Below are 57,671 nucleotides of genomic sequence, written 5' to 3'. Positions count from 1 at the left end.
CGGCTGCGCCGCGCAAGGCGAGCGCCAGCGCCAGCAGCGCCACAGCCCCCAGGACGCCAGCCCACCCGGTGCCCGTCGAGGCGGAACCGGAGCCCTGCTCAGTCACCGCTGTCACCGCTCCCGCGAGCAGGGCGACGGCCTGGCCGACGCAGTTGATCACCACGAAGCGAGGCCCCTCGGCGCCGAGCACCGCGAGCTCGACCCGGGTGGCCGGAAGCACGTGCGTGGCGTACCAGCTCAGCCGCACGGTCGCATGGATGGCGACCATGAGGACGGGGGTGCGCCAGGTATAGCCGACGGGGGCCAGCGTGAGCATCGCGACGGTCGCGGGGAACAGGCTGAGCCCGAGCGTCAGGTACCCCGGTCCGCGCACCGCGGACCCGGCCGTGGCGGTGACCACGATGACCAGGATCACCGTGACCATGACACCCACCGGCAGGCCGGTGCCGGCCGCTGCGGCGAGGAAGACGCCGACGGCCGCCGCGGCGAGCCCGAGGTGCAGGGCCCAGCCCGGCACCGTGGGGCCGCAGTCGATCTCGGGACCCGGGATGCGGCTCATCGGGGCCGTCCAGCAGCCTGGGCACGCGCGGCGGCCCGCAGGTCGCGGGCCGCGTCCCCGCCGGCCCAGCGCAGCACGTCCACCCCGGAGCGGGCCAGCGTCTCCAGACGGTTGCCGCGCTGGATCTCGGTCAGGCGCCAGGCGTAGGTCTCGCGGACGGAGAGCCCGCGCAGGTTCGCCTCGGGCAGCGTGTCCACCGCGATGACGCGGTGCCCGTGGGACTGCCACTGGCTGGCGATGTCGGCGGCGTTGTCGTCGAGGAAGGTGGAGAAGAGATAGACGAGCGCGCCGGCAGGGATCTGGGGGGCGCGCCGCCGGGTGGGCGGGGCTCCGACGGGGCGGCTGAGCGCCAGGGCATAGGTGAGCCGTTGCAGGTGGCGCTTGCCCCCGGCGAGCGGGAGCGGGGACGCGAGGCGGCCCAGGTCGTCCAGACCCACCCGGTCACCCGCGTCGACCACGGCCTTGGCGACCGCGGCGGCCGCCTCCCGGGCGAGGTCGAGGGAGGTCTGCTCGTGGGGCGCGCTGTCCTGGAAGCCGCCCCACGTGGCCACCCGAGGGCCGACGTCGTCGCGGGAGTCGACCACGAGGACGACCGACGCCTCCGAGGGGGCGAAGGTGCGCCGCACGTAGAGCTGGGCGAGGTCGGGGGACCGCCGGGCTGTGGCACGCCAGTCCACCCGGCGCAGGGAGTCCCCGGCGCGCAACGGGGCGACGTCGCGCATCTCGGGGCCGTCGCCGAGACGGCGGGAGCTGTGCGGGCCGGTCAGCCCACGCAGCTGCTGGGAGACGGGCACCAGGGTCAGACGACCGTGCGGCGGCAGGACGAGCATCTGGGAGGGCGGCACGTGGACCGGGCCCTGGTTCCACCCGCCGGGACCAGCCAGCGCGAGGACGTCGACGGTGAACAGCTCACGGGTCCCGGTGCGCACCGACGGGGTGCGCAGCCGCAGCGTGCGCTGGCCGTGCGGCACCGCGACGAGGGCGTCGACCGTCGGGTTGCCGGGGCTGAGGGCGCGCACCACGGCGACGTCAGCACCGGCCGGAGCGGTGATGGTGAGCTCGACGTCCAGCGCGGCTGCGCGGACGGCGGTCGACGCGGTGGCGGCCGTGGCCGTCACGTCACCGCGCGGACGCTGGACGACCGACCACACCACGCACAGCACGAGGGGGGTGGCCAGGGCGACGATCTGCGGGCGGCCGAACAGCAGACCCACCGCTGCGAGCAGCACGCCGGCTGCCGCGCTCACGATGAGGGAGGCGTCCTGGCGCCAGACGGCGGCGTCCGCCGTGAGGCTCGTCATGGCGCGGAGACGGTGGCCGGTCCCGGGACGCGGTCCAGGATCCGGGCGACGAGGGTCGCCGGGTTGATCCCGGCGGCCCAGGCACCGGGGCTCAGGGTGAGCCGGTGGGCCAGGACCGGCACCGCGACGGCCTTGACGTCCTCGGGCAGCACGTAGTCACGTCCGTCGATGACTGCCAGCGCCCGAGCCACGAGCATGAGCGTCTGGGAGCCGCGGGGCGAGGCGCCCACCTCGAGCTCGTCCAGCTCGCGGGTGGCTGCAGCCAGGTCGACGCAGTACCGCACGACGTCGGGGTCGATGGCGACGTCTTCCACCCCGGCCTGCATGGCCAGCAGCGTGGCGGGGTCGACGATCGCGCGGACGGAGGAGAACTCCTGGCGGCGGTCCAGGCGGCGACGCAGGACGTCGAACTCTGCCTCGCGGTCGGGGTAGCCCACCGCCAGGCGCACCATGAAGCGGTCCAGCTGTGCCTCGGGCAGGGGGTACGTGCCCTCGTACTCGACCGGGTTGGACGTGGCCATGACGTGGAAGGGCAGGTCGAGCGGGTAGGTGGTGCCGTCGATGGTCACCTGGCGCTCCGCCATGGCCTCGAGCAGCGCCGACTGCGTCTTGGGGGCGGTGCGGTTGATCTCGTCAGCCAGGAACAGGCCGGTGAACACCGGCCCGGGCCGGAAGACGAACTCTCGCTCGGCCGGGTCGTACACCGAGGACCCGGTGATGTCGGCCGGCAGCAGGTCGGGGGTGCACTGCAGGCGGGTGAAGTCCAGCCCGAGCGCACCGGCGAGGCTGCGCGCGGCGAGGGTCTTGCCCAGCCCGGGCACGTCCTCGAAGAGCACGTGCCCACCCGCCAGGATCGCCGCGAGCGCGATCCGCATCGGTCCGGTCATCCCCACCACGACGGTCGCGACCTCGGTGAGCACATGGTCGGCGAGCCTGGCGGTCTCGCTCACAGGCAGTCCCTCCACCGGGCCCGGGGCGGCGACCGGGGTCGCAGAGGCGGTGGGGGCGGTGGGGGCGGTGACGGGCTGGTCGGGTGAAGCGGTCATCAGGTGGTCCTCGGCTGTGATGGTGGCTGGGTCGGCTGTGATGGCTGGCTGTGTGCGGGCTGGCTCGTGGCGGTGATCTCGGCGAGGCGGTCGATGCAGCGGCCCACCCGGGTCATGGTCGCGGGCTGGGTGTCCTGGAAGAGGTCGTAGGACGCGTCCCCGAGGAGGGCACGGGCGGCCGGTTCGTGGGCGGGGTCGGTCAGGTCCACGCCGTGCAGGGCGAGGCGGGTGGTGGCAGCCTCGCGGACGGTCTGCAGGCCGCGAGCGCTGACGGTCTCGTCGCGGGTCATGAATGCCCAGGACAGGGCGGAGATCTGGTCCCGGGCGCCGTCACGGCGGCCGGTGGAGGTGCGGGGCCAGTGCGGGTGGTAGACGGCGGGCAGGGCGACGAGGAGGACGGTCACCGCAGCGGCGGTGATGATGGTCATCGCCGCGTGCACCATGGAGAATCCGAGCGCCTGCTGGGCGAGCAGGACCCCGAGCGCTTCGAGCGGGAGGTACCCCCACAGGATCTTCATGGTGCCGGCTCCGTCGGAGGGTGGTCAGGGGTGGGGGAGGTCGGCCGGTCTCTCACGGCGCGGCTGAAGTCCTCGATGAGCTGGCGCAGGGCTGTTCCGGCTGCGGCCACCTGCGCCGGGGTCATGTCGGCGCGGGCGAAGCGGGCCAGGTGGAAGAGGCCGAGGAGCTCGGTGACGGCCGCGGGGGAGGCGGGCGTCGAGGAGAGGACCTCGACGGTGAACTCGGTGGGGGTCTGGGCGGGGGCACGGGTCGCCCCGCTGCGCTCCGCGGCCTCCTGGAGGGCCAGCCATGCGGCGATGATCGCGTCGGGGGAGCTGTCCCCCTCGTGCAGGAGCGTCTCGGCGTGGGTGGCGGCCTCGCGCAGCTCGGTGAGCGGGAGGGCCTCGAGGGTGAGACCCGGCGCGGGCTGCGGGGGCTGGGGCTTGTCCTTGTGCGCTGCCAGCCATGGCAGCACGGTGCGTCGCACCCAGAGGGCCACGCGGTAGAGGAGGAAGGCGACCACGAGCCCCCCGGCGACCAGCAGCACGGTGGTGAGCGTGCGCTGCACCGTCTCGTTCGGCGGGTCGGGTTCGACCGGGGTTGCGGTGGGAGAGGGGTCCTGGGTGGGGGGAGGTTCGACGCTGGCGGTCGGCGCTGGTCCGGGGTCGAATCCCCAGTCCCCGGCCAGCGCAGCGCCGACGACCACGAGGAGGATGAGTGCGGTCACGGCGGCGAGGGCGGCTGCGAGCGCCCGCCGTCCTGGGCGCGGCTCTCTGTCGTCGGCGAGGACGACGGTGTCCATCGAGTCGGTGGTGCCGGTCGGCCGCGCCGCGTGGATGTCCGCGTGGGTCTCCGTGGGCGGTCGGGTCTGTGGCGTCATCGTGGCGCCCACCCTAGCGGAGAGAGCGGACGAATCGGGTGGTCAGGCCCGGATGTGTCGTGCCGCGTGCTGGCCGGCGACGGCGGCGCCGAGGAAGGCGGCGGGGTCGGCTGCGAGCCCGCGACCCATGGTGGACAGTCCTACCGGGCTGGCAGCGAGGGCGCTGAGCAGCTCCGGGGAGGTCTCCACCGTGACCAGCCGGTGCCCGGCAGCCGCCAGCGCGCTGACCTGCTCGGCGATCCGCGCATCGAGAGCGACCGGGTCCCCGCCCCCCGCGGCGAAGGCCTCAGGCGTTCGGGCGAGGACCGGCACGACGACGTCGGCCGGGCGCAGCGCCACCCGCCCGTAGGCGGTCAGGGAGTGGTGGGAGACGCCGAGGTGGCGGTCGCGCGGGTCAGCGCCGGAGATGCGCAGGGAGGCGACGGGACGGCCCCCGAGCACGGCAGCGGCATTGATCACCTCCCCGGCGCTCACCCCGGAGAATCCCCAGCGGGTCCCGGTGCCGAGGTTGCCCGGGCCCTGGGCGACCACGACGAGGTCGGCGTCGAGCACGGTGGCTGCGGCGAGCAGCCCGGTGTGGGTGGTGACGGCCTCGTGGTCGCCGCCGTAGGCCTGTCCGACGGTGATGCACGCGGCCAACCAGCCGGCGTCGCGCAGGCCGGCGACCGTGCGGGAGAAGGCGGCCGGGAGGGCGCCGCCGTCGGTCATGACGTAGACGACGCGGGGGGCCGGTGCGCCGCGCTGTGCGGCGTCCAGGCGGGCGCCGGCCACGATCGCGGGCAGGGCTGAGTGCAGGTCGGCGACCACCACGGGCAGCCCGGCGAGGTCGTCGGCCTCGCGCAGCACCTCGTGGTGGGGGGACTCCTGCTCGTCGACGCCCAGCACCATGGTCTGCAGCGGGGTGTAGCGGGCCTTGACGAGGTGACCGGGACCGCTGGCAGGGGGCGCGGTGGGGGCTGCGGCCCCACCGGCACCGGCGTCGGCCGACAGCACCGTGATGACCAGGGCGTACCCCCCGGTGCCGAGCCCGCGGTCCAGGGCGGTGGTGTTGAGGACGACTGTGTCCCCGGGGGCGGCCGGGCCGACGAGGTCGGGGTAGGCGAGGGACCGCACGGGTCCGACGCCCTCGACGTCGACGGTGAGCTCTTGGGCTCCGGACCAGGCGCGCCCGAGCGACACCACCACACCAACTCGCGACGTAATCACGGCGTCAACGCTACTCGACGCTAGCGTAGGACCGATGCCTCCTCTCACCTCGCCCGCGGCCCGCCTGCTCAACCTTGTCATCGCGCTCATGAACACCGGTGCGCGGATGACCAAGGACGAGATCCGCACGTCCGTCGCCGGCTATGACACGACCGCCTCACCCGAGGCCTTCGAACGCATGTTCGAGCGGGACAAAGATGCCCTGCGTGACCTCGGCGTCCCCATCATCACGGTGGAGACCGGCGGGCACTCCGAGGAGATCGGCTACCGCATCGACAAGGACTCCTACGCCCTGGACGAGGTCAACCTCACCCCGGCCGAGCTGGGCGTCCTCTCCCTGGCCGCGCAGTTCTGGCAGGACGCCACGGTGGCGGTCGACACCACCCGGGCGCTGACCAAGCTCCGCTCGGCCGGGGAGATGGACACCGGCGCCGCCGGGGAGGCCGCCGACGCCGTCGCCGGCCTGGCCCCACGGGTCCGGTCGGTCTCAGCCGCCTACGAACCGCTGCTCGAGGCGATCCTGGCCCGCCGCGTCGTCGTCTTCACCTACCGCGCGGCGAGCACCGGTCAGGTGCGCCGGCGCACCGTGGAGCCGTGGAAGGTGGCCGTGCGCGACGGCGGCTGGTACCTGCTCGGCCACGACCGCGACCGCGACGCCGCCCGCGCCTTCCGCCTCACCCGGATCGAGGGTCCGGTCAAGACCGTGGGGGCGCAGGGCGCCTTCACCGCACCGGCCGACATCGACGTCGACGCCCTCATCAGCGGGACGCCGCTGGCTCCGGTGCGCCAGGCGCTGCTCGCCCTGCGCCCCGAGCGCGCCAGCGCGCTGCGAGCCCGGGGGAGCGCCCACGCCCCAGCCCCCGACGACCCCCGCCTGGCTCGCGCCGTCGCCGACCGCGAGCTCGTCGCGGTGCCCTACACCTCCACCCAGGCGCTGGCCGACGAGGTCGCCGGCTACGGCGAGGCCGTCCTCGTCCTGGACCCGCCCGAGCTGCGCGAGCACGTCCTGGAGCGGCTGCGCGCAGCGGCCGCACTGCCCCTGACCCCACCCGGAGACGACGATGTCTGAACGCGCCACCGAACGCTTCGTGCGCCTCGTCGCGCTCGTGTCCTTCCTCGAGGTGTCCGGACCGGTGCCGGTCGCCGAGCTCGCCCGGCACTTCTCGGTCACCCCGCAGCAGATCCTCGCTGACGTGGACACCCTGTGGATCTCCGGGACCCCCGGCTACTGGCCGCAGGACCTCATCGACTTCGACGCCGACTCCTACGACCGCGGCGTGGTGCACCTGACCGAAGCCCGCGGGATGACCCGGCCGCTGCGCCTGGGCACCCGCGAGGGCATCGCGCTCATCGCCGCGCTGCGGGCCCTCGCCGAGGTGGTCGCGGAGTCGGGGGACCACCAGCAGGCCGCCGTCATCGAGTCCGCCCTGACCAAGCTCACCCTCGCCTCGGGCGACGCCGCCTCAGCCCTGGACGTGCGGCTGCGGGTCGACGCGACCCCACCTGTGCTCGCCGCCGTGCGCACCGCGCTCACAGCACGGCGCCAGCTGCGCATCGAGTACGTCAACGCCTCCGACGTCACCTCCAGCCGCGTGGTGGACCCCTTCCGCCTGCTGCCCTCGGACACCTTCACCTACCTGCACGCCTGGTGCCACAGCGCCCAGGACCAGCGCACCTTCCGCACCGACCGCATCCTGCGGGCGGAGGTCCTGGACGACCCTGTCGAGCACGACGAACCGCTGAGCACCCCCGGCGACTACCGTCCGGCGGGGGATACCGTCGCCGAGCTCGTGCTGTCGAGCCAGGCGCGCTGGATCGCCGAGCAGATCCCGGTCGAGAAGGTCGTCAACCTCGACGACGGGACCTTCGCCGCGGCCGTCCGGGTGGCCAACCCCCTGTGGCTGCGGCACCTGCTGCTGCGCCACGCCCGCCACGTCCGCTCGGTCCGTCCGGCCGAGCTGCGCGAGGACGTGGTCACCGCGGCCCGCGCCGCGCTGGACGCCTACGCCGCCCTGGATGCGTAGGCTGGGCAGATGTGGTTCTGGATCTGGTGCGCACTTGTCCTCGGCGCGGGTGTCGGCGCGTTCTTCCTCGGTCGTGACCTGTGGCGTCGCCTCAAGGTGATGCTGCGCGCCGGCACGGGCCTGAGCCAGGCGCTCGAGCGGATGTCCGTGCGCGTCGACGAGCTCACCGCAGCCGGGCCGGCCACCACCCCGCGACCGGTCACCGTCTTCAGCGACCCCCACGACGAGGCCGAGCGCGTCGCCGAGCGACGCCGGCTGCGCCGCAGCCGCGCGGCAGCGCGCCGGGCGGGCCACGCCGACCGCTACGAGCGGTGGCGCCGGATCGACCTGTAGCCGCCGGATCACCGCGGTGCCACCACCGCCACGCCACTGCATCGATGCGTGTCGATGGCTCAGTCCGGGGCGGGCACCTTGACAGGGGAGAGCGGTAGGACACAATAGGCGAAGCGCTTCGACGATGAGGCGACGTTCACCGCCCGGTGCACCGTTCGTTCATCACGCACAGGTACCCTGCGCAGGAGTCAACCGAACTACCATTGAACCAACACCACCGCACCTGGAGGATCCTATGGGCGCCATGAGGCCCTGGCACTGGATTGTTTTGCTCGTCGTCGTCCTGCTGCTGTTCGGCGCGAAGCGTCTCCCCGACCTCGCCAAGAGCGTGGGACAGTCACTGAAGATCTTCAAGAAGGAGATCAAGGAGCTCCAGGAGGACGACGACGCACCCGTGGCGAAGGCCGCACCCGTCGCACCCGTCGCCCCTGTCGCCCCCGTCCCGCCGGTGATCCCCGTCGCCCCGGTGACCCCTGTCGTGACACCACCGGCCGCCGCCCAGCCCGGCGACCCTGCTCCCAGCGCTTCGTCTGAGAGCACCGCTCCGCCGAAGGTATAGGCGTGGCGAACGGCTCGAAGTCGAAGTCCGAGCAGCGCGCGGAACGACTGGCCGCGAAGGGGAGGATGTCGCTGCGCGGGCACCTGCTCGAGCTGCGCAAGCGACTCTTCCTCGGTGCGCTGGGCATCGTCATCGGCGCTGTCGGCGGGTGGTTCCTCTACGACCAGGTCTTCCACCTGCTCCAGCAGCCGATCCTGGACGCGGCCGCGCGCCGCAACCAGCTCGCCTCGATCAACTTCGGGGCGCCCGGCGCTGCGCTGGACATGAAGTTCAAGGTCTCGTTCTTCGTCGGATTCATCATCACCAGCCCGTGGTGGCTCTACCAGCTGTGGGCGTTCATCACCCCGGGGCTGACGGGCAAGGAGAAGCGCTACACCGTCGGGTTCATCGGAGCAGCGGTCCCGCTCTTCGCCGCCGGCGCCGGGATGGCCTGGCTCGTGCTGCCGCACGCCGTGCGGATCCTCACCGACTTCCTGCCGACCGACTCCACGAACTTCCAGGACGCCCAGACCTACCTGAGCTTCGTCATGCGCCTGCTCGTGGCCTTCGGCCTCGCCTTCGTCATGCCCGTCCTCATGGTCGCGGTGAACTTCCTCGGCCTGGTGCGGGCCGACACGTGGGCCAAGGGCTGGCGATGGGCGATCGTGGTCGCCTTCACCTTCGCGGCGATCATGACCCCCACCCCGGATGCGCTGACGATGATCCTCGTCGCCCTGCCCATCTGTCTGCTGTACTTCGTCGCCCTCGGAGTCTGCATCCTGCACGACCGCCGGGTGGACAAGCGACAGGCAGCCTTCGACGAAGAAGTCGCCGGGTACGACGTCTGACCCGTGACACCACCTGACCACTGCGCCGTCTCCGGTGCGCCTGCGCGCGTCGGCCTGGTCGTCAACCCCACAGCCGGACAGGGCCGCGGCCGGGCAGCCGGGCGCCGCACCGCACAGCTGTTGCGCGAGGCCGGCGTCGAGGTGCTCGAGCTCTCGGGGGAGTCGGTCGCCGACGCCCTCGCCCGGGCTCGGGGCGCCGCGATCGACGGGCTCGCCGCCCTCGTCGTCGTCGGCGGGGACGGGATGGTCCACCTCGGGGTGAATGCGGTGGTGGGCACGCCCACCCCGCTGGCGATCGTCGCCGCAGGGTCGGGGAACGACTTCGCCCGCGTGCTCGGGCTGCCCGCCCACCGCGTCGAGGCTGCGGTGGCCCGCATCGTCGTCGCGCTGGGCCATCCGCCCCGCGCGGTCGACGCCGTGCACGTCGCCCCGTACGTCGCCGGAGCCCAGTCGCCCGACGGCGAGACCTGGGGCGGGTCCTGGTTCGCCGGCGTCCTCTCGGTGGGCCTGGACGCGGCGGTCAACGCCCGGGCCAACACCTACCGCTGGCCCTCCGGGCCGGCCAAGTACGTCCGCGCTGTCCTGGGCTGCCTGCGCGGCTTCACCCCCTACGGCTACCGTCTCACCACCGATGCGGGCACCCGCGACCTCGTGGGGACCGTCGTCGCGGTGGCCAGCTCCTCGCACTTCGGCGGCGGGGTCCGCATCGCCCCGGACGCTCTCGTCGACGACGGCCAGCTCGATCTCGTGTCCGCGAGCGCACTGTCCAAGCGCGCCATCCTCGCCCTCTTCCCTGGCATGTACCGCGGCACCCACGTGCGCCACCGCGCTGTGAGCACCGAGCGCACCTCCGTCGTCATCATCGAGCCGACGGGTGTTGGGGCCTTCCCGCCTGTGGCCTTCGCCGACGGTGAGGTCATCGGTCCGGTCCCGCTGCGTGTGCAGGTCCACCCGGGTGCTCTGCGCGTGCTCGTCTGACCAGGCACCTAGGCTGGAGGCATGGCTTCCCGCGCAGACCGCACCGATCCTGACGCTCTCTCCCCGTCGGAGCGCTACCGCCGCTTCCGTGAGCGCGCCGCACAGTCCGGACCTCAGCTCGAGGAGTTCCGCTCCTCCCTGGACTTCGCCCTCGACGACTTCCAGGTGGAGGCGTGCGCTGCGCTGGAGCGTGGGCAGGGCGTGCTCGTGGCTGCCCCCACCGGGGCCGGCAAGACCATCGTGGGGGAGTTCGCCGTCCACCTGGCGGTGAGCACCGGGCGCAAGGCGTTCTACACCACACCGATCAAGGCCCTGAGCAACCAGAAGTACACCGACCTGGTGCGCCGCTACGGCACCGACTCCGTGGGCCTGCTCACCGGTGACACGACGATCAACGGTGAGGCTCCCGTCGTCGTCATGACCACCGAGGTGCTGCGCAACATGCTCTACGCGGGCTCCCCGACGCTGGACGGGCTGGGCTACGTCGTCATGGACGAGGTCCACTACCTGGCGGACCGGTTCCGCGGGGCGGTCTGGGAAGAGGTGATCATCCACCTCGCCCCGGACGTGCAGCTCGTCTCGCTGTCAGCGACCGTCTCCAACGCCGAGGAGTTCGGGGACTGGCTGGAGATGGTGCGCGGGGACACGGCCGTGGTGGTGAGCGAGCACCGCCCGGTGCCGCTGTCCCAGCACGTCGTGGTGGCCGGACGCGGCACCCACCCCGGGGGGATCCTCGACCTGTACGCGCACACGGTCGACCCGACCGACCCGGGCACCAACCCGCCCATCAACCCGGACCTGCTCGCCGTGATGCGCCAGAGCGACGCCTTCCGGGGCTCCGGTGGCGGCGGCTACGGCGGGCGTGGCGGACGCGGCGGTGGACGGGGGCGTGGTGGCCGAGGCGGGTACACCGGGTCCGGGTCCGGTGGCGCGCCCGCGGTGGCTCAGCACTCCGGGCGCCGCGGACCGCCGCGGTTCGCCGTGGTGGACGGTCTGGACCGGGCGGGGCTGCTGCCGGCCATCTACTTCATCTTCTCCCGGGCCGGCTGCGAGGGTGCGGTCGCTCAGTGCCTGGGCGCGGGGCTGCGTCTGACCACCCCCGCGCAGGAGGCTCAGATCCGCGAGATCGTCGAGGAGCGCTGCGCCGCCATCCCGTCGGAGGACCTGGCGGTCCTGGGGTACTGGGGCTGGCTGGACGCCCTCACCCGCGGTGTGGCCGCCCACCACGCGGGCATGCTGCCGCTGTTCAAGGAGACGGTGGAGCAGCTGTTCAGCGCTGGTCTGGTCAAGGTGGTCTTCGCGACCGAGACGCTGGCGCTGGGGATCAACATGCCGGCCCGGTCCGTCGTGCTGGAGAAGCTCGTCAAGTGGGACGGGTCCAACCACGTGGACCTCACCCCCGGGGAGTACACCCAGCTGACCGGGCGCGCCGGGCGGCGCGGGATCGACATCGAGGGGCACGCCGTGGTCGTGGACCACCCAGGGCTCGACCCTGTGGCGCTGGCCGGGCTGGCGTCCAAGCGGCTGTACCCGCTGCGCTCGAGCTTCGCCCCGACCTACAACATGGCCGTCAACCTCGTCTCGCAGGTGGGCCGCGAGCGCGCACGGGAGATCCTGGAGACGAGCTTCGCGCAGTTCCAGGCCGACCGCGGTGTGGTGGGGCTGGCCAAGCAGGCGGCTGCGAACTCCGAGGCCCTCGACGGGTACGCCGAGGCGATGCGCTGCGACAAGGGTGACTTCGCGGAGTACATGCGGCTGCGGCGGGCGATCAGCGCCCGCGAGGGGGAGCTGGCCAAGCGGGCGTCGGGGGAGCGGCGGTCGGCGGTCATCGCCTCGCTGACCTCGTTGCAGCGTGGGGACGTCATCGAGATCCCGTCCGGGCGTCGCGCCGGGTACGCGATCGTGCTCGACCCTGGGCACGACACCGGCTTCGACGGTCCCCGCCCCACCGTGCTGAGCAGCGAGCGCCAGGTGAAGAAGCTCACGCTGGCTGACGTCCCGCACGGGGTGGAGACGGTGGGCGCGGTGCGCATCCCCAAGTCCTTCAACGCACGCAACCCCGCAGCGCGCCGCGAGCTGGCCGCGCAGCTGCGCGGAGCGGTGAGCGAGCTGGGTGAGTCCGGTGGCGGTGGCACGTCGCCGGGCCGGGGTGGGCGCGGGGTGCGTCACGCCGCCGGGCAGGACAAGGAGCTGGCGCGGCTGATGACCGCGTTGCGGGCGCACCCGTGCCACTCCTGCCCCGACCGTGAGGACCACGCCCGGTGGGCGAACCGCTGGTCCAAGCTCGACGCCGAGCACCGGGCGCTGATGCGCCGGATCGAGGGACGGACCGGGTCGATCGCCAAGGTCTTCGACCGGATCTGCGAGGTGCTCAGCATCCTGGGCTACCTCGAGCGCAACGGTGAGGGTGAGCTCGTGGTGACCGCTCCCGGAGCGGCGCTGCGCCGGCTGTACGCCGAGAGCGACCTGCTGCTCGCGGAGTGCCTGCGGCTCAAGGTGTGGGAGGGCCTGGACGCGGCGGCGCTGGCCGCGGCGGTGTCCACGGTCGTGTACTCCGCCCGCCGCGACGAGGGTGACGGCGAGCCGCGGGTTCCCGGGGGCCCTGCGGGCACCTTGGCCCTCGCGCTGGACGAGACGGTCCGGGTGTGGTCCCGCCTGGACGACCTCGAGGCCGCGCACCGGCTGGAGTCGACCGGGGCGCTGGACTTCGGCCTCGTGGAGGCGGTCCACCGGTGGGCGTCGGGACGCAGCCTCGACGTGGTGCTCAAGGACACCGATCTGGCTGCCGGTGACTTCGTGCGGTGGTGCAAGCAGATCATCGACGTGCTGGGCCAGCTGACCAAGGCGGCACCCGACCAACGCATGCGCGGCACAGCCGACCAGGCCATCGAGGCGCTGCGCCGGGGCGTGGTGGCGTACTCGAGCGTCTAGCAGCCCCCTCTGCGGTGGTGGCGGGCGGTGGTGGCATACAGTCGTGCGGTGACTTCGATCCTGTACCGCAACGGCATCATCCACTCCCCGACGGACCCCTTCGCCGAGGCCCTGCTGGTCGACGACGGGGTCGTCACCTGGATCGGGGCGAACGACACTGCGGACGGTCTGGCCGCCCGCGCCACCCGGGTGGTCGACCTGGACGGGGCGCTGGTGGCTCCCGGCTTCGTCGACGCCCACGTCCACCTGCTCGAGGAGGCCTTCACCCAGACCGGCCTCGACCTGTCGCAGGTGCCGTCACGGGCTGCCGCGCTGGAGGCGCTCGCCCAGCGGGCTGCCACTCACCGCAGCGCCGACGGCCCGCTGCTCGCCCACGGGTGGGACGAGACCGCCTGGGCCGACGCCCGGCCGCTCACCGCGGCCGACCTCGACGCCGTGTGCGGGGGAGCGCCGGTCTACGCCGCCCGGGTCGACCTGCACTGCGCGGTGGTCTCCAGCCGGCTGACCGAGCTTGCAGGTCTGGACGCCCTGCCCGGCTGGGCCCCGGACGGCGTCGTGCGCGGGGAGGCGCACACCGCAGCGCGGGCCGTGGCTCGCCGCGTGGACGCGGCGCGCCAGGCTCAGATGGCCGATGCCGTGCTGCGCGAGGCGGCGGCTCGCGGCGTGGTCGCGGTGCACGAGAACAGCACCCCCGGGGCCGGTACCCGGGAGGGTCTGGCGGCGCTGCTCGCCGCGACGGCCGACCCGGCGAGCGGACGCCCCCTCGTGGTGGGCTACCGCGGGGAGCTGTGCCGCACGGTCGAGGAGGCCCGCTCCCTCGCTGCGGCGATCTCTGGGCTCACCGGGATCGGCGGTGACCTGTCCGTGGACGGGTCCCTCGGTGCCCGCTCGGCGGCCCTGCGCGAGCCGTACGCGGACGCCCCCGGCACCCGCGGTCAGCTCTACCTGGATGCCGCCGACGTCGAGGCGCACGTGCTCGCTGTCACGGCCGCCGGGCTGCAGGCCGGCTTCCACGTCATCGGCGACCGCGCAGGCGACGAGGTGGTGGCCGGCCTGGTCGCGGCCGCTGCTCAGGAGCGCAGCGCCATGCGGCGCCTGGGTCACCGCATCGAGCACGCCGAGATGCTCGACGACGCCGCCCTGGCGACGCTGGCGACCCTCGGGGTGGGCCTGAGCATGCAGCCCGCCTTCGACGCGGCCTGGGGTGGCCCGGGCGGTCTCTACGAGCGGCGGCTGGGAGCCGAGCGGGCCGGGCAGATGAACCGGCTCGCCTCGATCGCCGCTGCCGGGGTGCCTACCGCCTTCGGGTCCGACGCACCGGTGACGGCGTTGAGCCCGTGGGCCGGGGTCCGGGCCGCCGTCTACCACCACAACCCTGAGCAGCGGATCTCGGCACGGGCGGCGTTCCGAGCCGCGACCCGCGGTGGCTGGCGGCTGGCCGGGCTGGACCACACCGGTGCGGGGGAGATCCGGGTAGGCAGCCCTGCGCACCTGGCGGTGTGGACCTCCGAGCACGTGGGCGTGCAGTCCGAGGCAGCCGGGCTGTCTTCCTGGAGCACCGACGCCCGCTCGGGGACGCCGCTGCTGCCCGACCTCAGCCTCGAGGCTGCCCTGCCCACGTGCCGTCAGACGGTCCGCTCCGGGCAGGTCATCTTCGACACCTTCGACTGACGTGGCCCCGAGGCTTTTCACCCGGTCCCATTTGTCCGTCAAACCACGTGACCTGCGCGTATGTCGTCAACCAGCACAAACGCAGTATTGACAGCAGGTAGGACCGAACAAGTAGGTTCTTCACGTACCTCCCTGGCCCGCTCCGGCGGGGCGGGGGAGTCCCACGTGGCGCGTCCTCGATGCGCCCGGGGCGGTCCGTCCGTTCAGTAGAAAACGCAGGTGACAGCGATGTCCTCAGCGGCACGAAGGACGGACGGACCGCCCCACCCACCACCCGCCCAGCCATTCCCCAGAGGGGTGGCGTACCCTGCTCACGTGCTCGTACGCCTGCCCCGGTGGCTCACCCTCGTCCTCGCCGTCGCCGGTGGGCTGCTCGCCGACGCCGGCTTCCCTGACATCGGCATCTGGCTGGCCACCCTCGCCGGGGTCGCTCTGCTCTTCATCGCGACCGTGCGTGACTCCCCGGCCTGGAACTTCTTCGTCGGGACCGTGTGGGGGCTGTCCTTCTTCCTCGTGCACATCCGGTGGGCCCAGTACGCCGTGGGTGACGTGCCATGGGTGGCGCTGAGCGCCGCCGAGGCGCTGTTCGTCGGGGCGTCCATGCTCGCCTGGACCTACGTCCGGCGGATCGCTGTGGTCGGGCGGCACGCCTCCCTGCAGGCCCTGACCTTCGCCCTGGTCTTCGTGGCAGGGGAGCTCGCCCGGTCAGCGGTGCCCTTCGGCGGCTTCCCGTGGGGCCGCGTCGCGTTCTCCCAGTCGGAGTCGCCCATCGGCCGTCTCGCCTGGCTCGGTGGGATGCCGCTGGTGTCCCTCGTCGCGGTGGTCGCCGCCGCGCTGCTCGCCATCGCCGTGCTGGCCCTGGGACGGCTCAATCTCTTCCGGGCCGGCGGCTGCGCCCTCGCGGCGGCGGCCGCGGTCGGCGTCGGCCTGGTCGTGCCACTGGCCACCCAGGCCGAGAGCGGCACGCTGCAGGTGGGCGCGGTGCAGGGCAACGTGGCCACCCCGGGCCTGGACGCCTTCAACCATCGTCGTGAGGTCCTCAACAACCACGTCACCGGGACGTACGCGCTGCTCGACGAGGTCGCCCAGGGTGACCTGGACATCGTGCTGTGGCCCGAGAACGGCACCGACATCGACCCGCAGGTCGACGCGGACGCCGCCACCCTCATCGATGACGCCGCCGCGGCCGTGGGAGCCCCGATCCTCGTCGGTTCCCAGGAGTTCCCCCCGAGCGGCGGCCGGTACAACGTGTCGCTCCTGTGGGAGCCCGGGGTAGGCGTGGTGGACCGGTATGCCAAGCAGCACCCGGCGCCCTTCGCCGAGTACATCCCGATCCGCGACCTGGTCCGCCCCTTCTCCTCCGCGGTGGACCTCGTCACCAACGACATGATCGCCGGCACCGAGGTCGGGATCATCGAGCTCGACTCACCCCGGCTGGGGCGCATGGTCACGATCGGTGACGTCATCTGCTTCGAGGTCGCCTACGACGCCCTCGTCCAGCAGTCGGTGGCAGCCGGGGCGGAGATGCTCGTCGTCCCCACCAACAACGCCTCCTTCGGTCCGACCAACGAGTCCACTCAGCAGCTGGCCATGTCCCGGCTGCGCGCCATCGAGACCGGCCGCACCACCATCCAGATCTCGACCGTGGGGGTCAGTGCGGTCATCGCGCCCAACGGTGTGCTCCTGGACCGGACCGGGCTGTTCACCGCGGAGCAGATGATCTCCTCGGTCGCGCTGCGCACCTCCCTGACCCCGGCTGTGCGGGCAGGGGAGTGGCCCGCCCGGGTCGTGCTCGTGGCAGCCGGCGCGCTCACCCTCGCCGGCATGATCACCAGCCTGCGTGACCGGCGCGCGGCGCGCGCCGTGCCACCGGTCACGCGCCGAGCCAAGGCAGCGCCCCGGTCGGCGCCGGCTCGACGGGGCTGACCCCGCGCCGGGGCCGACCCCGCACACGACGATGCTCCCGACCCCCAGAGGGGGCGGGAGCATCGGTGGTCGCTGCGGCAGGTGCCGTGCGGCTCAGGCGCTGCGGCGGAGCTTTCCGGCGCGCAGCAGGGCGAGGCGCTCGTCGAGCAGCTCTTCGAGCTCCTTGACCGTGCGGCGCTCGAGCAGCATGTCCCAGTGCGTGCGCGGGGCCTTGCCGGCCTTCAGCTCGGGCTGCTCGGCGTCGCGCAGCAGCGCTTCCTCGCCGCAGCGGCACTCCCAGACCAGGGGGACCTCAGCCTCGGTGGAGAAGGGAAGGATGATCGTGTGCCCGTTGGGGCAGTCGTAGTGGGCCTGGAAGCGGGGGGCGAAGTCGACGCCCTCATCGGACTCCATGCTCTTGGCACCAATGCTCATACCGCGCAAAGACCGGTCTGCCATGTTGTCCTCCAAGTAATCCGCGGTGTCGTCATCGTGTGATGCGCGCGCCGCCTGATGCGTGTGTGTTACGACGTCGGTAGTTCAAGCTCTAGTTCTTCAACGAGCCGATCAGGCGCTCTGTTCCTCCACTGAGTGAAGGTACCGTGAATGCGCCGCTCCGACTCGTCGAGATGGCGGTCGAACACTGCGCATCTCGATGTCTCGGCTGACTCGGGTGGTGCTCCAGGACCATGCGCGGGGATGCGTGCAGTGGATGACGGAAGTCATCAGCGTCGCGACCGTGGCCTGGTGAGCCTTGCCATTGTAGCGCGGCGGACCCATCGCCCGCATGGTCGTCCATGGTTGCACTCGTCACTGTCGGGCCCCGTCGGGTGGTGCGGGCGGCTGTCGGGGGAGTGGCGCACCGCTGGGGCTGCGTAGGATTGGCACGCTGGGTGCTCGAGTCGACGCGCCCACCTCACAGGCTCATCGAGCAGGCACGGAGACATCAACCTCATGACCCAACGCAGCGGCGAGTCCGCGCTGGCACTGTCGTTCAAAGCGCTCAGCGACCCGACTCGACTCCGCCTGCTCTCACTCGTCGCGGCGCACGAGAACGGAGAGGCGTCGGTCGTGGACCTCACCGAACCTCTCAACCTCACCCAGCCGACGGTCTCCCACCACCTCAAGATCCTCGTCGACGCCGGGCTGCTCACCCGGGACAAGCGCGGCGTGTGGTCCATCTACGCCCTGGTGCCGGGTGCGCTGGGCACCCTGGGCTCCTACCTGCGCGACGCCGAAGCCGCCTGGACCTGACCTCCCACCTGCCTGCCGACCGATGGAGATCCGATGACCACCGAGACCACCTCGTCGGCAGCGCACGTGGCTGACACCCATGACGTCATCCGAGTCCAGGGCGCCCGGGAGAACAACCTCAAGGACGTCTCCCTCGAGCTCCCCAAGCGCCGCCTGACGGTGTTCACCGGAGTCTCAGGCTCAGGCAAGAGCTCCCTCGTCTTCGCCACCATCGCCGCGGAGTCGCAGCGGATGATCAACGAGACCTACAGTGCGTTCCTGCAGGGCTTCATGCCCAACCTGGCCCGTCCCGACGTCGACCTGCTCGAGGGCCTGACCACCGCGATCATCGTGGACCAGGAGCGCATGGGTGCCAACTCCCGCTCGACTGTGGGCACGGCGACCGACGTCAACGCCATGCTGCGGATCATCTTCAGCCGGCTGGGGCAGCCGCACGTCGGCCCGCCCCAGGCCTTCTCTTTCAACGTCGCCTCGGTCAGCGGCGCCGGCGCGGTGACATACGAGCGGGGCGGCACGTCCGTCAAGGAACGACGCGAGTTCTCCGTCACCGGCGGCATGTGCCCACGGTGCGAGGGGATGGGCACCGTCAACGACATCGACCTCACCGCGCTCTATGACGACTCCAAGTCGCTCAACGAGGGCGCGCTGACCATCCCGGGCTACTCGATGGAGGGCTGGTACGGGCGCATCTTCCGTGGCTGCGGCTACTTCGACCCGGACAAGGCGATCCGCGACTACTCCCAGCAGGAGCTCGACGACCTGCTCTACCGGGAGCCGACCAAGATCAAGATCGACGGGATCAACCTCACCTACTCCGGCCTCGTCCCGCAGATCCAGAAGTCCTACCTGTCGAAGGACGTCGATGCGCTGCAGCCGCACATCCGCGCCTTCGTCCAGCGCGCGGTGACCTTCACCCCGTGCCCCGAGTGCGGGGGCACCCGGCTCAACGAGGGTGCCCGAGCCTCACGCGTGGCCGGGATCAACATCGCCGAGGCCTGCGCCATGCAGATCAGCGACCTGGCCGTGTGGGTCGCTCAGCTGCGCGAGCCGTCCATGACCCCGCTGCTCACCGCACTGACGCACACCCTGAGCTCCTTCGTGGAGATCGGGCTGGGCTACCTCTCCCTCGACCGGCCCGCAGGCACGTTGTCCGGTGGTGAGGCCCAGCGCACCAAGATGATCCGCCACCTCGGGTCCTCGCTGACCGACGTGACCTACGTCTTCGACGAACCGACCATCGGTCTGCACCCGCACGACATCCAGCGGATGAACACCCTGCTGCTGCAGCTGCGGGACAAGGGCAACACGGTGCTCGTCGTCGAGCACAAGCCGGAGATGATCGTCATCGCCGACCACGCCGTCGACCTCGGTCCGGGTGCCGGCTCGGCCGGGGGAGAGGTGGTCTACGAAGGCACCGTGGCAGGGCTGCGGGCCAGCGACACCCTCACCGGGCGTCACCTCGACGACCGCGCCTCGCTCAAGGACTCCGTCCGCACGCCCTCGGGTGCGCTGACGATCCGCGGCGCCAGCGAGAACAACCTGCGCGACGTCGACGTGGACGTCCCGCTCGGCGTGCTCGTCGTGGTGACCGGCGTGGCGGGCTCCGGCAAGAGCTCCCTCGTGCACGGATCGATCGCCCGCACCGAGAACGTGGTGTCCATCGACCAGGGCGCGATCCGCGGTTCCAGGCGCAGCAACCCGGCCACGTACACCGGGCTGCTCGACCCGATCCGCAAGGCCTTCGCCAAGGCCAACGGCGTCAAGCCAGCCCTGTTCAGCGCAAACTCCGAGGGCCCCTGCCCGGGCTGCAACGGCGCCGGCGTCGTCTACACCGACCTCGGCATCATGGCCAGCGTCGCCGCGCCCTGCGAGGTCTGCGAAGGCAAGCGATTCCAGGCCTCGGTGCTCGAGTACCACCTCGGCGGGCGCGACATCTCCGAGGTGCTTGCGATGTCGGTGACCGAGGCGGAGAGCTTCTTCGCCACCGGCGAGGCGCGCATCCCCGCCGCTCACACCATCCTCGCCCGTCTCGCCGACGTCGGGCTGGGTTACATCAGCCTCGGTCAGCCGCTCACGACCCTGTCAGGCGGCGAGCGCCAACGGCTCAAGCTCGCCACGCAGATGGGGGAGAAGGGTGGGGTCTACGTCCTCGACGAGCCGACCACCGGCCTGCACCTGGCTGACGTAGAGAACCTGCTCGGGCTGCTGGACCGGCTCGTGGACTCCGGCAAGTCGGTGATCGTGATCGAGCACCACCAGGCGGTCATGGCGCACGCGGACTGGATCATCGACCTGGGTCCGGGCGCCGGGCACGACGGCGGGCTGGTCGTCTTCGAAGGGACGCCAGCCGACCTCGTGGCCGCACGGTCGACGCTCACCGGCGAGCACCTCGCGGAGTACGTGGCCCGCTGAGCGTCCCTGGGGCGCGGGTCGCCGCCGCTCCGTATCGTGGACGGATGACCGTTCCCCCGGCGACGGGCCCCTGCTCGCAGCGGTCCGCGACGCCGTCTCGCGGCGGACCTGCGTGTCTGTGGTGGGCCTTCCCGGCTCGGGCCGCACCACCCTGCTCGACCGGCTACGCCTGGGCGCACAGGAGGACGACTGGACGGTGCTCTCCCTCCCTGCCTTCGGCCGCGGCGGACGCCCCTTGGAGCCCCTCGTCCTGGCCGGGCTGTTCACCGCGCCTGCCGCGACGACCAGTGCGACGGCCGCCGCCGCAGCCCGGGTGGCGTCAGCAGTCGGGTCCGGGCGCGCTCTCGTGCTGATCGACGACGCCGAGTCGGTCGACGACGCCACGGCCGCGGTGCTGGCGGCCACCGTGGCGAGCCACGATGTGACCGTGGTGGCAGCTCTGCGCCCTCCCTACCCGGGGCTCGCATCCGTGGACAGGATCATGGCGGGCCGCAGCGCCACCGTCCTGTGGGTCCCGCCGCTGCCCTTCGAGGTGGTGCACCGGCTGGCTCACGACGTCCTCGGTGGCGACGTGGACTCCGACGCCGTCGGCCGGATCTACGCCCTCTCCGGCGGGCTGCCCGGGATCGCCCGGGCCATCACGCTCGAGGCCCGCAGCGCCGGCCGCCTCGTGCGCCAGGAGAATCTCTGGGTCGCCCAGCAGGACTTGTGGACCGCTGCGCTGAGCGTCGTGGTGGACCGGCTCGTGGCGGGGCTCGGCGATGACGAGACGGACGCGGTGTGGACTCTCGCCGCGCTGGGGCCGGCTGAGGTCGCGACGGTGCGTCGCCTGCTGCCGTGGTCGGTGATCGTGACCCTCGATGACCACGGGCTGCTGCGCTTCGTCGAGGAGGCCGACCGCACCCTCGTGGCGCTCTTCCCGCCGCTGGTCGCCGAGCACCTGCGTCACTATGAGCACACCTCCCGCGGGATGCGCGCGGTCGAGGCGATCAGCACGGTCCTGACCAAGACGGAGGAGGCACAGGTCCCGCGGCTCCCGCTGAGCTCGCCGGTGACCTGGTCGTCACCGGAGTCCGCGGCAGTGCTGGGGCGGGTGCTGCGGGAACGGTCGGCAACCCGGCTGCTCGTCTGCCGCGATGCGTGGGAGGTCAACCCGTCGAACCGCAACATCGTCATGTACCTCGACGCGCTCGTCACCGCCGGGGCTGCGCCCGAGACCATCGAGACTGTCCTGCACAAGGCCCACGAGGAGACCGGGGAGGACGCGCGCCACCTGACCTTCGTCTGGATGTGGGAAGCGGTCTACCGGTCTCTCATCCTTCACGATCCTGTCGAGGGGCTGGCGAAGCTCACCGACCTCGCGGACAGTGACCCCGCAAACAGACCGGTGTATGACGCCGTCGCCGAGCACATCCGCCTCGCCGTGGGGGACAGCGCAGCGGACGTCGCGCGGACCTCCCCGCGGCCTGGCGCGAACGGCACGGCTGCAACGGCACCGCGCCGGCACCGCACCCCGCTCACCGCCCAGGCGGACGAGGTCGTCCGACTCGTCCACGGTGAGGCGCTGCTGGCGCGCGGAGCAGTGAACGACGCGCACAGCGAGCTCGCTGCCGTGTCGCTGCCCGAGTCCTCACCTCGACAGGACGCCCGCTCGATGGTGACCGTGTCGCTGCTGTGCGTGGGGGACATCGAGTCGGCCACCGAACGGTCGTCGCGCCTGCTCGACCAGGCGCTCGCCATGCTCGAGGGGGACCAGATCGAGCCGCTGGGCTACGTCGTGGCGCTGGGCCTGTACCTGCAGGGCAGGCTCACGAGCCTGCGGGAGCACCTGACGTCCGTCTTCGCGATGGGGTCGCCCGCGCCGCTGCGTCCGAGCACACGCGCCGGGCTGCTGTCGATCGGAGCGGTGCTCTCGATCCTGGAGGGGAACCTGCCCAGCGCCCGGTCCATGATCTCCCAGGTCACCTCCTTGCGGATGCTGGCCGCGTCGTCGCCCTTCGCGCGCCCAGGACCCCTCACGGCGATGCTCGAGGTGGCATCGGGACAAGACGTCCGTGAGGCCACGGCGCCCGCCTGGGACGGCGTCCAGTCTCTGGCCGACCAGGGGCACGTGCTGGCTGCGGTGGTCGACGGCGCGCACCTGGCGGGTCTCTGGGCCGACCCGCAGCGTGCCGGTCAGCTGACCCAGCTGGCTGAGCTCGCCGCCACCGCCCAGGGTGCGATGCTGCCGTGCCTGGGGCGGTACATCCGGGCGTGCGCGGTCCAGGATCCCGAGGCACTCCTGGACGCGGTGGACGATCTGAGCGCGCACGGGCTCAACGCCTTCGCGGTGCGTGCGCACGCCGCAGCGGTCCGCCTGCTGCGGGCTGAGGGCCTGACGACCCGTGCCAGGGATGAGGAGACGACGCTCGCGCGCCGCCTGGCGGTGGCGGGGGAAGAGCTGCACCTGGTGACACCGGCCTCGGCGCCTGCCGACACTCTCACGGCCCGCGAGGTCGAGGTGGCCCGGCTCATCGCCGCAGGGCTGACCAACAAGGAGATCGCCGAGCGGCTCGTGGTCAGCAGCCGAACTGTCGACAACCACGTCTACCGCATCTTCCGCAAGCTCGGCGTCGCCTCCCGCAACGAGGTCGCAGCCCTGCTCTAGGCCCCCGCACCTGCCCGCCGCGCCACCGGCGCTGCTCAGTGGGACGCGACGGCGCTACCTACGCCGTCGGCAGCCTGCTGCTCCATCTGGCGCGTGCCGCTTCTCAACCATCGCGCGTGCGGGCCGTGCGCTCCTGAGGAGGCGGTTTCATGGTCGTGCGACCACGCAATGCACCCTGCAGCCCATGACAAGGGAGGAGATCATGACACCTGCTACCGTCCCTGCCGTCGCTCTCGCAGCGGTCCTCACAGCCGTCCCCATCTCCTCGCCGGGGGCTCTGGATGGGGCGCCCCTCGTCGAGGACCCGACCACCACGGTCGCCACCGAGACCACCCCCGTGGATCCGGCGCCGGAGGTCGAGATAGTCGAGGAGGTTCCTGCCCCCGAGATGCCTGCACCGGAAGAGGTTCCCGAGGCCGGCGCCGAGGATGTGACCGAGGAGTCGGAGTCGTTCGGTGCGGAGGACGCACCGGAGGCGTCTGAGGAAGCGGAACAGCCCGATGAGGCCACCGACCCGGCGCCCGAGGTCGAGAAGGTTTCTGAGAAGGACGTCGAGGGCCTCGCGCTGACTGCGCCCCTCGGCATCCCGCAGGAGGAGAGCCCAGCACCCGACGGCGCCGCGGACGAGACCAGCGACACGACCGCGCCTGCCCCCCTGGCTGCCGTCACCGACGGCTACCACGAGGACGGCTACGACCGGCCGTTCTGGTGGGCCTCGGACGGCTTACACTTCCGGGATCCGATCCCCGCGTCCGGATACGTGAACATCAATGTCCCGGGCGCGAACAACGTGAGCATCGACACCAATCGTGAGCTCATCGGGACGACCTTCATCCCGTGGTCGTACTTCGGCCTGCAACCGGGGATGTGCATCGCCTGGACCGAGTCCAACGGTTACAACTACCACTTCGGCGAAGACAACTCCGGGCGCGGGGGAGTCGACGAGCGAGACTGGACGTACTGCGTCCCGGAGGTGACCGAGCCGGAGAAGCCGGTGGACCCCGTGGACCCGCCGGTCGACCCGGTGGACCCACCCGTGGACCCGGTCGACCCGCCCGTGGACCCGGTCGACCCGCCCGTGGACCCCGTGGACCCGCCGGTCGATCCCGTCGACCCGCCGGTGGACCCGGGGGAGCCCGCCGACCCGGCAGACCCGGCTGACTCGGTCGAGCCTGCCGAACCCGCCGTCCCGAGCGAGCAGGCGCAGGCCCCTGCCGAGCGCTCCGCGGCATCGATGACCGCCGATGCTCAGGACTCAGCTTCGACGTCCTCTGATGGGGTCGTGACTGCGGGTCAGAGCGACACGGCCGTGAGCGCACCGTCGTCCACCACGCCGTCCACCACATCGCTCGCCTGGACCGGAGCCACGACAGCTGGTCTCGCGCTGGCTGCTGCCAGCGCGATCGCCGGGGGAGTAGGCCTCCTGGCCGCAGTGCGTCGCCACAGCAGTCGTTGACGGCGCTCGACGGAGCGGCCTGAGCGACGTACCGAGCGACCCGACCTCTCTGTGAGGTCGGGTCGCTCTGCGTCTGGGACAGGGAGCCACGCCAGGTCACGCCTCGATCAGGCTCAGCACACCTTCGGCATCGTCACCGGGTGCAGCTTGACGGCTGCCACCATGTGGTCGGCTTGAGAGTCGAGGTAGATGCTCGTGGTGGCGACGGAGGCGTGGCCGAGGATGTCGCGGACGGTCATGACGTCGGCGGCGCCGGAGGCTAGAAGGAGGGTGGCCGCGGTGTGGCGCAGGCCGTGCGGAGTGACCTCGCGCATGAGGGCGGCAGGCATCCGTGCGGCTTGACGGTGGACCATCAGCTCGACGTCGCGCGGCTGCATGCGCAGGCCCCGCCACGTGAGGACCAGCGCCCGCTTGGCGTCCTCGACCCCGACGGTCTCCACCAGGACGCCCTTGACCTTGCGGGTGCGCGGGGCCGGTGTCGGGCGGGCGCGGTCGTAGTCGGTGAATGCTTCCATGGTCCTGGGGGACAGGGGGACTCTGCGGTGCCCACCGCCCTTGCCGTGACGGATGTCGAACCAGGCGGCGCCGTCGTCGTCGACGCTGATGTCAGCGCGGTCTGCCTTGCACAGCTCGGAGACGCGCGGCCCCACCTCCATGAGGAGGTGAAGGATGAACCGGTCCCGGAGCAACATGTCCTGGTCGGCGCGCGTGACGTGCTTCTCGGCCGGATCGGTCGTGGAGAGCAGCGCCGCAGCGCCGGACTGGGGGAGTGCCGTGCGCGACTTGGCCCTGGTCCGCCCACCCTTGAAGGTGACGAGCATGTCCGGGACCGGATTGAGCTGAACCCAGCCGACGCGGGTCGCGTGGGAGAACAACCGCGAGACGGACTGCATGAAGCGCGCGGCCGCACCGAGCGACCGCGTCCGATCACCTGGGTCGTTGAACCGTCCGTCCGGCTTGGAGCCGTAGGTCACGACGGCGTCGTCGAGGTCTTCGCTGGTGAGGTCGTCGAGGATCCTGTCGCCACCGATGATCTCGACGAACTCGGTCAGGTCGCGGACGTAGTTGTCCACCGTGACCTGGGAGAGAGACCCCATGACGACAGACCGGGGGAAGGTGCCGGTGTAGGTGTCTACAGCGACTGCCACAGTCAGGCGGACAAGGGACGGTGGTGCAACCACGGGACGAGCTCCTTCGACTGAAGCCTCCAGCGGACGGAGGACTTCTGCGGAGCCTAGTGACAGCCTCTGACACTCGTGAGACGACGGGTGACAGAGGTGATCTCTAGGCGGCCAGAGCGAGCCTCAGCGTCGCACTGGGGGACCTGTTTGCCCCAAAACGGATACTACGTTCTTGCAGCGTACAACGTAGTAAGTGCGACAAACGGCACAGAACGGAGCGGAGCGCTCAACGGTGGCGCTCGGTGATCAGCGATTCCAGTGCTTGAGCTCTTACAGAACCCTCAGGCACCTCGACGCTTGCGCGACCGTCCCGGCGGCCGTGACGCAGATGACGCTGCCGTCCGACGCGCCGCCACCGAGTCACATCGAGCCGCAGAGCCGACAGCCGCATGGGCTGCCGTCGATGCTCACCGACGTCGCGTATCGACCCAGCCTGACTGCCGCCTTGCTGTCCGCCTGCAGCCAGCGACCCACCACCGCGACTGTGCAGTTTGCCCTGACCTAGAGATTGACGAGCCCCTGCGGACTGTCGGGATCACGGCGCGTCTGCCTCCCATGCGCTACCCGGCCCTTTCGGGCCCTGACCAGCCCCTTCTGACCCCACCAGCCCAACCATCCGCCCCGCCGATAATGTATCTTATGACATTACGGCGGCGCAGAGCGGCCGGACGCTGCCCGGGAGCGGCGCTCGCCGTCGGACGGGGTGCTCCCCTGCCGCCAGCTCGATCGAACCGCCCGCCCACCTCCCGTCGAGAAGCAAGACGTCCCGCCTGCGAAGTTCTTGACTCATTGCACGATCTGCGTAGAGTGACGCCATGACGCGTGTGCGGGCTCTGTGGATGCGGTACCTCAACGCCTCTGACGACGGCAGACGCAGCGTCGAGCAGCTAGGCATCCTTGCTCTCGCCGGAGCAGTCGCCACGATTATCGGCGTGGTGCTGGTGTACGGACGCCTGCCCTTCACCCTGGTGTTCTTCCTCGCACCGGCGACGTGGACGCTCTTCGCGCTCGTTCCATGGAACCACCCTGCCGATCCCCTGCGGACGCGCCAGCTCGGCTTCCTCGCAGTGGTGAGCGCCCTGGTGATCTTTGTCGGCGTCCCGGTCATGATCGGCCCGACGAACATGCTCGCGCTGACAGCACTGGTGCTGGCACTACGGCTGCGTTCACCACACCTGGCCATCGCCGCGCTGGTCATGGGAGGTCTCTGGAGGATCTCAGCGCAGACGTGGATCCTGGAGTCCACCGCCTCGGTGGGATGGCACGTCTGCGTGCTGGTCGTGCTCGTGGGCCTGTGGTGCCACCTCGCATACCTGCGGTCGCGGACGTCGCCGCAGCCGGCACGATCAGTGTCATGACACACGACCACCCCGCTACCCTTCGCAGCGACCTGCACCTGGCGCCGATGGACGCCGGGCACGGCCCTGCGGTGCTGGACATCTACGCGGCTGGCATCGCGACCGGCCTGGCGACGTTCAGCCACGAGGCCCCGACCTGGGCAGAGTTCACCTCGAGCCACCTGGACGACCACCGGTACGTCGCGCTCGACGACGCCGGCACGGTCCTCGGATGGGTAGCCGTCTCCCCCGTGTCCGGGCGCTGCGTCTACGCAGGAGTCGTCGAGCTGTCCGTGTACGTGGCACCGTTCGCGCGAGGACGCGGGGTCGGCGCGGCGCTGCTCGACGGGCTCACCACGTCCGCCCAGCGCGGTGGCATCTGGACGCTCCAGTCCGGGGTCTTCCCGCAGAACACCGCCAGCCTGGCGCTGCACAGCGCAGCGGGGTTTCGCGTCGTCGGCACCCGCGAGAGGCTCGGCCTCATGACCCATGGACCGCTCGCCGGCACCTGGCTCGACGTCGTCCTCCTCGAGCGGCGCCTGTAAGCCCGCAGACGCGTGCGCCCGGGACACTCCGAGGCGCGCCAGAGAGCGCCTCCCACCTGCGCGTCGGCTATGTTCATCGGGTGGATGATGTCGAGCAGAGTGCGATCCGTTTCGCCGAGAAGACGTTCAAGCGCGCCGCCCTCGTCTCGGTGGCCGCCCCCTTCGTCGCGGCCGGTGCCATCATCGCCCTCGACCACTGGAAGAAGCGCTCGGAATCGCGCAAGGCCGTGTTCCCGCACACGCGCCCGCGAGAGGCCACGATCGGCGACTCCACCACCACGGTCTACTCCTTCGGTGAGGACCTGTACGCGGAGATGCTCGCAGCGATCCGGTCCGCCACGACGCGGATCTTCATCGAGACCTACATCTGGAAGGGCGACGAGGTCGGGCAGACCTTCAAGGACGCCCTCATAGAGGCCTCCGCCCGCGGCGTCGACGTCTATGTCGTCTACGACGGATTCGCCAACCTCGTGGTCCCCCGCACGTTCTTCCGCTTCCCCGAGCCGATCCACGTCCTGCAGTACCCGATCTTCCGCCCGCAGGTCCTGCTCATGGACATCAAGCACACCGGGCGCGACCACCGCAAGATCCTCGTCGTCGACGACGAGGTCGGCTTTGTGGGCGGGTACAACATCGGCACCCTCTACGCCACGCAATGGCGCGACACCCACCTCAAGCTCACCGGCCCTGCGGTGTGGGAGCTGTCCAGCGCCTTCATCGACTTCTGGAACCTCAACCTGCGCGGGGACAATCCCACCATCCCCTCCCCCGGCACCCACGTCTGGGCCCCGGAGCTCCAGGCCGCCCGCAACGCCCCGGTGCGCCGCGTCTACCCGATCCGCAACCTCTACCTCGAGGCGATCCGGCGTGCGACCCACCATGTGTACCTCACCCAGGCGTACTTCATCCCGGACCGTGAGCTGCTGGCTGTCATCGTGGGAGCCGCACGCCGCGGCGTCGACGTGCGGATCATCGTGCCCGAGGCGTCCAACCACGTGCTCACCGACTGGCTCTCGCGCGGGCTCTACTCCCAGCTGTTGCGCGCCGGGGTGAGCATCTGGCTGTACCGCAACGCGATGGTCCACGCCAAGACGGCGACCGTCGACGGACGGTGGACCACCATCGGCACCGCGAACATCGACCGGCTCAGCCTGACCGGTAACTACGAGATCAACATGAACATCTACGACGAGACCCTCGCCGCGCAGATGGAAGACATCTTCGCGGTCGACCTGAGCAACTGCCGTGAGCTCCTGCTCGAGGACTGGGAGCGTCGCTCCCCCGTGGCCAAGCTCGGCGAGCTGATCCTCACGCCGCTGAGCCCGCTGCTCTGACCCTGCGCTCTCAGCACCGACAACGCTGACAGCGCCGACAGCGCTGGTGCGGCGCGCCGCACCAGCGCGACGCCAGAGCGCTCACTCGCGTGCGGCGTCGGCGATCTGCTCTTCCGGGCGCGGCGGCACGGTCTCGTCGACCTCGAGCAACGGCACCTCGCCGAACTCCGGGTGCGCATCGTGCAGCTGCTGGGCGACGTCCTCGGCGAGCTCGTCGGCGACTGCGTGGTCGGGGCCGTCAGGGCCGTCCGGGTGAGCGAACATGTGCGCTTCCTCCTCAGGGTTGGTCCCGACCACGCTAGGCATCTTTCGGCCTGGCCGCCACCGCAGCCAGGCCTGCCACCTGCTAAGAGATGACCATCACCAGGTCTCCACCCTCGAGCTGCTGGACCGCGCCGATCGCCAGGCGCTGGACCGTCCCGGCCACCGGGGTGGTGATCGAGGCCTCCATCTTCATCGCCTCGACGGTCGCCACGGTCTGGCCGGCCTCGACCCGCTGACCCTCCTGGACCACGGGCGTGACGGCACCGGCGAAGGGTGCGGCGATCTGCCCAGGGGTGTCCAGGTCGGCCTTCTCCACGGCAGAGCTGTCCACCTCGATGCTCGTGTCACGGACCTGGATCGGTCGGATCTGACCGTTGAGGGTGAACATCACGGTCCGCATGCCGCGCACGTCGGGCTCGCCGACTGCCTCCAGCCCGACGATCAGACGCACCCCGCGCTCGAGCGCGATCTCGACCTCTTCCTCACGCTCGAGGCCGTACAGGTAGCTGTGCGTGTCCAGGACGCTCACGTCGCCGAACTTGGCCTGCGTGGTGAGGAAGTCCTTGGTCGGACCGGCGAAGAGCAGGTGGTTGAGACGGTCCCGGCGTACCTGGGAGGATCCGGCAAGGTCGGCCTCGTCCTGCTCGGTGAGCGGGTGGACACCCTCGCGGACGGTCCGCCCGGCCAGCGCCTTCGACCGGAAGGGCTCGGGCCAGCCACCGGGCGGGTCGCCGAGCTCGCCGCCGAGGAAGGCGATGACGGAGTCGGGGATGTCGTAGTCCTGCGGGTTCTCGGCGAAGTCCTCCGGGTCCGCCCCGCGGGCCACGAGCTGCAGCGCGAGGTCTCCCACGACCTTCGAGGACGGCGTGACCTTGACCAGGCGCCCCAGGATCCGGTCGGCGGCCGCGTAGGTCGCCTCGATCTGCTCGAACTGGTCCCCCAGGCCCAGCGCGATCGCCTGCTGACGCAGGTTGGACAGCTGACCGCCGGGGATCTCGTGGGTGTACACGCGTCCGGTCGGGCCTGCGAGGCCGGACTCGAAGGGTGCGTACATGCGCCGCACAGCCTCCCAGTACGGTTCCAGGTCGCACACCGCAGCGAGGGACAGACCGGTGTCGCGCGGGGTGTGCTCCAGGCCGGCGACCAGTGCGGACATCGGCGGCTGGCTGGTGGTCCCGGCCATCGCGGCCGAGGCCACGTCGACCGCGTCGACGCCGGCGTCGATCGCCGCCATGAGCGTGGCCATCTGACCACCGGTGGTGTCGTGGGTGTGCAGGTGCACCGGCAGGTCGAAGCGCTCGCGCAGCGCGGTCACCAGCGTGGCGGCCGCTGCCGGGCGCAGCAGCCCGGCCATGTCCTTGATCGCGAGGATGTGCGCGCCGGCCGCGACGATCCGGTCCGCCAGCTCCAGGTAGTAGTCCAGCGTGTACAGCGTCTCGTCCGGGTCCAGCAGGTTGCCGGTGTAGCACAAGGCCACCTCGGCCACGGCTGTCCCGGTGGCACGGACCGCCTCGATCGCCGGTCGCATCTGCTCGACGTCGTTGAGCGCGTCGAAGATGCGGAAGATGTCGATGCCCGACGCCGCGGCCTCGCGCACGAAGGCCTCGGTCACCTCGGTCGGGTACGGGGTGTACCCCACCGTGTTGCGCCCGCGCAGCAGCATCTGCAGCGCCACGTTCGGGAAGGCGGCGCGCAGCTTGGTCAGGCGGTCCCACGGGTCCTCACCGAGGAAGCGCAGCGCGACGTCGTAGGTCGCCCCGCCCCACGCCTCGACCGAGAACAGGCCCGGCAGCATCCGCGCCTCGTAGGGCGCGACGACCTCGAGGTCGTGCGTGCGCACCCGGGTGGCCAGCAGTGACTGGTGGGCGTCGCGGAAGGTGGTGTCGGTGACGGCCACCGCGGTCTGGTCACGCAGCGCCCGGGCGAACCCTTCCGGGCCGAGCTCCAGCAGCGCCTGGCGGGTGCCTGCCGGCGCCGGCTGGGCGATGTCGCACGTGGGCAGCTTGAGCCGCGGGTCGATGGCCCCGGTCCCGGCGCCGTGCGGCCGGTTGACGGTCACGTCACCGAGGAAGGACAAGAGCTTGGTGCCGCGGTCGGCGCTCTCCCGGGCCACCAGCAGCTCAGGGCGCTCGTCGATGAAGGACGTCGACAGGTGGCCGGCCACGAACTCGTCGTCGGCCAGGACTGCCTGCAGGAAGGGGATGTTGGTGCGGATGCCGCGGATGCGGAACTCCGCCAGCGCACGCCGGGCGCGGCGCACCGCGGTCGGGTAGTCGCGGCCCCGGCAGGTGAGCTTGACGAGCATGGAGTCGAAGTGACCGCTGATCTCGGAGCCGGCCGTCGCGGTCGCACCGTCCAGGCGGACTCCCGCGCCGCCCGGTGAGCGGTAGGCGACGATGCGGCCGGTGTCGGGGCGGAAGCCGTTGGCAGGGTCCTCGGTCGTGATGCGGGTCTGCAGCGCGGCGCCGTTGACCCGGATGTCCTCCTGACGGATGCCGAGGTCAGCCAGGGTCTCTCCGGCTGCGATGCGCATCTGCGAGGACACGAGGTCGATGTCGGTCACCTCTTCGGTGACCGTGTGCTCCACCTGGATGCGCGGGTTCATCTCGATGAACACGTGCTGGCCAGCCCGCTCCCCCACCGTGTCCAGCAGGAACTCCACGGTGCCGGCGTTCTGGTAGCCGATGGACCGCGCGAACTTCACCGCGTCGGCGCACAGCGCGTCGCGGACTGCCGGGTCCAGGTCGGGGGCCGGGGCGATCTCGATGACCTTCTGGTGGCGGCGCTGGACGGAGCAGTCGCGCTCGAAGAGGTGGACGACGTTGCCCTCCCCGTCCGCGAGGATCTGCACCTCGATGTGGCGCGGCCGCAGGACGGCCTGCTCGAGGAACATCGTCGGGTCGCCGAAGGCGCTGTCGGCCTCGCGCATGGCGGCCGCGAGGGCCTCGGGGAGGTCCTCGCGGTTGTCCACGCGGCGCATGCCGCGACCACCACCGCCGGCCACGGCCTTGGCGAAGATGGGGAAGCCGATCTCGTCGGCTGCGGCGATGAGCTCGTCGATGTCGGCGGACGGCTCCGAGGAGGCGAGAACGGGGATGCCAGCCTCGCGGGCGGCCTTGAGAGCCCGGACCTTGTTCCCGGCCAGCTCGAGCACCTCTGCCGGCGGGCCGATGAAGGTCAGGCCGGCCTCGGCGCACGCACGGGCGAGGTCAGGGTTCTCCGACAGGAAGCCGTAGCCGGGGTACACCGCGTCCGCGCCGGCCTCCTTGGCGACCCGGACGATCTCCTCGATGTCGAGGTAGGCACGCACCGGGTGACCCGGCTCGCCGATGAGGTAGGCCTCGTCGGCCTTGAGGCGGTGCTCGGAGTTGCGGTCCTCCTGCGGGAACACCGCGACGGTGCGCGCGCCCATCTCATAGGCGGCGCGGAACGCTCGGACGGCGATCTCTGCACGGTTGGCAACCAGGACCTTGGAGAACACTCGATATATCCCATCAGTCGACGATTCCGGGACCCGGTGCCGCCGTGCGCCGCCACGGGCGCGTCCAGCACAGGTCGACCTCGGTCCCAGAAGATCCCCGCACACCACAGGCGTGGGATCATCACGATCTTCCCACGATTCTGGCTGCGCTCGATCACGGGACCGGAGAAATCTCCGCGTTCGGTACTCTGATCCCGGATGAACGCTTTCAGCACACCCGCGGTGCACGTCCTCGATCTCGGGTGACCAGCAGCTCGACCTAGTGGCGACCTCGCCGGAAGGACAGTGCCCCTCGTGCCCGTGCTCGGAGTGTGCAGCTTGAAAGGCGGCGTCGGCAAGACGTCCATCACCCTCGGACTGGCCTCGGCGGCACTCGCCTCCGGACTGCGGACACTGGTTGTCGACCTCGACCCGCAGGCGGACACCACCCTCTCCCTCGGCGCGACCGGCGCCGCCGCGCAAGACGTCGCCGCAGTCCTGGACAACCCAGCCGACTACGTCGTGAAGTCGGCGCTCGCCGTCTCCAGCTGGGACCCGGACCTGCTCGACGTCCTCATGGGGTCGGCCGAGTCGGCCCGCCACGACGGACCCACCTTCGCCCACCGCCTCGGGCGCCTGGCGACGGGACTGGAGACCCTCGACGAGGACGAGTACGACCTCGTGCTCGTCGACTGCCCGCCGTCCCTGGGCGGCCTCACCCGGCAGGGGCTGACGGCCTGCGACCGCGCGATCGTGGTCACCGAGCCGGGACTGTTCTCCGTCACCGCGGCGGGGCGGGCCTTCAAGGCCATCGACGAGCTGCGCCGCACCTCCGCACCCGACCTGCAGCCGCTGGGCGTCGTCATCAACCGGGTGCGGGCACGCTCCAGCGAGCAGGCCTACCGCCAGCAGGAGCTCGAAGAGATGTACGGCCCGCTCATCCTGTCCCCCATCATCCCCGAGCGCGCTGCCATGCAGCAGGCCCAGGGTGCCGGACGGGCGATCCACGACTGGCCCGGCGCACCCGCCGCCGAGCTCGCACAGGCCTTCGACACGATCCTCGCCCGCGCGATGCGGGCCATGGCCGAGGCCTGACCGCACCCCACGCGCGCCTGACGATGGCACCTTCCGAGGCGCACCTCGCGACGAGGGCGCTCGGCAGTGGCGCGGGCCTCAGCCCGCCGAGCGAGCCTGACGACGGGCGGAGAGCTCGTCGTGGGCCGGCACGTCCTGCGGGGCGTCGAGACGCTCGGTAGGCAGCGTCGCCAGCGTCCCCTCCACCTCGCGCCAGACCCGACCGACCGCGATACCGAAGACTCCCTGACCGCCCTGGACCAGGTCGATGACCTCGTCGGCCGAGGTGCACTCGTAGACCGAGGCGCCGTCGCTCATGAGAGTGATCTGGGCCAGGTCCTCCACACCGCGCTCACGCAGGTGGACGACGGCCGCACGGATCTGCTGCAGCGACACCCCGGTGTCCAGGAGCCGCTTGACGACCTTGAGGACGAGGACGTCGCGGAAGCTGTAGAGGCGGTGGGTGCCAGACCCGGTCGCCGAGCGCACGGTCGGCTCGACGAGCCCGGTCCGTGCCCAGTAGTCGAGCTGACGGTAGGTGATCCCGGCGGCGCGGCACGCGGTGGGGCCGCGGTAGCCGATGGAATCGTTCAGGCTGGGCAGGTCGTCGTCGAAGAGAAGACCCTGCGTGCGGGTCACGGATGCACCAGGGCCACCGTTCTGTCCGCTGTCGCTCACTTGTCTGCCTCCGTCTCGAGCCGCCGGTCATTCGGACCCGGCGCACACCTGCTTCCATGGTGACATGAAGTCCATGGACTGCAGATGATCGACGAGCGAGGATCTCGTGTTCCCGGCGCAAGCGCTGCGCCTTCCGAGTGACAGGCTCACGCTATGGCTCGGGTGGTGCAGGGTCAACGACCACTGCCGGAGCAGTTCTGGCGTGTCGCAGCCAGCCCGCTCTGACCAGGGAGAACGGGCTGTTCACCCAGGGAGATCAGCGACGCCCTGACGCACCAGGACGGTGTGCAGTCGCGCGAACATCTCCCCCAGCTCCGCAGCCGTCGTCCCGGCGCGTCCCCGTGCCGACGGGGCGTGCTGACCCCGCAGCGGCGAGACCACCTGGTCGATGAGGTCGACCTGACGCTCGGCGGCGGTGCGCAGGGAGCGCAGGTGACGGGCCTCGATGCCGAACTCCCCGAGCCCGGCTGCGAGACGGACGATCTCTTGGGCCGAGGCGTCAAACTGCCCGGCACCGTCGGCGCGCAGGATCCCCGCAGCGACGAGGGCGTCGACGAAGGTGGGCTCCACGCCGCAGGTCGCTGCCAGCGCAGCGGTGGTGGACTGAGGCCGGGACGCTGCCGTCTCCCCGTCCCGGGTCGCCAGACGCGGGATGAGCGGCTGGTCAGAGCTGGCCACGCCGGCGTCCAGGGCGGCCAGCTTGCCCTTGATCACCTTGAGCGGCAGGTACCGGTCCCGCTGCTCGATGAGCACGAAGCGCAGCCGCTCGACGTCGGCGGGGCTGTACTTGCGGTACCCGGAGGCGGTGCGCACCGGCTCGACGAGCCCTTGCTCCTCGAGGAAACGGAGCTTGGAGTGGCTGATCGCCGGGAACTCCAGGCGCAGCCCGGAGAGCACGTCGGAGATGCGCATCGAGGCGTCCCGAGAGATCCCGTGCGGCCACGACCGCTCGACGACGTCCGCGGGGGCCGTCGTCTGAGCGTCGCCGTCAGACTGCCCGCCGTCAGACTGCGCGCCGCCAGAATGCGGAGAGAGCGCAGCGCTCACTCGGCTGCGGGTTCGTCAGTGGCGGCTCCGGCCAGCGGGCTCGGGTAGAAGAGCATGCGGTACTTGCCGATCTGCACCTCGTCGCCTGCCTTGAGCAGCGCGGAGTCGATCCGCTCGCGGTTGACGTACGTCCCGTTGAGGGAGCCGATGTCCCGCACGACGAAGTCGTCGAGCTCGCGGACGAACTCGACGTGCTTGCGCGAGACCGTCACGTCGTCGAGGAAGATGTCTGCCTGCTCGCTGCGGCCTGCGACCGTGCGGTCGGCGTCGAGCAGGAAGCGGGAGCCGCCGCTCTGGCCGCGCTGCATGATCAGCAGAGCCGAGGTGCGCGGCAGCGCCGCGACAGCTGCCTGCTGCTCGGCGGTGAGCCCGCGGGCCCCGAGGACCTCGTCCGCGACGGGCGTGCCGAAGCTGATGGTGGTGTCCCCGAGACCTGGCAGTGCGGAGCTCTCGGGCAGACCCGGTCGTCCTGGGTGTCCGGTGCTGCTGGTCATGTCGCCTCCTGGTCACTGCGAATACGTCACTGCGATTACGTCCGGGTGTACTGCGCCGCCAACATTATCGGCAGGTGGACCACAGCTGTGAGATGTCTCAACCGTCTCATCACAACCTTAGAGGCGATCTGCCCTGGACAGAAGTCTCTGGCGCAGTCTTGCACGCAACTCGCCCCGACGTTGTGGCAGGTCGGATCATTCTCCAGGGTCGGGCGTGGCGAAGGTGGGCTCGGCCGGCTCGCGCACGGCGGTGATCTCCACGAGCTCTTTCTGCTCGGTCGTGGCGCGTCCGCCGTTGTTCGCGATGGTCGCCATCGCACCTCCGGGGATGGCGATGGCCGGCTCGAGAGTCTGCGGGTCGCCGATGACCGTCCACCGGTACGGTGCATGGACAGGGATGCCGTCGATGATCACGCCGTCGCTGCTGTCGGCGAAGTAGCTGCTGGTCACCATGCGGATGCCGTTGACCTCGATCGCCTCGGCGCCGGCGTTGCGCAGCTCCTCCAGGACGTTGAACAGGCGCGCGGCGGTGATGCGCTTGTCCCCCTCCACCACGGTGATCGTCAGCCCGGGGCCTTCGGCCGGCAGCCGACCGGACAAGATCCCCTGCACGACGACGTTCTGCTCGGCGAGCTCGATCGCCGCGCGTTGGGAGTCCGTGCCCGAGCGCAGCTCGTACTCGGTCTCACGCAGGGCTGCTGCCTCGCGTGTCAGCGCGTCGGACCGGCGGTTGACGTCGTCGAGGATGCGGACGAGGTCCGACTGGCGCAGTCCGGCAAACTCGTCCTCTTGCGTCTGGCGCAGCTGGACGACGAGCGCGAAGCCGAGGACGGCGCACAGCACCGCCGCGAGGATCTGCGCCCGCGTGGCACGCGGCCTCAGCGCGCCACGGACCCGGCGCCACGCGGTCGCGGGGAGGCGGGGAGCCGGGGGCGGGCCGGAGGCAGCGCCCGGCGTCTCGGCGGTGGAGGCGTCGCCGGGAGCGTCGGGGGTCTCGGGGACCTCAGGGGCGGTGTCGTGGTCACTCATGCTTTGAACAGGTGCCTGCGGATCGCCGCGGTGTTGGAGAAGATCCGGATCCCCAGCACGACGACCACGCCCGTGGAGAGCTGCGTGCCCACGCCCAGCTGGTCACCGAGGAAGACGATCACCCCGGCCACCACGACGTTGGACAAGAAGGAGACGAGGAAGACCTTGTCGTCGAAGAGCCCGTCCAGCAGCGCGCGCAGGCCGCCGAAGAGGGCGTCGAGGGCGGCGACCACCGCGATGGGGAGATAGGGCTGCAGGTAGATGGGGACCGTCGGCTCCAGGATCAACCCAGCCGATATCCCGAGCAAGAGTCCGAGGACCGGAATCACGATGCACTCCCCCACGCCGTTGTCATTGGTCGTCCTTCGTGTCGTCGAGCGGTCGGGCCGTGAACAGCACCCTGGTCGGGCCCGCGGGCACGAGGAGCTCCTCGTGCGTGGCCACGTTCGTCTTGATCCCGTACTGCGAGCCCAAGGTGCTCAGCTGCTGCGCCGCCGACGACCGGGCCAGGCCGGTCTCCAGCCCGTTCTGGTCCCCGAGGGCCACCACCTCGTACGGCCCAGCCACGCCGACAAGGTCGACGAGGATGGCGCTGCCTGCGCTACGGATCGCCGTGGTCGACGTCAGACGCTGACCGTTGACGGCGATGGCCTCAGCCCCCGAGGACCACAGGGCGTTGACCACCGACTGCAGGTCGGTGTCCTGGACGAAGGCCCCCGGGTTGGTGGCCGCGTCCGCGCCGTCGGCCACCGTAACGGTGATCCCCGGACCGCGCGCGGCGACCGTGCCGTTGGCGAAGCTGTCCCGCGCCGCCGTCTGGACCATCTGCGGGTCCACGAGCTCGAGCGCGGAGTCGCGCAGGCTGTCGATGGAGGCACCGAGGGCGGCGTTCTGCGCCGTCTGGGCAGCGACCTGTTCACGGCTGCTGACGATCTCGTCCTGGAGCAGGGTGCGCGCCGCCACGACGCCGGGCTGCGGCTCGCGCAGCTCAGCGACCGCCTGCGTCGTGACGAAGCCCAGCAGCACCGCGATCACCAGGAGCACCACGACGGTGGCCGCGCCGCGCGAGGGCGCTGCGCCCTCCGCTCGGCGCTGCGCCGCCTCGGCGTACCCCGCGTCCAGCGGCCGGTGCATGACCTCGTTGAGCAAGGTCATCGACGCATCGACCGCACGGGCCGGGCGCATACCGGGGCCCTCGGGAGTCATGGGCGGGCTCCGGCGGCGCGGGTGAGCTGGCGGGCCTGGACCAGGTAGAGGGCTCCGGAGTACCAGTACAGCCCCACGCCCCACCAGGTGAAGGCCCAGCCGAGGGCCGCGGCCCAGGCACCGAGCGCACCGGGTGCCTCGGCCAGCAGCAGCAGGGGGAAGGCGTAGAGCAGCGCGAAGGTCGCCGCCTTGCCCATGAAGTTCACCGGCAGCGGCCCATACCCCAGCCGGCTCAGCGTCGGCATGAGCGACATCATGAGCACGTCGCGCGCGAGGATGACCACGAGCAGCCAGAGCGGGACGATGTCACGCCACGCGAGCGTGACGAGGGTGACGAGGATGAACAGGCGGTCCGCGGCCGGGTCGAGGACCTGGCCGAGCTTGGACACCTGGTCCAGCATCCGCGCGGCGACCCCGTCCAGCCAGTCGGTGAGCGCGGAGAAGGCGAGCACCGCGAGGGCGGCGACGTCGTGCTCGGTGATGATGAGCACCGCGAAGACAGGCACCAGAGCCAGACGCAGCATGCTGATGAGGTTGGGAACCGTCACCACACGGGTGCTCACCCGCTGCTCTCTTGCCTCGCCCACCGCTGACCGACCCATCTTTCGTGCGCTACCTGCGCCCTGCATGCCGCAATGCGCGATCTGGCTATCCTATGAGCGCCGAGTGAGCGTCCCGCACCCGAGAGCGGAATATATGGCAACGATTGAGACACGAGTTGTCTGTGGTCGAGGTCACCGCGCACCCACTCGACCTGCAGGGCATCGACCGCGTACTGTAGGGACATCCCTCGGAGTTTGTCGCGAGTCCCGCGTGTGCGTGTGTCAGTGGCCTGACTAGGCCCAGTGTGTGTTTTCGGGATTGCGACGCCGGTTCAGCTCATTCGAGCTGTCCATCGCTCCCCACACCACTGAATGGCTGGTTGCTCTCTTTATGACTTCTGTCGACACTGCTGCGCCCGTAAACAACGCCGCTGACGTTCCTACGGTCACGTTCGCAGACCTCGGCCTCCCCGCCGAGCTTCTCTCCGCGGTCCTCGACCTCGGCTTCACCACCCCCTCCTCGATCCAGGCCGAGGCGATCCCGGCTCTGCTCGCAGGCAACGACATCACCGGCGTCGCGCAGACCGGAACCGGTAAGACCGCGGCCTTCGGCCTGCCGATGCTCGCCGCGATCGACCCCACCCTGCACCAGACGCAGGCTCTCGTCCTCGCACCGACCCGCGAGCTGGCCATGCAGGTCGCCGAGGCGATCGAGACCTTCGCCAAGCACCTGCCCGGCATCGAGGTCGTCCCGGTCTACGGCGGGTCCCCGTACCCCCCGCAGGCCCGTGCCCTCGCCCGCGGCGCCCAGGTCGTCGTCGGAACCCCCGGTCGTGTGATCGACCACCTCGAGCGCGGCACCCTCAAGCTCGGCGCCATCCGCTTCCTCGTCCTGGACGAGGCTGACGAGATGCTGCGCATGGGCTTCGCCGAGGACGTCGAGAAGGTCTTCGGCGCCGCTCCGGTCGAGCGCCAGGTCGCCCTGTTCTCCGCGACCATGCCTCCCCAGATCCGCCGCGTCGCCGCGCACCACCTGCGCAACCCGATCGAGATCGCCGTCTCGCGTCAGTCCTCCACGGTCACCGCCGTGACCCAGCAGTACGCGGTCGTGCCCTTCCGTCACAAGATCGGCTCGCTCACCCGCGTGCTCGCCACCTCCGACGCCGAGGCCGCGATCGTCTTCTGCCGCACCCGTGGTGCTGCTGAAGAGGTCGGCTCCGCGCTCATCGAGCGTGGCATCTCCGCCGCCACCATCTCCGGTGACGTGGCCCAGAAGGACCGCGAGAAGATCGTCGAGCGTCTGCGCGCCGGCGCCCTCGACGTCCTCGTCGCCACGGACGTCGCAGCCCGCGGGCTCGACGTCGACCGCATCGGTCTCGTCGTGAACTTCGACATCCCGGGTGAGCCCGAGGCCTACGTGCACCGCATCGGTCGTACCGGCCGCGCCGGCCGCACCGGTGTCGCGCTCTCCTTCGTCACCCCGAACGAGCGTGGCCGTCTCAAGCAGATCGAGCGGACCATCCGTCAGCAGCTCGTCGAGATCGAGATCCCCTCCCCCGCGGACGTCTCCGCGCACAAGGTCAAGGCCACCCTGGCCCGGATCGACGAGCGTCGCGAGGCCGGTCGCCTGTCGATGTACGTCGACCTGGTCCGTGAGTACCTCGCCACCCACGAGGGCACCGACCCCGCCGAGCTCGCCGCCATCCTCGCCGCTCTCGCGGTGGGCGACGACGGCCCCAAGGCTCGCGAGGAAGAGGCTGCCTTCGAGGCCCAGCGCGCCGAGGCACGCAACGAGCGCAAGACCCGCGACGCACGGGACTCCCGTGACGACCGTGGACCGCGCGAGCGTCGTGACGACCGCGGACCGCGCACCGGCGGAGCCCGCCGCGACGTCGTCGGCACCCGCTACCGTCTGTCCGTCGGCCACACGCACGGCGCCCAGCCGAGCGGGATCGTCGGCGCGCTGACGAACGAGGGCGGCCTGTCCGGCAAGGACCTCGGCAAGATCGACATCTTCCCGAGCTTCTCCCTCGTCGACATCGCCACCCCGCTCGACAACGACACGATCGACAAGATCTCTCGTGCCCGGGTCGCCGGCAAGGCACTGCGCATCAAGCTCGACGAGGGACCCGCGGTCTCCCGCGGCCCGCGCGCCGGGCACACCGGTGCTGCCAGCGGACCGCGCAACAGCGCGCCGTCGGGTCGCCGCGAGGAGCGCTTCGAGCGCCCGACCGAGCGCACCGGCTACGACCGCTCCGAGCGCACGCCCCGCTACTGAGCGGTGACCGCTCGCGCATGACGCGCAGCTGACACGAGAAGGCCGGGTCCCCATGGGGCCCGGCCTTCTGCGTGCTGCGAGTCGGATCAGTCGGCGCCGTGGGCTTCTCCGTGCAACGTCACCAAGGACACCAGGCGGTCCACCTCGCGCTGGGCGTAGCGCCCGTCCGATCGCTGGATGGCCATCATGGCCGTGCGGTGCCCGTCGGAGAGCTCGAGCATGACCCACGGGTCGCCGGGGCCGTAGGTCACCGCGAGGACCTGAGGCCAGTCATAGCTGCGTACCCACAAGAGGTTGCGGACGCGGATGCCGGTCATGTCGACCGTCGCGCGGACCGTGGCCTGGCGCCAGAGGTACACGCACCCGCCCACCACGACGAGGCTCAGACCCACGATGTTGCTCGGGCTGTACCCGGCCCCGCCGGTGCCCGGGGCCAGGTAGAGGACGAGTGCGAGGCCGACGACGAGCAGGCCTATCGACGCCCACGCGACGTACCGGACGAACCGGGGCGCGAAGGGGTCGTAGAGCCCTCGGGTCGACGCCATGACACACTCCCTCGAGCCTGCCGTTGCGCCCAGCACACGACCACGTGCGCTGGGCCGATCGTCAGAGCCGGCAGGCGTGGATCGATGTCACCAGGATCGCACGAGCGCCGACTTCGTACAGGGTGTCCATCACCTGGTTGGTCTGGTCGCGGCGGACCATGGCGCGGACGGCTGCCCAGTCGCGGTCGTGCAGCGGGGAGACGGTCGGCGACTCCAGCCCGGGGGTGATCGCCACGGCGGCGTCGACCAGGTGCACGGGGACGTCGTAGTCCATGAGCACGTACTCGTGAGCGGTGAGCACGCCCTGCAGGCGGCGGGTGAGCTGGTCGAGCTTGGCCGGGATGTCGGCGCCGCGGCGACGGATGAGCACAGCCTCGGACTTGAGGATCGGCTCCCCGAAGATGTCCAGGCCGGCGGCGCGCAGCGTGGTGCCGGTCTCCACGACGTCCGCGATGACCTCGGCGACCCCGAGCTTGACCGAGCTCTCGACCGCGCCGTCGAGGCGGACGATCGACTTGGGGGTGATGCCCTGGGCGGCCAGGTAGTTCTGCACCAGGACGGCGTAGGACGTGGCGACGGAGCGTCCCTCGATCTGGGAGATCTCGGTGATCTCCCCGACGGGCGCGGCGAAGCGGAAGGTGGACCGGGCGAAGCCGAGCGGAAGGTGCTCCTCGGCGTCGGCTCCGGAGTCCAGCAGCAGGTCACGGCCGGTGATGCCGGCGTCGACCGTGCCGGCGCCGACGTACACGGCGACGTCGCGGGGGCGCAGGAAGAAGAACTCCACGTCGTTGGCCGGGTCGGCGAGCACCAGCTCGCGGCTGTCGCGGCGCTGACGGTATCCGGCCTCACGGAGCATGTCGGAGGCGGGTTCGGACAGTGACCCCTTGTTGGGGACGGCAATACGGAGCACGGGTTTCTCGCGTTCGAGTCGGAGGGAGTGGGTCAGGCTCAGAGGTACTTGTAGACGTCCTCGAGGCGCAGTCCCTTGGCAACCATGAGCACCTGCAGGTGGTAGAGGAGCTGGGAGATCTCCTCGGCGGCGGCGGCGTCGGACTGGAACTCCGCGGCCATCCACACCTCGGCGGCTTCTTCGACGATCTTCTTGCCGATGGCATGGACCCCGGCGTCGAGCTCGGCGACAGTGCCAGAACCGGCGGGGCGTTCCACGGACTTGAGGGTGAGCTCTGCAAACAGCTCTTCGAACGTCTTCACCCCTCAAGAATAGTCGCCCGTCGCCCCCACTCCCGCCCCCGTCCGCCAGCTGACCACCCCACCCCCGCTCCCGCCCCGCCACCCGCACCCCACACGCACCCCGCTGAGTGCACGAAAGTGCGCATGTCGCACCGGCGAGTCGCGTACACAATCGTGCACTCAGCGGGCTGGGAGGGTGGTTGGTGAGTGGGGTTAGAGGGAGCGGAGGGCTAGGACCGTGGCGAGGGCGGCTTCGACGGCTTCGGCGCCTTTGTCTTCTCGGGAGCCGGGGAGGCCGGCTCGGTCGAAGCCCTGCTCCTCGTGGTCGACGGTGAGCACGCCGAAGCCGACCGGCACGCCGGTGCGCACGGCGACCTCGGTCAGCCCCAGGGTCGCGGCCTGGCACACATACTCGAAGTGCGGCGTGCCGCCGCGGATGACGACGCCGAGCGCCACGACGGCGTCCGCCCCGGCCTCGGCCGCCCGCGCCGCCGCGACCGGCAGCTCGAAGGACCCGGGGACGCGGATCTCCTTGACGTGGCTGACGTGGGCCGCTGCCAGCGCCCGGCGGGCCCCGCCGAGCAGACCGTCCATGATCTCGGTGTGCCACTGTGCCGCGATCACGGTGATCCGCAGCCCGGTGCCGTCGGGGGTGATGGTGGGTGCTCCTGCTCCGCTCATCGCGGGTCCTCCTGGGTCGGGGTGGTGGGTGATGCTGGTCGGGGTGCGGTGGGTGCGGTGGGTGCGGTGGGTGCGGTAGGTGCGGTGGGCACAAGGTTCGGTGGTGCGGCGTCCGCGCTGACGGTGTGCAGCAGGTGCCCCATCGACATCTTCTTCGTCCGCAGGTAGTGGAGGTTCTCCGGGGTGTGCCCGACCTCGATCCCCACGGTCTCGGTGACCGTGATCGCGTGGGCGCTCAGCCCTAGGGCCTTGGCCGGGTTGTTGGTCAGCAGCCGGATACGGTGCAGGCCGAGCGCGGTGAGGATGGCCGCGGCCGCGCCGTACTCGCGGCGGTCGGCGGGCCAACCCAGCTCGAGGTTCGCCTCGACCGTGTCACGGCCGGCGTCCTGGAGCTGGTAGGCGGCGATCTTGGCGAGCAGCCCGATCCCGCGCCCCTCGTGCCCGCGCAGGTAGACCACGGCCCCACCGTCGCGCGCGACCGCCTCCAAGGACGCCTCGAGCTGCGGTCCGCAGTCGCAACGCAGCGAGCCGAAGGCGTCGCCGGTCAGGCACTCCGAGTGCACCCGTACGACCGGGACCGCGGTGGGCTCGGTCGGCGCGACCGGCAGCAACGCGATGTGCTCGGCGCCGGTGCGCACGTCCCGGAAACCGTGGATGCGGAAGAGTCCCTGCTCGGTGGGCAGGTCCGCGACGGCGACCGGCTGCACGCGCACCGCCTCGGGCAGCACGTCGCGGCTGACCACGGCCGGGTCGTGGACCAGGCGCCAGGCGATGAGGTCCGCGATGGTGATGAGCAGCAGACCGTCACGCCCTGCCAGGGCGGCGGCGTCGTCCATGCGCATCATCGTGCCGTCGTCGTTGACGAGCTCGGCGATGCCGCCGACCTCCCCGAGCCCGGCCAGCCGGACGAGGTCGACGGCGGCCTCGGTGTGCCCGGCGCGGTGCAGCACTCCCCCAGGCACCGCCCGCAGCGGCAGCACGTGCCCGGGGCGGATGAGGTCGACGGGCCCGGTCCCCGGGTCGGCGAGCACGGAGAGGGTCCGGGTCCGGTCCGCGGCAGAGATGCCCGTGGTGACGCCGGTCGCGGCATCCACGGTCACCGTGTAGGCGGTGCGCCGGGGATCCTGGCTGTGCGGGACCATGAGCGGCAGCGCGAGGGCGTCTGCCCGCGCCGCCGGCATCGGCGCGCACAGGTACCCCGAGGAGTGGCGGATGGTCCAGGCCACCCACTCGGCCGAGACGTTGGAGGCGGCGAAGATCACGTCGGCCTCGTTCTCGCGGTCCGGGGAGTCGGCGACGAGCACCGGACGCCCTGCGCGCAGCTCGTCGAGGGCGGCCTCGATCGTGGCCAGCGGCGCACCCGCGCCCCCGGTCATGCCCGTGCCCCGAGTAGGCGCTCGACGTACTTGGCGAGGACGTCGACCTCGATGTTGACCCGGTCGCCAGGGACCAGGTCACCCAGCACGGTGGCCTCCAGGGTGGTGGGGATGAGCGAGACACCGAAGGACGTCTGGGTCACCGCGGTGACCGTCAGCGACACGCCGGCGACGGCGATCGACCCCTTCTCCGCGACGTAGCGGGTCAGGCCAGGATCAGCGTCGAAGACGAGGTCGTCCCAGCGCGGTCCCGGTGCTCGCGAGCGGAGGGTCGCGACGCCGTCGACATGGCCCTGGACGATGTGCCCGCCCAGGCGTGCGTCGGCTCGCACCGCGCGCTCGAGGTTGACGCGGGATCCGGGCACCAGTGCGCCGAGGCAGGTGCGGTCCAGGGACTCGGGCATGACGTCGGCGGTGAAGGCCTCCCCCGGCAGCGAGGTGACGGTCAGACACACGCCGCTGACGGAGATGGAGTCGCCGAGGCGGGCGTCGGAGGTCACGAGCGGCCCGTGGACGGTGATCCTCACGTCGCCTGCCGCGTCTGGTCGTTCGAGCGCGGTGATCGTGCCGATCTCTTCGACGATTCCGGTGAACATACAGGGGTCTCCTTGTGGTGCGCGGTGCTGGGTCTGTGGCTCGGACGTCGACTGGGGCTGCGACTGCGGCGGGGGCAGGGGCGAGGCAGGCTGGTGCGTGGTCATGACAGAGCCTCGCGATGCGCGCGGGCCACGACGAGCACGTCCTCGCCGAGCTGGTGGACGGCGACGGTGGTCAGGCGCGGTGCGTCCGCAAGGGTCGCCGCACCGAGGTCGCCGATCATCCGGTGCCCGGTCCCCAGCAGCACCGGGGCGAGGTAGGCGTGCACCTCGTCGACGGCGCCGGCGCGCAGGAAGGCGGTCGCCAGCCCGGGGCCACCCTCGACGAGGACGTGGCGGATCTCGCGCGCGGCGAGCTCGGCGAGCACCTCGGCCACGTCATGGGTGCGCAGGTGCAGGTACGGCGCCCCGCTGCGCAGCCGGGCGTCCGGCGGCACCTCCCGGTGCCCGACGACGACGCGCAGGGGTTGGTCGGCGCGCCCGGCGGCGGGGCGAGCGGTGAGGCTGGGGTCGTCGGCCAGCACCGTCCCGGTGCCGACCAGGATCGCGTCCACCTGGCTGCGCACGACGTGGGCGTGCTCACGGGCCACCGAGCCGGTGATCCACTGGCTCGTGCCGTCCGCCGCGGCGACGCAGCCGTCCAGGGTGCTGGCGGTCTTGAGGGTGACGTAGGGGGTCCCCCGGCGCACGGCGGTCAACCACACCCGCAGCAGCGCCTCGCCCTCGGCGCGCCGGATGCCGGTCGTGACCTGCACGCCGCGGGACCGCAGGAGGTCCGCCCCGCCGCCAGCCGTCTCGGTCGGGTCAGGGACGCTGACCACGACGTCGGCCACGCCAGCTTCGGCGAGGGCCTGGGCGCACGGACCGGTGCGACCGGTGTGCGAGCACGGTTCGAGGGTGACCACGGCGGTGGCGCCAGTGACATCGATCCCCGCGGCGGCGGCGCGGGTCAGTGCGTCGGCCTCGGCGTGCGGTGTCCCGGCCCCGCGGTGCCAGCCCTGGGCCAGCACGCGGCGCGGCACGCCAGCAACCTCGCCGGGACGCGGCACGGCGGGAGCGACAGCCTCGCCGGGACGCGGCACGGCGGGAGCGGCAGGGTCGGTGGGCTCGGCAGAAGCCAGCAGGACGCAGCCGACCTGGGGGTTGGGACCGCGCGCCGGGCCGCGCGCGGCGAGCTCGAGAGCGCGAGCCATCGCCGCGTCGAGTGTGAGGTAGTCCATCCCCAACCTTCCGGATACGCCAAGCGCTCCGGGGTCGGTCAGGGGTCGCCAGAAGGGCGCACCACAACCACGACGGTCGTCACGACCGTCGCCACGAGACTCTTCCCATCCGGACTTTAACCGTCGGTCCTGGAGTTCCACCAGGTCAACCGCACCGAGGTGCGGGTCGCGGACTGTAACCGCCGGCTCGGAATTTCACCGACCCCAGAGCACGTGAACTTGCTGCCCACCACTATGCCAGAACAGGAGAGACTGTGGCCATGACCCTCCACTCCCCCGCACCCGCAGCACCGAGCTGGACCTCCACCGACCCGCGGGCCCTCGACGTCCACCTCGTGCGCCTGCCCGCAGCGGCCGTCGACGCGCTCGCAGCCGGGGACGTGGACACCGCGCGGTCGGCCTCAGGCCTCCCGCTGTCAGACTTTCTCGCTGCAGACACCTGCCGGCGGGTGTGGACCATCCGCAGCGACCAGCTCGCGACCACCCCGGCCGACAACGACTGGGTGACCCGTGTGGTGATGGTCGGCGGGGACGTCGTGGGCCGCGCCGGGTTCCACGGCGCACCCGACGACGCCGGGATGGTGGAGGTGGGCTACGAGATCGACCCGGCGTACCGGCGGCAGGGCTACGCCCGGGCCGCGCTGCTCATCCTGCTCGACGTCGCACGCGCCGCACCCGGTGTGCGCACCCTGCGGGCGACCGTCAGCCCCGACAACGCGGCCTCGCGCATGCTCATCCTCCAGCACGGCCTCCTCGAGACGGGCGAGCAGTGGGACGAGGAGGACGGGCTGGAGATCATCTTCGAGATCGACGTGCGCGACGAGGTGCTCGACGACCAGCTCGACGACCGGGCGCTCAGGACCGCGCTCAGGACGGCCGAGCACCCATCTCAGTGACGGTGCTGGGAGGCCAGCGCCCGCAGCGCCTCGATCTCCGCCGGGATGTCTTGCGCCCCGTACACGGCAGAGCCCGCGACGAAGACGTTCGCGCCGGCGTCGGCCGCGCGCTCGATCGTGGCGCGTGAGACGCCGCCGTCGACCTGGACCCACACGTCGAGGTCGCCGGCGTCGATCGCCGCGCGGGCCCGACGGATCTTGGGCAGGGTGCCCTCGATGAAGGACTGCCCGCCGAAGCCCGGCTCGACGGTCATGATGAGCAGCATGTCGATCTCGGAGAGCAGGTCGACGAAGGACTCGACCGGGGTCGCAGGCTTGAGCGCGAGCCCGGCTCGCGCCCCGAGGCGGCGCAGCTCACGGGCCAGACGCACCGGCGCTGCGGCGGCCTCGGCGTGGAAGGTGACCGACTGCGCGCCGGCCTCGGCGAAGCCGGGGGCCCAGCGGTCCGGGTCGGCGATCATGAGGTGCACGTCGATGGGGATCGGGGACACCTGGACGATCCGCTCCACGACCGGCAGACCGATGGTCAGGTTCGGCACGAAGTGGTTGTCCATGACGTCCACGTGCGCGTAGTCCGCGCCCGAGATGGCGTGCAGGTCGCGCTCGAGGTTGGTGAAGTCGGCGGACAGGATGGACGGGGCGATGAGGGCGCTCATGCCTCCACCGTAGAGCCCACTCGGCGCAGCAGCGTCAGGTGCATCGCGTCGGTGCCGTGCAGGTGCGGCCAGAGCTGGACGTCGAGCCTCTCGGCGAGCGGCACGTCGGTGCCGGCGATCTCGGTCACGAGGGACCGTGCGTCCAGGGTCTCCACGGAGCCCTCAGGCAGCGCCCGGAGCACGTCGGCCACGACCGTGCGGGTCTCGGCCAGGTGGGGCGAGCACGTCACGTAGGCCACGACGCCGCCCTCGCGCACCGCCACCAGCGCGGAGGTGAGCAGCTCACGCTGCAGCGCGGCGAGGACCTTGACGTCTGTGGGTGTGCGACGCCAGCGCGACTCCGGCCTGCGGCGCAGGGCGCCCAGCCCGGTGCAGGGAGCGTCGACCAGCACGCGGTCGTAGGCTCCGGGCTCCTGAGCGCCGATGTCCCGCCCGTCCCACACCTGGACCTTCTCGACCGAGTGCGCCGGGACGGCCGCGAGGGACCGCTCCACGAGGTCCGCGCGGTGGGGCTGGACCTCGTTGGCCACGATCCGCGCGCCGCGGGTCCCGGCGATGGCAGCCAGCAGCGCCGCCTTGCCGCCCGGGCCCGCGCACATGTCGAGCCACCGGGCGTCCGGTCCGTCGACGGGCGCCTGGGCGAAGGCGAGCGTGACGAGCTGGCTCCCCTCGTCCTGTACCCCCGCCTTGCCGTCGCGTACCGCAGCGATCGCACCCGGGTCTGACCCGTCCAGGACGAGTGCGGTGGGCGCGAGCCGGCCGGGGTGGGAGTCCACCTGCGCGCCGAGCTCGGCGGTGGTGATGAGACCGGGCCGTGCCACGAGAGTCACCCGGGGAGAGGCGTTGTCCGCCTCGAGCAGTGACGCCAGCTCGTCCACCGGACGACCGGAGGCGACGAGCGCGTCACGCAGTGCCCGGGTGATCCACTGCGGGTGGCTGTCCACGACCGACATCTTGGCGATCTCGTCGCTCTCGCGGGCCTCGATGAGCTCGAGCCACTCCTCCACGTCGGTGCGGGAGATCTTGCGCAGCACCGCGTTGACGAACTGCGCGCTGCCCGCTCCCACCCGCGACCGCGCCAGGCCGACCGTCTCGGAGACGGCGGCGTGGGACGGCACGCGCATCCCCAGGAGCTGGTGGGCGCCCAGGCGCAGCACGTCCAGCACCGGTGCGTCGATCTTGTCGAGGGGGCGGTCCACGCACAGCGCGATGACGGCGTCGTAGCGTCCGCGCATGCGCAGCGTCCCGTAGGTGAGCTCGGTCGCGAAGGCCGCGTCCCGGCCCGAGAGCCCACGCGACCGCAGCATGGGAGGCAGCACGAGGTTGGCGTAGGCGTCGGAGTCGGCCACCTGGCGCAGCACGTCGAAGGCGATGGTGCGGGAGTCGTCGGTGCCCTTGCGCCGTTCCCCCGGAGCCAGCTGGCCCCGGTTGCCGTCGCCGCGGCTGCGCGCGGCGCTGCGCTCGCGGCCCTGGGCGTTGCGGTGTCCTGGCTGGGTGCTGCGTGCTGCGTCGTCGTTCACTGGTGCTCCGTTCGTGGCGACTGCGGGGTGCGTCGCCGGGGTGCCGCGCCGGTGGAGCTGCGGGCGTCATCGGGGGTCATGGGCGTCGTGGTCGTGGGCGTCACCGGGGCTCGCCCGAGGCACCGAGCACGGTGCCCGGCTCCAGGCGCGCCCCACGGGCCCAGTCGCTGGCTGCCATCGCCTTCTTGCCGGCCGGTACCACCTCGCCGAGCTCGACCGCGCCCGACGCCGTCCCGACCCGGACGGCGCGCTTGGTCACCTCGACCTGGCCTGGGGCGAGCGACCCGGCGGGGGTCTGCTCGTCGTCGACGAGGGTGACCGGGCCGATGCCGAGGCGCGAGCCGTCGGGGAGGGTGGTCCATGCCCCCGGTGCGGGGGTGCAGCCACGGATCAGCCGGTCGACGATGTGGGCCGGCCGCGACCACTGGATCCGGGCGTCCTCGGGGGTGAGCTTGGCAGCCAGGCTCACGCCTTCGGCCGGTTGCGGGACGGGGTTGAGGTCGCCGTCCTCGAGCGCGTCGAGGGTTGCCACCAGCAGCCCCGCGCCCGACGTCGCAAGGCGCCCCAGCAGGTCGCCGGCGGTGTCGCGGCGGCGGATGGTCTCGGTCGCGGTGCCCAGGATCGGGCCGGTGTCCAAGCCTTCCTCGATCCGGAAGGTCGTCGCCCCGGTGATCTCGTCACCGGCGATGATCGCGCGCTGGACCGGGGCAGCTCCGCGCCAGGCGGGCAGCACGGAGAAGTGCAGGTTGATCCACCCGAGCGGGGGGACGCTGAGCACCTCGGCCGGCAGGATCTCCCCGTAGGCGACGACCGGCGCGCAGTCGATCTCGAGGGCGGTGAGCCGCTCGACGAAACCCTCGCTGCGGGGGCGGTCGGTGATCACCTCGATGCCGGCGGCCTCGGCGCGCTCGCGCACCGGGCTCGGTGCGAGGCGCCGGCCGCGACCGGCCCGGGCGTCCGCGCGGGTCAGCACCGCCACGACCTCGTGGCGGGAGGCCAGCAGGGCCTCCAGGGCAGGAACAGCTACGGCCGGGGTCCCGGCGAAGAGCAGACGCATGGACCCATTCTAGGAGAGTGCGCGGGCTGGGCCTCCCACGAGCAGTCCCGGGGTCGCTGGTACGGCCGCGAGCACGGCCTCCTACCCCACCGGGGCCCCCTCAGCCCGTGACCGCTGTCGCGTCCGTCACCTCGACGCCGAGCTCACGCAGCCGCAGGCGGAAGGCCTCCGTCGTGGTGAAGTGCACGGCGACGTAGCCGCGGTCGGCGGCAGCGGCGACGTTGCGCGGTGAGTCGTCGACAAAGACGGTACGTTCTGGGACCAGCCCGAACCGTTCGGTGGTCAGGTCGAAGATCGCCGGGTCCGGCTTGGCCATCCCCACCTCCCCCGAGACGACGATCCCCCGCAGGCGGCCGATGGCCGGCGCGGCCGGCACGGCGTGGTGGAAGAGCTCCGCGGACCAGTTGGTCAGGCCGTAGAGCGGGACACCGGCCTGGGTCAGCTCCTCGACGAGGGCCTCAGACCCCGGCACCGGGCCCGTCAGCGTGCGGGCAAAGTTCTCGACGTACAGGTCCACGAGCTCGCCGTGGCGCGGGTCGAGGTCAGCGAGGAGCGCGCGCAGCTCGGCCCACGACCGGCCGGCGTCCTGGGCGTGGTTGTGCTCGAGGAAGCTGGTCTCGGCGAAGAACGCGTCGACCTCCGCGCGGCTGAGCCCGTCGAAGGCTGCGTACGGCTCCCAGCCGACGAGCACGTTGCCCAGGTCGTAGAGGACGGCGTCGATGGTGGGGGTCACAGCATCTCCTTCGGGTCGAGCACGACCGAGATCAGGCCGGATTCGCGCTTGGCGCTGGCTTGGGCGAGGGCACTGGCCAGCACCCGGGCGAGGTCGCGTCCGCGGGCCACCGGGACGCGGATGATCGCGCGCACGGGAACCTCCAGGGCACCCGCGGTGCGCGCCGCGACACCACGTCCGCCGCCCGCTCCCCCGCTGGCCGTCCCTCCGCTGGCCGCACCTCCGCTGCGTCCTGAGGCGGCGGCAAGCAGCGTCTCGCTGCGACGTCGGGCCGGGGCACGGCCGGTCTCGGGTGCAGCTGCCCCAGGAGGCGGCTCGGGCAGGTCGACCGGTCCGAGCACGGAACCGCCCTCGGGCAGCTCGACCCGCTCGAGGAACATCGCCACGGCGAGACGGTCGCCGGTCACCGAGGCGATGCGCATCGCCGGGGGCATCTTCAGGTCGACTCGTTCGTCGAGCTCGCGCTCGGCCAGACCGGCGGGGTCCCAGCGCACGAGGGCGTTGGTCGGTGTCGGGGCTGCGTCGCCGACGAGCAGCAGACGCCCACCGGCCGTGGAGGGGCGCACGAGGGCGGCTGCGGTGATCCAGCGGTGCAGCGCCTCCTGGTCGGTGTAGAGGCCGATGTGGCTCGTGGACGAGGCTGCGTCGAGCAGGACGCCGACGGAGTAGCCGCTCGGGGCGACCGGCTCGGCCCCGGGGGTCGCGACCACGAGGGCCGGCCGGTCAGGGACCTCCGCCAGCACGCCCGCCGCGGAGCGCGCGCCGGAGACCCGCACGGTCGCACCGGGGAACGCCTTGCCGAGCTCTTCAGCCGTGCGGTCGCTGCCGACGCGGACCGAGCGCAGACCCGTGGCGAAGCACTCCTCGCAGGACCAGCCTCCGGCCAGGGCGCCGCACCAGGCGCACTGCGGGACAGCGTGGGCGCTGGTCAGTGCGAGCGGACCGTGGCAGGTGGTGCAGTGCGCGGCCGTGCGGCACCGCACGCACGCTACGACCGGGATGTACCCGGCGCGCGGCACCTGGACGAGGACCGGTCCGGTCTCCAGCCCCTGCATGATCGCCTTCCAGGCCGCCCCGGGCAGGCGCGCCGCAGCGGCGGGCCCTTCACGCGCCAGGTCCACCGAGGTGAGCGCCGCGACGCGGGGAGTGCGGCTGCGGACGGTCGCACGGTCGGCGACGAGCTCGCGGGCCCAGCCGCTGACCACCAGAGCCTGGGCGTGGATCGACCGGCTCAACGACCCGACGAGCATGGCGCACGAGGTCTGCTCCGAGCGCAGCGCGAGCACCTCACGCACGTGGGGGTAGGGCGCGCGGCGTTCCTGGTGCATGGGATCGATGTCGTCCCAGCACACGACGAGCCCGAGGTCACGCACCGGGGCGAAGGCTGCGGCGCGGGTGCCGATGACCACGCTGGCCCGCCCGCGGCGCGCGGCCAGGAAGTTGCGATAGCGCGGCGTGGGACCCAGGTCTGCCGTGAGTCGGACGAAGGTGGCCGCGGGGACGGCTCCGGTTGCAGGGTCCTGGGGCGCCGACGAGGCGGGAGCCCACTCGGCGATGCCCGCCTGCGCGAGGGCCTGCGCCACGCGGTCCACGTCACGGGTGTCGGGCAGCACGACGAGGGCGCCACGGCCGCTGAGGGTCACGGCGCGGACCGCCTCGGCCAGGGCCAGCGGCCAGCCGTTGACCGCACCGGTGCCGGGCAGCGCCGTCCACACCGCCCGGGGCGAGTCCCCTGCGGCGAGGCGGGTCAGGAAGGCCTCGCCACCGCGGAACGCCGCCCACTCGCTCACCGGGACGCTCGCAGCGGCAACAGGAGTGGCAATCGGAGCGGCGCTCAGGGCCGTGCTGGGCGCCCCACTGTGTCCAGGGTCGGCCGTCGGGGTCGCGGGAGCGCCCTCAACCGTCCCCGGCGCCGCTCCCCATGTCTCCGTCTCCACCTTGGCCAGGCGCGGCGGGACAGCGAGGCGGAGCACGTCGGTCAACGACCCGGCGTAGTAGTCGGCGACGAGCCGGGCCAGCGTGGTGACCTCGTGGGAGAGCACAGGCTCAGGTGAGACGACGCGGCGCAGGGCCACCAGGCGTCCGGTGTGCTCGGTGCGCTCGACCCGCTCGACGAGGTAGCCATCCACGTCCTGCGCCCCGAAACGGACCTTGACCCGCACGCCGGGCTGGGCGGCCTCGGACATGGACTCCGGGACCGTGTAGTCGAAGAGGCGGTCCAGGTGCGCGGGGGTCACGTCCACGCACACCCGGGCGATGGGGAGCCGGGCGGCCAGGGGCTGACCCGTCTCGGAGACCGTAGCGCGGCTGCGGGGGGCGGCGGGCGCCAGGCCGGGCAGCGCGAGCTGCTCGCCACCGCTGAGCTGCGTGCTCATCACCACCCCCGATCATCGCCGCATTGTGAGCGTCTCCCCCACGGTGGTCAGCCTCACCGCACGTGCCGCGCAGCAGGTCTCTCACCAGTGCTCAGCATGTCAGTCCCCACCGACATTCCCGTCACCGCCTGTGCGGGAGGGCGCGAGCCCGGCTCAGACCGCGGCCTGCAGCTCGGCGACGCGGTCGGTGCGCTCCCAGGTGAAGTCGTCGAGCTCACGGCCGAAGTGGCCGTAGGCGGCGGTCTGGGCGTAGATCGGGCGCAGCAGGTCCAGGTCCCGCACGATCGCGCCGGGGCGCAGGTCGAAGACCGTCCGGATGGCCCGGGTGATCGCCGTCAGCGGCACCGTCTCGGTCCCGAAGGTCTCCACGTACAGCCCGACCGGGTGAGCCTTGCCGATCGCATAGGCCACCTGCACCTCGCAGCGGCGCGCGAGGCCTGCGGCGACGACGTTCTTGGCGACCCACCGGGTCGCGTAGGCGGCCGAACGGTCCACCTTGGACGGGTCCTTGCCCGAGAACGCCCCGCCACCGTGGCGCGCCATGCCGCCGTAGGTGTCGACGATGATCTTGCGTCCGGTGAGCCCGGCGTCGCCCTTGGGACCGCCGATGACGAAGGTCCCGGTCGGGTTGACGATGAGGCGTGCCCCGTCAGAGGGCAGGTCGATCTCACCGAGCACCGGAGCGACCACGAGCTCGCGCACGGCGACGGCCAGCTCATCCTGGCGGATGTCCGGGTCGTGCTGGGTGGAGAGCACGATCGTGTCGACCGAGACCGCGCGGTCCCCGTCGTAGGCGATGGTCACCTGCGTCTTGCCGTCGGGGCGCAGCCCGGGCAGCGAGTTCTCCTTGCGGACCTGTGCCAGGCGCTCGGCGAGGCGGTGCGCGGTGTAGATGGGCAGCGGCATGAGGGTGGGGGTCTCGTCGCTGGCGTAGCCGAACATCAGACCCTGGTCGCCGGCCCCCTGGGCGTCGAGGGGGTCCAGGTCGCCCGCGTCGTCGCGCATCTCGAGGGCCTTGTCGACGCCCTGGGCGATGTCCGGTGACTGCTGGCCGATCGAGACGGACACTCCGCAGGAGTCTCCGTCAAAGCCGATCGAGGAGGACGTGTAGCCGATCTCCTTGACCACCTGCCGCACGATCTGCGGGATCTCGACGTAGGCGGAGGTGGTGACCTCGCCGGCCACGTGCACCAGGCCGGTCGTCACGAGGGTCTCGACCGCGACGCGGGAGGCCGGGTCCTGCTCGAGCAGCGCGTCGAGGATCGCGTCGGAGATCTGGTCGCACACCTTGTCCGGGTGGCCTTCGGTCACTGACTCGGACGTGAACAGGCGCAGGGCTTCAGTCATGGGGAACAGGATACGGCCCCCGACGGTCCCTCTGGGGAGACCGTCAGACCGGTGAGACGTCGCCGGCGAGCAGTCGTGCGGCCTCGTCGAGGATCGTCCGCGCCACGGCATCCTTGCTGCCGGTCAGGGACGCGACGACGTCGCCGTCGGCCGTGAGGATCGTCACGTCGTTGGCCACGTCACCGAAGCCGCGCCCGCCGCCTACGGGGTTGACCACGAGGAGGTCCGCGCCCTTGCGCCGAGCCTTCGCCCGGCCGTGCTCGAGCACGTCCCCGGTCGCGTCACCGGTCTCTGCGGCGAAGCCGACGATGACCTGTCGCGCGCCGCCGCGGCGGGCGACGACGTCGGGACGGTTGACGACCAGCCCGGCCAGGATGTCCGGGTTGACGACGAGGTTGATCGGCCAGACGACGGTGTCGCCGGTCTTCTTCACCTTGTGGGCGGTGACCGCCTCCGGACGGAAGTCCGCGATAGCGGCCGCCATGATGATCAGGTCCGCGCTCTCCACCCGGTCCTGGACGGCGTCGGCCAGCTCCTGGGTCGTCTCGACAGGGACCACGCGCACGCCGTCCGGGGCGGGCAGGTCGACGTTGGCGGCGACGAGGGTCACGTCGGCGCCGCGACGGCGGGCTTCGGCGGCGAGGGCATAGCCCTGCCGTCCGGTGCTGCGGTTGCCGATGAACCGCACCGGGTCGATGGGTTCGCGGGTGCCGCCGGCAGTGATGAGCACTCGAGCGCCGGTCAGGTCCGCGGCAGCATCAGCTGAGCCGTCTGAGCCGAGCGAGCCGTCTGCGTCGGCAGGGTGCCCTGCGTCCGCGACCAGAGCCAGCGCCGCGGCGGCGATCTGCTCCGGCTCGGGCAACCGTCCCGGGCCGGTGTCGGCGCCGGTGAGGCGTCCGGAAGCAGGGTCGAGCACGGTCACGCCGCGCTCTCGCAGCGTCGCGACGTTGGCCTCGACGGCGGGGTGCTGCCACATCTCGGTGTGCATGGCCGGGGCGACCAGGACCGGGCACCGCGCGGTGAGCAGGGTCGCGGTGAGCAGGTCGTCCGAGCGGCCGGTGGCCATCCGGGAGAGGAGGTCCGCGGTGGCCGGGGCGACGATCACGAGGTCAGCCGTCTGCCCGAGGGCGACGTGCTGGACGCCGGGCACGTCGACGAAGACAGACGTGGTCACCGGCTGGCCCGAGAGGGCCTCCCACGTGGGGGCGCCGACGAAGCGCAGGGCGGACTCGGTGGGGATCACCCGCACCGAGTGCCCGGCCTCCGTCAGCAGCCGCAGGAGCAGCACGGCCTTGTACGCGGCGATGCCTCCGCTCACGCCGAGGATCACACGCATAACCGGCTGCTCCTCGTGCGTCAGGACGCGGTGGCGTCGGTGACGGGTTCCTCGTCCGGGGTGCTGGTCAGCAGGCCGGCGTTGATCTCACGCATAGCGATCGACAGCGGCTTCTCCTGGTTACGCGTCTCGACGAGCGGGCCGACGAACTCGAGCAGGCCCTCGTGGAGCTGGGAGTAGTACGCATTGATCTGACGAGCACGCTTGGCGGAGAAGACGACCAAGGCGTACTTGGAGTCCACGCGCTCGAGCAGCTTGTCGATGGGCGGGTCGGTGATGCCCACGGGGGCGGCGACGGTTCCAGACACAGGTCAACTCCGAAGGTGTTGAGGGATTGCGGATCAATAGACCAGTCTACTGCGTCGAGCGGCTGTGCTCGGCCGCGACCGGCACGCCCATGACAGACATGAGCTCGTCGGCGGCGCGCTGGACGTCGTCGTTGACGATCACGTGGTCGAACTCGGAGGCGGCAGCCATCTCGACGCGGGCCGTCGCCAGGCGTCGTTCACGCTCTTCGGGGCCCTCGGTGCCGCGGCCGACGAGACGGCGCTCGAGCTCTTCCCAGCTCGGCGGGGCGAGGAAGACGAACCGCGCATCGGGCATGGACTTGCGCACCTGACGGGCGCCCTGCAGGTCGATCTCGAGCAGTGTGGGCACGCCTGCGGCGAGCTTCTCCTCGACGGGGCCGCGTGGGGTGCCGTAGCTGTTCTGGCCGTGCACCACGGCCCACTCCAGGAGCTCCCCCCGCTCGATCATCTCGGCGAAGCGGGTGGGGCCGACGAACAGGTAGTGCACACCGTCCACCTCGCCGGGGCGAGGGTCGCGCGTGGTCGCCGAGACGGACAACCAGACGTCGGGGTAGCGGGCACGGATATCAGCAGAGACGGTCCCCTTCCCCACCGCCGTGGGTCCGGCAAGGACCGTCAGGCGGGGGGAAGAAGACCGTGCGGGCGTAGCAGAGATGATCAGCCGAACCTTTCGATGAGCGCTGCGGCCTGGTGCGGTCCCAGGCCCCTCACGCGACGGCTCTCGGCGATGCCCACCTCAGCCATGATCGCGCGTGCCTTGACCTTGCCGATGCCGGGCAAGGACTCGAGCAGCGAGAGTACTTTGAGTTTACCGATGACGTCGTCGGTGCGACCCTGCTCGATCACTTCCGAGAGGACACCTGAAGAATACTTCAGTC

General features: G+C 71.6%; 53 protein-coding genes and 1 riboswitch (2 of these 54 cut by a window edge). Of the genes, 19 read left to right on the top strand and 34 right to left on the bottom strand.

What is annotated here, in order from left to right; all coding sequences use genetic code 11:
• The 6 genes in view from SS2_RS07630 to SS2_RS07605 are tightly spaced (at most 42 nt apart) and all read right to left on the bottom strand, a layout consistent with a single transcriptional unit that may run on beyond the window.
• Positions 1-559, bottom strand: partial view of a hypothetical protein gene (locus SS2_RS07630; protein ID WP_066462699.1) — the 5' portion only. 26 nt of this gene lie to the left of the window's left edge; 559 of the gene's 585 nt are visible here — the first part of the coding sequence; the start codon lies at positions 557-559; the stop codon falls past the left edge of the window.
• Positions 556-1,860: a DUF58 domain-containing protein gene (locus SS2_RS07625; protein WP_066462698.1), complete on the bottom strand. Its 1,305-nt coding sequence runs from the start codon at positions 1,858-1,860 to the stop codon at positions 556-558. The genes SS2_RS07630 and SS2_RS07625 overlap by 4 nt, the downstream gene beginning before the upstream one ends.
• A complete protein-coding gene (locus tag SS2_RS07620; RefSeq protein ID WP_083941939.1) occupies positions 1,857-2,906 on the bottom strand; it encodes an AAA family ATPase in 1,050 nt (349 codons plus the stop codon). The genes SS2_RS07625 and SS2_RS07620 overlap by 4 nt, the downstream gene beginning before the upstream one ends.
• The gene (locus tag SS2_RS07615) at positions 2,906-3,424 is read right to left on the bottom strand and encodes a hypothetical protein (protein WP_066462696.1); all 519 of its coding nucleotides are present in this window, start codon (positions 3,422-3,424) and stop codon (positions 2,906-2,908) included. Before SS2_RS07615 ends, SS2_RS07620 begins: the two co-directional genes overlap by 1 nt.
• Positions 3,421-4,284, bottom strand: a complete 864-nt coding sequence (locus SS2_RS07610) for a DUF4129 domain-containing protein (protein WP_157607236.1) — start codon at positions 4,282-4,284, stop codon at positions 3,421-3,423. The genes SS2_RS07615 and SS2_RS07610 overlap by 4 nt, the downstream gene beginning before the upstream one ends.
• A gap of 42 nt (positions 4,285-4,326) precedes the next feature.
• Positions 4,327-5,490 carry a DUF3866 family protein gene (locus SS2_RS07605; protein ID WP_066462691.1) on the bottom strand — a complete coding sequence of 388 codons (1,164 nt, stop codon included), beginning with the start codon at positions 5,488-5,490 and terminating at the stop codon, positions 4,327-4,329.
• 34 nt (positions 5,491-5,524) lie between these two features.
• On the opposite strand from SS2_RS07605, the gene SS2_RS07600 reads away from it, so the two are divergent.
• The 9 genes from SS2_RS07600 (at position 5,525) to lnt (ending at position 16,739) form a co-directional block, all read left to right on the top strand.
• Positions 5,525-6,559, top strand: coding sequence for a helix-turn-helix transcriptional regulator (locus tag SS2_RS07600; protein WP_066462688.1), 1,035 nt, complete (start codon positions 5,525-5,527; stop codon positions 6,557-6,559).
• The gene (locus SS2_RS07595; protein WP_066462686.1) at positions 6,552-7,514 is read left to right on the top strand and encodes a helix-turn-helix transcriptional regulator; all 963 of its coding nucleotides are present in this window, start codon (positions 6,552-6,554) and stop codon (positions 7,512-7,514) included. The genes SS2_RS07600 and SS2_RS07595 overlap by 8 nt, the downstream gene beginning before the upstream one ends.
• Positions 7,515-7,523: 9 nt before the next feature.
• Positions 7,524-7,847: a hypothetical protein gene (locus SS2_RS07590; protein WP_066462684.1), complete on the top strand. Its 324-nt coding sequence runs from the start codon at positions 7,524-7,526 to the stop codon at positions 7,845-7,847.
• Between the two features lie 235 nt (positions 7,848-8,082).
• The gene (gene tatA, locus SS2_RS16995) at positions 8,083-8,406 is read left to right on the top strand and encodes a Sec-independent protein translocase subunit TatA (protein ID WP_083941936.1); all 324 of its coding nucleotides are present in this window, start codon (positions 8,083-8,085) and stop codon (positions 8,404-8,406) included.
• 65 nt (positions 8,407-8,471) lie between these two features.
• A complete protein-coding gene (tatC, locus tag SS2_RS07580; protein WP_066462779.1) occupies positions 8,472-9,233 on the top strand; it encodes a twin-arginine translocase subunit TatC in 762 nt (253 codons plus the stop codon).
• Between the two features lie 3 nt (positions 9,234-9,236).
• Entirely contained in the window at positions 9,237-10,211 is a 975-nt protein-coding gene (locus tag SS2_RS07575; protein WP_066462682.1) for a diacylglycerol/lipid kinase family protein, read from the top strand.
• Between the two features lie 21 nt (positions 10,212-10,232).
• Positions 10,233-13,142: a DEAD/DEAH box helicase gene (locus SS2_RS07570; RefSeq protein WP_066462680.1), complete on the top strand. Its 2,910-nt coding sequence runs from the start codon at positions 10,233-10,235 to the stop codon at positions 13,140-13,142.
• Positions 13,143-13,190: 48 nt separating this feature from the next.
• The gene (locus SS2_RS07565) at positions 13,191-14,813 is read left to right on the top strand and encodes an amidohydrolase (protein ID WP_066462678.1); all 1,623 of its coding nucleotides are present in this window, start codon (positions 13,191-13,193) and stop codon (positions 14,811-14,813) included.
• Between the two features lie 315 nt (positions 14,814-15,128).
• On the top strand, positions 15,129-16,739 hold the full coding sequence (lnt, locus tag SS2_RS07560; RefSeq protein WP_245643434.1) for an apolipoprotein N-acyltransferase: 1,611 nt from the start codon (positions 15,129-15,131) through the stop codon (positions 16,737-16,739).
• Positions 16,740-16,832: 93 nt separating this feature from the next.
• Here lnt and SS2_RS07555 read toward each other — a convergent pair whose 3' ends face one another.
• Entirely contained in the window at positions 16,833-17,177 is a 345-nt protein-coding gene (locus SS2_RS07555) for an RNA polymerase-binding protein RbpA (protein WP_066462676.1), read from the bottom strand.
• Between the two features lie 495 nt (positions 17,178-17,672).
• On the opposite strand from SS2_RS07555, the gene SS2_RS07550 reads away from it, so the two are divergent.
• The 4 genes from SS2_RS07550 (at position 17,673) to SS2_RS17695 (ending at position 24,487) form a co-directional block, all read left to right on the top strand.
• Positions 17,673-17,972 (top strand): ArsR/SmtB family transcription factor, encoded by a 300-nt coding sequence (locus SS2_RS07550; protein ID WP_083941934.1) that lies wholly within the window; start codon positions 17,673-17,675, stop codon positions 17,970-17,972.
• A gap of 33 nt (positions 17,973-18,005) precedes the next feature.
• Positions 18,006-20,384 (top strand): ATP-binding cassette domain-containing protein, encoded by a 2,379-nt coding sequence (locus SS2_RS07545; RefSeq protein ID WP_066462672.1) that lies wholly within the window; start codon positions 18,006-18,008, stop codon positions 20,382-20,384.
• Between the two features lie 112 nt (positions 20,385-20,496).
• On the top strand, positions 20,497-23,031 hold the full coding sequence (locus SS2_RS07540) for a helix-turn-helix transcriptional regulator (RefSeq protein WP_157607235.1): 2,535 nt from the start codon (positions 20,497-20,499) through the stop codon (positions 23,029-23,031).
• A 202-nt stretch (positions 23,032-23,233) separates the two neighbouring features.
• Complete coding sequence (locus SS2_RS17695; protein ID WP_066462664.1) at positions 23,234-24,487, top strand: hypothetical protein; 1,254 nt, start codon at positions 23,234-23,236, stop codon at positions 24,485-24,487.
• Positions 24,488-24,600: 113 nt separating this feature from the next.
• Here the strand turns inward: SS2_RS17695 and SS2_RS18125 are convergent, their stop codons facing one another.
• Entirely contained in the window at positions 24,601-25,668 is a 1,068-nt protein-coding gene (locus SS2_RS18125; protein WP_157607234.1) for a tyrosine-type recombinase/integrase, read from the bottom strand.
• A gap of 815 nt (positions 25,669-26,483) precedes the next feature.
• Here SS2_RS18125 and SS2_RS07520 point away from each other — a divergent pair.
• The 3 genes from SS2_RS07520 (at position 26,484) to SS2_RS07510 (ending at position 28,884) form a co-directional block, all read left to right on the top strand.
• Positions 26,484-27,026 carry a hypothetical protein gene (locus SS2_RS07520; protein ID WP_157607233.1) on the top strand — a complete coding sequence of 181 codons (543 nt, stop codon included), beginning with the start codon at positions 26,484-26,486 and terminating at the stop codon, positions 27,024-27,026.
• Positions 27,023-27,550, top strand: a complete 528-nt coding sequence (locus SS2_RS07515; RefSeq protein ID WP_066462657.1) for a GNAT family N-acetyltransferase — start codon at positions 27,023-27,025, stop codon at positions 27,548-27,550. The genes SS2_RS07520 and SS2_RS07515 overlap by 4 nt, the downstream gene beginning before the upstream one ends.
• Before the next feature lie 80 nt (positions 27,551-27,630).
• A complete protein-coding gene (locus tag SS2_RS07510) occupies positions 27,631-28,884 on the top strand; it encodes a phospholipase D-like domain-containing protein (protein WP_066462655.1) in 1,254 nt (417 codons plus the stop codon).
• An 81-nt stretch (positions 28,885-28,965) separates the two neighbouring features.
• Here the strand turns inward: SS2_RS07510 and SS2_RS07505 are convergent, their stop codons facing one another.
• Together SS2_RS07505 and SS2_RS07500 are read right to left on the bottom strand one after the other, a co-directional pair.
• Entirely contained in the window at positions 28,966-29,181 is a 216-nt protein-coding gene (locus tag SS2_RS07505; RefSeq protein ID WP_066462654.1) for a hypothetical protein, read from the bottom strand.
• 49 nt (positions 29,182-29,230) lie between these two features.
• Positions 29,231-32,629 carry a pyruvate carboxylase gene (locus SS2_RS07500; RefSeq protein WP_066462653.1) on the bottom strand — a complete coding sequence of 1,133 codons (3,399 nt, stop codon included), beginning with the start codon at positions 32,627-32,629 and terminating at the stop codon, positions 29,231-29,233.
• A 294-nt stretch (positions 32,630-32,923) separates the two neighbouring features.
• Between SS2_RS07500 and SS2_RS07495 the strand changes: the two genes are divergently transcribed.
• Positions 32,924-33,703, top strand: a complete 780-nt coding sequence (locus tag SS2_RS07495) for a ParA family protein (RefSeq protein ID WP_066462773.1) — start codon at positions 32,924-32,926, stop codon at positions 33,701-33,703.
• A 78-nt stretch (positions 33,704-33,781) separates the two neighbouring features.
• Here SS2_RS07495 and SS2_RS07490 read toward each other — a convergent pair whose 3' ends face one another.
• The 7 genes from SS2_RS07490 to clsA form a co-directional block, all read right to left on the bottom strand.
• Positions 33,782-34,321, bottom strand: a complete 540-nt coding sequence (locus SS2_RS07490; protein ID WP_245643433.1) for a MerR family transcriptional regulator — start codon at positions 34,319-34,321, stop codon at positions 33,782-33,784.
• Positions 34,322-34,603: 282 nt separating this feature from the next.
• Positions 34,604-35,407, bottom strand: coding sequence for a transcriptional regulator FtsR (gene ftsR / locus SS2_RS07485; protein WP_066462648.1), 804 nt, complete (start codon positions 35,405-35,407; stop codon positions 34,604-34,606).
• Positions 35,404-35,901, bottom strand: a complete 498-nt coding sequence (locus tag SS2_RS07480; protein WP_066462645.1) for an FHA domain-containing protein — start codon at positions 35,899-35,901, stop codon at positions 35,404-35,406. Before SS2_RS07480 ends, ftsR begins: the two co-directional genes overlap by 4 nt.
• A gap of 195 nt (positions 35,902-36,096) precedes the next feature.
• Positions 36,097-36,930: a DUF881 domain-containing protein gene (locus SS2_RS07475; RefSeq protein WP_066462644.1), complete on the bottom strand. Its 834-nt coding sequence runs from the start codon at positions 36,928-36,930 to the stop codon at positions 36,097-36,099.
• The gene (locus SS2_RS07470; protein WP_066462772.1) at positions 36,927-37,259 is read right to left on the bottom strand and encodes a small basic family protein; all 333 of its coding nucleotides are present in this window, start codon (positions 37,257-37,259) and stop codon (positions 36,927-36,929) included. Before SS2_RS07470 ends, SS2_RS07475 begins: the two co-directional genes overlap by 4 nt.
• Positions 37,260-37,281: 22 nt before the next feature.
• Positions 37,282-38,136, bottom strand: a complete 855-nt coding sequence (locus tag SS2_RS07465) for a DUF881 domain-containing protein (protein WP_083941932.1) — start codon at positions 38,134-38,136, stop codon at positions 37,282-37,284.
• On the bottom strand, positions 38,133-38,699 hold the full coding sequence (gene clsA / locus SS2_RS07460; RefSeq protein WP_439646293.1) for a cardiolipin synthase ClsA: 567 nt from the start codon (positions 38,697-38,699) through the stop codon (positions 38,133-38,135). The genes SS2_RS07465 and clsA overlap by 4 nt, the downstream gene beginning before the upstream one ends.
• A gap of 370 nt (positions 38,700-39,069) precedes the next feature.
• Between clsA and SS2_RS07455 the strand changes: the two genes are divergently transcribed.
• The gene (locus SS2_RS07455) at positions 39,070-40,956 is read left to right on the top strand and encodes a DEAD/DEAH box helicase (protein ID WP_066462640.1); all 1,887 of its coding nucleotides are present in this window, start codon (positions 39,070-39,072) and stop codon (positions 40,954-40,956) included.
• Between the two features lie 86 nt (positions 40,957-41,042).
• Here the strand turns inward: SS2_RS07455 and SS2_RS07450 are convergent, their stop codons facing one another.
• The 7 genes from SS2_RS07450 to ribD form a co-directional block, all read right to left on the bottom strand.
• Complete coding sequence (locus tag SS2_RS07450) at positions 41,043-41,501, bottom strand: PH domain-containing protein (protein WP_066462638.1); 459 nt, start codon at positions 41,499-41,501, stop codon at positions 41,043-41,045.
• Between the two features lie 61 nt (positions 41,502-41,562).
• Entirely contained in the window at positions 41,563-42,411 is an 849-nt protein-coding gene (gene hisG, locus SS2_RS07445) for an ATP phosphoribosyltransferase (protein WP_066462635.1), read from the bottom strand.
• Between the two features lie 38 nt (positions 42,412-42,449).
• Positions 42,450-42,713, bottom strand: coding sequence for a phosphoribosyl-ATP diphosphatase (locus SS2_RS07440; RefSeq protein WP_066462630.1), 264 nt, complete (start codon positions 42,711-42,713; stop codon positions 42,450-42,452).
• 192 nt (positions 42,714-42,905) lie between these two features.
• Positions 42,906-43,373, bottom strand: a complete 468-nt coding sequence (gene ribH / locus SS2_RS07435; protein ID WP_066462629.1) for a 6,7-dimethyl-8-ribityllumazine synthase — start codon at positions 43,371-43,373, stop codon at positions 42,906-42,908.
• Positions 43,370-44,749, bottom strand: coding sequence for a GTP cyclohydrolase II (gene ribA, locus SS2_RS07430; protein WP_083941930.1), 1,380 nt, complete (start codon positions 44,747-44,749; stop codon positions 43,370-43,372). The genes ribH and ribA overlap by 4 nt, the downstream gene beginning before the upstream one ends.
• Positions 44,746-45,345, bottom strand: coding sequence for a riboflavin synthase (locus SS2_RS07425; RefSeq protein ID WP_066462628.1), 600 nt, complete (start codon positions 45,343-45,345; stop codon positions 44,746-44,748). The genes ribA and SS2_RS07425 overlap by 4 nt, the downstream gene beginning before the upstream one ends.
• A 101-nt stretch (positions 45,346-45,446) precedes the next feature.
• A complete protein-coding gene (ribD, locus tag SS2_RS07420; protein ID WP_066462627.1) occupies positions 45,447-46,565 on the bottom strand; it encodes a bifunctional diaminohydroxyphosphoribosylaminopyrimidine deaminase/5-amino-6-(5-phosphoribosylamino)uracil reductase RibD in 1,119 nt (372 codons plus the stop codon).
• Between the two features lie 92 nt (positions 46,566-46,657).
• A riboswitch (FMN riboswitch) is annotated at positions 46,658-46,781 on the bottom strand.
• Positions 46,782-46,825: 44 nt separating this feature from the next.
• Between ribD and SS2_RS07415 the strand changes: the two genes are divergently transcribed.
• Complete coding sequence (locus tag SS2_RS07415; RefSeq protein ID WP_083941955.1) at positions 46,826-47,461, top strand: GNAT family N-acetyltransferase; 636 nt, start codon at positions 46,826-46,828, stop codon at positions 47,459-47,461.
• Here the strand turns inward: SS2_RS07415 and rpe are convergent.
• The 10 genes from rpe to mihF all read right to left on the bottom strand — a co-directional run.
• Complete coding sequence (rpe, locus tag SS2_RS07410) at positions 47,455-48,117, bottom strand: ribulose-phosphate 3-epimerase (RefSeq protein WP_066462626.1); 663 nt, start codon at positions 48,115-48,117, stop codon at positions 47,455-47,457. The genes SS2_RS07415 and rpe overlap by 7 nt on opposite strands.
• Complete coding sequence (locus SS2_RS07405) at positions 48,114-49,637, bottom strand: RsmB/NOP family class I SAM-dependent RNA methyltransferase (protein WP_066462624.1); 1,524 nt, start codon at positions 49,635-49,637, stop codon at positions 48,114-48,116. The genes rpe and SS2_RS07405 overlap by 4 nt, the downstream gene beginning before the upstream one ends.
• A 100-nt stretch (positions 49,638-49,737) precedes the next feature.
• Entirely contained in the window at positions 49,738-50,694 is a 957-nt protein-coding gene (gene fmt, locus SS2_RS07400; protein WP_066462621.1) for a methionyl-tRNA formyltransferase, read from the bottom strand.
• A 100-nt stretch (positions 50,695-50,794) separates the two neighbouring features.
• Complete coding sequence (locus SS2_RS07395; protein WP_066462619.1) at positions 50,795-51,427, bottom strand: HAD family hydrolase; 633 nt, start codon at positions 51,425-51,427, stop codon at positions 50,795-50,797.
• Positions 51,424-53,802 (bottom strand): primosomal protein N' family DNA-binding protein, encoded by a 2,379-nt coding sequence (locus SS2_RS07390; protein ID WP_066462771.1) that lies wholly within the window; start codon positions 53,800-53,802, stop codon positions 51,424-51,426. Before SS2_RS07390 ends, SS2_RS07395 begins: the two co-directional genes overlap by 4 nt.
• A gap of 153 nt (positions 53,803-53,955) precedes the next feature.
• The gene (gene metK / locus SS2_RS07385) at positions 53,956-55,149 is read right to left on the bottom strand and encodes a methionine adenosyltransferase (RefSeq protein ID WP_066462617.1); all 1,194 of its coding nucleotides are present in this window, start codon (positions 55,147-55,149) and stop codon (positions 53,956-53,958) included.
• Positions 55,150-55,192: 43 nt separating this feature from the next.
• Positions 55,193-56,509 (bottom strand): bifunctional phosphopantothenoylcysteine decarboxylase/phosphopantothenate--cysteine ligase CoaBC, encoded by a 1,317-nt coding sequence (gene coaBC, locus SS2_RS07380; protein WP_500799065.1) that lies wholly within the window; start codon positions 56,507-56,509, stop codon positions 55,193-55,195.
• Positions 56,506-56,793, bottom strand: a complete 288-nt coding sequence (rpoZ, locus tag SS2_RS07375; RefSeq protein ID WP_066462613.1) for a DNA-directed RNA polymerase subunit omega — start codon at positions 56,791-56,793, stop codon at positions 56,506-56,508. Before rpoZ ends, coaBC begins: the two co-directional genes overlap by 4 nt.
• 46 nt (positions 56,794-56,839) lie before the next feature.
• A complete protein-coding gene (gene gmk / locus SS2_RS07370) occupies positions 56,840-57,448 on the bottom strand; it encodes a guanylate kinase (RefSeq protein WP_066462606.1) in 609 nt (202 codons plus the stop codon).
• A 2-nt stretch (positions 57,449-57,450) separates the two neighbouring features.
• A protein-coding gene (mihF, locus tag SS2_RS07365) for an integration host factor, actinobacterial type (RefSeq protein WP_066462604.1) crosses the window boundary here: on the bottom strand, positions 57,451-57,671 show its 3' portion. 91 nt of this gene lie beyond the right edge of the window; only the last 221 of its 312 coding nucleotides appear in the window; the start codon falls outside the window, past its right edge; the stop codon is at positions 57,451-57,453.

Origin of the sequence: Sanguibacter suarezii NBRC 16159 (assembly GCF_001552735.1) — a bacterium.
GTDB lineage: Bacteria > Actinomycetota > Actinomycetes > Actinomycetales > Cellulomonadaceae > Sanguibacter > Sanguibacter suarezii.
Note: the sequence above shows the minus strand (reverse complement) of the source record. Positions and strands in the feature narration are given on the sequence as shown.

Coding starts and splice junctions, on each gene's coding strand:
- SS2_RS07625 (WP_066462698.1), bottom strand. CDS start 1,860: ATGACGAGCCTCACGGCGGACGCCGCCGTCTGGCGCCAGGACGCCTCC.
- SS2_RS07620 (WP_083941939.1), bottom strand. CDS start 2,906: ATGACCGCTTCACCCGACCAGCCCGTCACCGCCCCCACCGCCCCCACC.
- SS2_RS07615 (WP_066462696.1), bottom strand. CDS start 3,424: ATGAAGATCCTGTGGGGGTACCTCCCGCTCGAAGCGCTCGGGGTCCTG.
- SS2_RS07610 (WP_157607236.1), bottom strand. CDS start 4,284: ATGACGCCACAGACCCGACCGCCCACGGAGACCCACGCGGACATCCAC.
- SS2_RS07600 (WP_066462688.1), top strand. CDS start 5,525: ATGCCTCCTCTCACCTCGCCCGCGGCCCGCCTGCTCAACCTTGTCATC.
- SS2_RS07595 (WP_066462686.1), top strand. CDS start 6,552: ATGTCTGAACGCGCCACCGAACGCTTCGTGCGCCTCGTCGCGCTCGTG.
- SS2_RS07590 (WP_066462684.1), top strand. CDS start 7,524: ATGTGGTTCTGGATCTGGTGCGCACTTGTCCTCGGCGCGGGTGTCGGC.
- tatA (WP_083941936.1), top strand. CDS start 8,083: ATGGGCGCCATGAGGCCCTGGCACTGGATTGTTTTGCTCGTCGTCGTC.
- tatC (WP_066462779.1), top strand. CDS start 8,472: ATGTCGCTGCGCGGGCACCTGCTCGAGCTGCGCAAGCGACTCTTCCTC.
- SS2_RS07570 (WP_066462680.1), top strand. CDS start 10,233: ATGGCTTCCCGCGCAGACCGCACCGATCCTGACGCTCTCTCCCCGTCG.
- SS2_RS07555 (WP_066462676.1), bottom strand. CDS start 17,177: ATGGCAGACCGGTCTTTGCGCGGTATGAGCATTGGTGCCAAGAGCATG.
- SS2_RS07550 (WP_083941934.1), top strand. CDS start 17,673: ATGACCCAACGCAGCGGCGAGTCCGCGCTGGCACTGTCGTTCAAAGCG.
- SS2_RS07545 (WP_066462672.1), top strand. CDS start 18,006: ATGACCACCGAGACCACCTCGTCGGCAGCGCACGTGGCTGACACCCAT.
- SS2_RS17695 (WP_066462664.1), top strand. CDS start 23,234: ATGACACCTGCTACCGTCCCTGCCGTCGCTCTCGCAGCGGTCCTCACA.
- SS2_RS07520 (WP_157607233.1), top strand. CDS start 26,484: ATGACGCGTGTGCGGGCTCTGTGGATGCGGTACCTCAACGCCTCTGAC.
- SS2_RS07515 (WP_066462657.1), top strand. CDS start 27,023: ATGACACACGACCACCCCGCTACCCTTCGCAGCGACCTGCACCTGGCG.
- SS2_RS07480 (WP_066462645.1), bottom strand. CDS start 35,901: ATGACCAGCAGCACCGGACACCCAGGACGACCGGGTCTGCCCGAGAGC.
- SS2_RS07475 (WP_066462644.1), bottom strand. CDS start 36,930: ATGAGTGACCACGACACCGCCCCTGAGGTCCCCGAGACCCCCGACGCT.
- SS2_RS07465 (WP_083941932.1), bottom strand. CDS start 38,136: ATGACTCCCGAGGGCCCCGGTATGCGCCCGGCCCGTGCGGTCGATGCG.
- SS2_RS07455 (WP_066462640.1), top strand. CDS start 39,070: ATGACTTCTGTCGACACTGCTGCGCCCGTAAACAACGCCGCTGACGTT.
- SS2_RS07450 (WP_066462638.1), bottom strand. CDS start 41,501: ATGGCGTCGACCCGAGGGCTCTACGACCCCTTCGCGCCCCGGTTCGTC.
- ribH (WP_066462629.1), bottom strand. CDS start 43,373: ATGAGCGGAGCAGGAGCACCCACCATCACCCCCGACGGCACCGGGCTG.
- ribA (WP_083941930.1), bottom strand. CDS start 44,749: ATGACCGGGGGCGCGGGTGCGCCGCTGGCCACGATCGAGGCCGCCCTC.
- SS2_RS07425 (WP_066462628.1), bottom strand. CDS start 45,345: ATGTTCACCGGAATCGTCGAAGAGATCGGCACGATCACCGCGCTCGAA.
- ribD (WP_066462627.1), bottom strand. CDS start 46,565: ATGGACTACCTCACACTCGACGCGGCGATGGCTCGCGCTCTCGAGCTC.
- SS2_RS07415 (WP_083941955.1), top strand. CDS start 46,826: ATGACCCTCCACTCCCCCGCACCCGCAGCACCGAGCTGGACCTCCACC.
- rpe (WP_066462626.1), bottom strand. CDS start 48,117: ATGAGCGCCCTCATCGCCCCGTCCATCCTGTCCGCCGACTTCACCAAC.
- fmt (WP_066462621.1), bottom strand. CDS start 50,694: ATGCGTCTGCTCTTCGCCGGGACCCCGGCCGTAGCTGTTCCTGCCCTG.
- SS2_RS07390 (WP_066462771.1), bottom strand. CDS start 53,802: ATGAGCACGCAGCTCAGCGGTGGCGAGCAGCTCGCGCTGCCCGGCCTG.
- metK (WP_066462617.1), bottom strand. CDS start 55,149: ATGACTGAAGCCCTGCGCCTGTTCACGTCCGAGTCAGTGACCGAAGGC.